Below are 57,671 nucleotides of genomic sequence, written 5' to 3'. Positions count from 1 at the left end.
GAGTACGATACGGGCGCGCTGCACCAGGGCGCGCGCAAGCGCGGCGCGCTGCTGCTGGCCGCCGGAGAGATTCGCCGCGCGTTCCCGCGCGTGTTCGGCAATCCCGACTTCGCCGAGCGCGGCCAGCGAAAGCGCGCGTTCGCTGGCCGGAAAGCGGCCGGTGAGACGCCGCCACAACGGCAGCCGCGCGAGTGCGCCGATCAGCACGTTCGACTCCACCGAAAGCCGGTTGACCAGATTGAACTGCTGAAACACAAAGCCGATATCGCGGCGAATCCGTCGTACTTCGCGCACGAGGCGGCCGTTTTGCTGAATCGGCCGGCCGAGAATCTCGATCTGCGAAGGCTGTGCGTCGGAGACAGCAAAGCCCGCGATATGTCGCAACAGGGTCGATTTACCCGAGCCCGAGGCGCCGATCAGCGCCACCATTTCACCGGGCGCGACACGCAGGTCGATTTCGTCGAGCGCCTTGCGGCCATTGCTGAACGTCTTGCTCAGACGCTCGATGCGGATTGCTTCCATGCTTATCCTGTCAATGCATCCGGCCGATGCCGGAACGTGGGGACATTCTAGAAAGCCTCTGTGACGGTTGAGTGAAGGTATCTCAACGTCTAGACGACTATATCTTTTCAGCCCGATTCGGGGCCGCATCCAACGGATGAAATGCGCGGCTGCGCCCGCCGCGATGTGTCAGAGATATGACAGGACCTGCCTTGCGCACATGCCGTCATCTAGGATTGGCTGCGAACAGGCTATATTGCTGAAAAGAACGCGTGTGCCGTCCCCAATAACCTTGCAGATCACATTCGGCGTCGCCCATGCAGGCTCTCAGCTTCTTACCGGAAAGTTTTGCAGAGTACGAGGATCTGAAGACGATCCTCGATGCGGGCAGCGCCATCTTCGAGATTCGCTCGCACTGCGAGGCGCGCGTGCACGGCAGAAGTTTCGAGGTGCTCACGGCGAGCATCGGTTCGACCGATCCGCATGCGCCGGCCATCGGTTTCTTCGGCGGCATCCATGGACTGGAGCGCATCGGTACGCAACTCGTGCTCGACTACATGCGCGCACTGCTGTCACGGCTCGAATGGGACGAACTGCTGGTGCGCCAGTTACAGTCGATTCGTCTGATCTTTATGCCCATCTGCAATCCCGGCGGCATGTGGGCCGCAACCCGCGCCAATCCGAACGGCGTCGACCTGATGCGCAATGCGCCGCAAGACGCCGACGAACGCGTGCCGCCGCTCGCGGGCGGGCAGCGCCTCGGCGCATGGTTGCCGTGGTATCGCGGACGGCGCGGCGCGCCTATGGAGGCCGAAGCTGCCGCGCTCCTGAAACTGGTCGCAACCGAACTTGCTTCGCGCCCGCTCAGTTTTGCGCTGGATTGCCACTCGGGCTACGGGTGGAGCGACAGCATCTGGTTTCCCTATGCGCGTACCCGCAAGCTGATGGCGCATCTGCCGGAAATGTACGTGCTCAAGACGATGTTCGAGCGGGCTCATCCGCATCACGGCTATGCGTTCGAACCGCAGAGCCATCAATACCTGCTGCACGGCGATCTATGGGACTGTGCCTACGATCGCACGCCGTCGCCGAACGTTTTTCTGCCAATGACACTCGAACTCGGTTCATGGCTGTGGATCAAGAAAAACCCGCGGCAACTGTTTTCGCGCCAGGGCATGTTCAACCCGGTCAAGGCGCATCGCACCGCGCGCGTGTTGCGGCGGCATGCGAATCTGCTCGATTTCCTGACCCGCGCCGCCTTCGCATCGCAGCGCTGGCTGCCGCAGGGCAGCCGGCGCCAGCAACTGCTGCATAGTGCGATTGAACACTGGTATCGGACGGCAGGCTCATGAGCACGTGGATTCTGTTGCGAGGACTGACGCGCGAAACGCGGCACTGGGGGCCGTTGCCGGCCATGCTGCGCGAGGCCACCCACGCCGACAGTCTGCTGCAGCTCGATTTGCCGGGTAACGGCGCGCTGGTGAACCAGCGCGCGCCCGCACGGGTCGCGGAGATGGTCGGGTTCGTGCGGCTCGCGGTTTCGCAAAGCAGCGTGCCCGGGCCCTATCGGGTGCTGGCCATGTCGTTGGGCGGCATGGTCGCGACCGCATGGGCGCAGCAGTATCCTGACGAAATCGAAAAGCTGGTGCTGGTCAATACCAGCATGAGGCCGTTTAGCCGCGCACCGGAACGCCTGCGTCCCCAGGCGTGGCCGGTCCTGTTGCGGGTCGCGGCAGACTGGCGCAATGCCCGGCAGGCCGAGGCGGTGATTCATCAGCTCACATGTAATGAGCGAAGCGCCCTCGCGGATGATCTCGCTGCGTGGACGGCGATCCGCGAGAGCGCCCCCGTCAGCCGGACCAATGCGCTGCGTCAGTTATGGGCCGCGGCGCGGTTTAACGCCGCACGCACGGTGCCGCGCTGCGCAACCTTGCTACTCTCTTCGGCGCACGACCGGCTGGTGAACCCGGTGTGCTCGGCGAAGCTGGCAGCGGCGTGGGGCGCGGCGCACGTGCAGCATCCGTGGGCCGGGCACGATCTGCCGCACGACGATCCGGCATGGACCAGCCAGACGGTCGGCGCATGGCTGCCCGAGACGGCGCCTGCGCGCGGTACGGCGTTCTGACGCTGCAAGTCGTGCCGAACCTCCGTAACATCACTCGCGTGGCGCGATGTGCGCGCCAGCCTTACGCGGACCTGTCGAGCCGCCCTTGTACCTATCTGGAGATCATTGCATGTATCGACGTTTCGCTTTGCGCCGTCTGCTGGCGCGTGTGCTCACCGGCGCGTCGCTGGCGCTCGCCGGTGGCGTTGCATTTGCGCAATCCGACGTGCCCGCCGCGCTCACACCGGGTGAAACGACTCACGTGATTGCCGCCCTGAAAGCGAGCGGCACGCAGGTTTACATCTGCAAGCGCGATCAGAACAACCAGTTGTCATGGTCGTTCAAGGCGCCGAGCGCGGACCTGTACGACGCGTCGGGGCAACTGGTCGTCAAGCATGGTGCCGGACCGTCATGGCAGGCGACCGACGGCAGCAAGATCACCGGTAAGGTGTTGCGTCAGGCAGCCAATACGGATGAAGCCGGCAGCATTCCGTTGCTGCTGTTGCAGGCCACCAGCGTAGGCGGTCCGGGCATGCTGGCCCAGGTGCGCTATGTGCAGAGGCTGCAGACGCGCGGTGGCGCGGCGCCCGCTGCGCCGTGCACGCAGGAAGGCCAGGAAGGGCGCAGCCCGTATCTGGCGGACTATGTGTTTCTCGGCTAAGGCATCGCTCCAATCCCCTTAAGGGTAAGTCACCGCCTGAAAGTCATGTGCGTCCGCACATTGACTTTCAGCTATCGGGTGCATAATCCTGTTCTCACGATGCAGTCGATCGCCGCCCGGTGTGGAGGACGTCATGCAAGCGAAGAACGAAGAATCCGTCGCGCACCTGCTGAACGATGTCGTCGAATTCGCGCGTGGGCGATTGCCTGAACCGGCGTTCGCCGTCGTCGAACCTTTCCTGCTGCACTATTACGATTTCGTCGATGCCGACGATCTGCGCAGCCGCACCATAGCCGACCTGTACGGCGCCGCGCTTGCGCACTGGCAAACCGCCCAGCGCTTCGTGCCCGGCAGCGAACGGCTGCGTGTCTATAACCCCATCCTCGAACAACATGGCTGGCACTCGGATCACACCGTGATCGAGATCGTCAATGACGATATGCCGTTCCTGGTCGATTCGGTCTCGATGGCGGTCAACGGAGTGGGCCTCGCGCTGCATTCGGTCGTGCATCCGGTGTTTCGCATCTGGCGTGGCGCGGACGGCAGCATCGTCAAGGTGCGGCCCGGTTCCGAAGAAACCGGCGACGCGCAGTCGCAACTCGCGTCGTTCATCCACTTCGAAGTGGACCGCTGCGGCGACGCCGCGAAACTCACGGCGCTGCGGGACGATATCGCCAAGGTGCTGGGCGATGTGCGCGCAGCCGTGGAAGACTGGCCGAAGCTGGTCGAGACTGCGCGTGCCACGATCAAGGACATGAAAGCGCGCGACACCGGTGTGGAAAGCGCCGAGGCGCGCGCGTTCCTCGAATGGATGGTGGATAACCACTTCACGTTCCTCGGTCAGCGCGACTATGAACTGGTATCGAAAGACGGCAGCTTCGGCTTGCGCGCGCTGAGCGATTCGGGTCTGGGGATTCTGCGTCACGCATTGCGGCCCGCGGGCAGCGCCGAGGTCACGCCATTGCCGCCCGCTGCGGCGCAGATCATTACGGGCAACTCGCCGATCTTCCTGACCAAAGCCAACTCGCGCTCGACCGTGCATCGCCCCGGTTATCTGGACTACGTGGGGATCAAGCTAAGCGGCGCGGACGGCAAGATCGTCGGCGAGCGGCGCTTCATTGGCCTGTACACGTCCACGGCCTATTTTGTTTCGGCGGCGGAAATTCCCATCGTGCGCCGCAAGTGCGCGAACATCGTGCGGCGCGCGGGTTTTCTGCCGGGCGGGCATCTGGCGAAGTCGCTGGTGACGGTGCTCGAAACCTATCCGCGCGACGAACTGTTTCAGGCCGAAGAAGATCAGCTCTACGAGATCGCACTCGGGGTGCTGCGTTTGCAGGAACATCAGCGCACGCGTCTGTTCGTGCGGCGCGATCGCTTCGACCGTTTCGTTTCGTGCCTTGTTTTCGTACCGCGTGACAAGTACAACACCGATTTGCGCCGGCGCATCGCGCATCTGCTGATGGACGCGTTCAACGGCGCGAGCGTGGAATTTACGCCGCTCTTGTCGGAGTCGACGCTGGCGCGGATTCATTTCGTCGTGCATGCGGAACCCGGTGCCATGCCGGATGTGGACACGCACGAACTCGAAGCGCGCCTCGTTCAGGCGACGCGCCGCTGGCAAGACGATCTGGCCGACGCGTTACTCGATGCCTTCGGCGAAGAGCAGGGCAACCGGCTGCTGCAACGCTATGCCGATTCCTTCCCTGCGGGCTACCGCGACGACTATCCGGCGCGCACAGCCGTACGCGATATCGAGTTGATCGAGCGTCTGCAGGGCGGCGACGGCATTGCGATGAACCTGTATCGCCCCATCGAAGCCGGGCCGCGCGCGTTTCGTTTCAAGGTCTATCGCGCTGGCCAGCCGATTGCGTTGTCGCGCAGTCTGCCGATGCTCGAGCACCTCGGCGTACGGGTGGATGAAGAACGGCCGTACCTGATCGAAGCGGTGGATGCGACGCCGGCGTGGATTCACGATTTCGGTCTGGAACTCGCCGACGATGCCGAGTTCGACATCGAACGGGTCAAGGACCTCTTCGAGAATGCATTCGAGCAGGTGTGGACCGGCGAAATCGAAAGCGACGATTTCAATCGCCTCGTTTTGCGCGCACAGCTTGGCGCGCGCGAGGTGACGATTCTGCGGGCGTATGCGAAGTATCTGCGCCAGGTCGGATCGACCTTTAGCGACGCCTATATCGAGCGCGCCTTGACGGGTAATCCGGCGATCGCCCGCATGCTGGTCGAACTGTTCGTGACGCGCTTCAATCCGGTTTCGCACGACATGCGTGAAGCGCACGTCGAACTGCTGCTCAAGGGTATCGACACGGCGCTCGACCAGGTGCCGAATCTCGACGAGGACCGCATCCTGCGTCAGTTCCTGGGTGTGATGAAGGCGACCGTGCGCACGAATTACTACCGGCCCGATAGCGCGGGCCGGCCCAAGCCCTACCTGTCGTTCAAATTCGATCCTGCCCGCGTCCCGGGTTTGCCCGAACCCAAACCGATGTTCGAGATCTGGGTCTATTCGCCGCGCGTCGAGGGCGTGCATCTGCGCGGCGGCCGGGTAGCGCGCGGCGGCCTGCGCTGGTCGGACCGTCGCGAGGATTTCCGCACGGAAGTGCTCGGCCTGATGAAAGCGCAGATGGTGAAGAACGTGGTGATCGTGCCGGTCGGGTCGAAGGGCGGCTTCGTCGTGAAGAATCCGCCGTCGCCAGGCGACCGCGAAGCGTGGATGCGTGAAGGCATTGCCTGCTATCAAACGTTCCTGCGCGGCCTGCTCGATCTGACCGACAACCGGGTGGCGAACGACATCGTTCCGCCGCCCGATGTGGTACGGCACGACCCTGACGATCCGTATCTGGTCGTCGCCGCCGACAAGGGCACCGCGACCTTCTCCGACTTCGCGAACGCCATCTCGCAGGAATACGGCTTCTGGCTCGACGATGCGTTTGCATCCGGCGGTTCGGTGGGCTACGACCACAAGAAGATGGGTATCACGGCGCGCGGCGCGTGGGAGTCGGTGAAGCGGCATTTCCGCGAAATGGGCGTCGACACGCAGACCACGGACTTCACGGTGGTCGGTATCGGCGACATGTCGGGCGACGTGTTCGGCAACGGCATGCTGCTGTCGACGCATATCAAGCTGGTGGCCGCATTCGATCACCGCCACATCTTTCTCGATCCGAATCCCGACCCGGCTGCCAGTTTCGCGGAACGCGAACGCCTCTTTCAGCTGGAGCGCTCCAGTTGGGCCGACTATGACCCGGCGCTGATCTCGTCTGGCGGCGGCGTGTTTCCGCGCACGGCCAAAACCATTCCGCTGTCGAATGCGATGCAGACGGTGCTGGGCGTGAGCGCCGGGGCGCTTGCGCCGAATGAACTGATTCGCGTCATTTTGCAGGCCTCCGTCGATCTGCTTTACAACGGCGGCGTCGGCACCTATGTGAAGGCGAGCCACGAGACTCAGGCGCAAGTCGGTGACCGCACCAATGACGCGGTGCGCATCAACGGCGCGGATCTGCGCTGCAAGGTCGTGGCCGAAGGCGGCAATCTTGGCCTCACGCATCTGGGGCGCATCGAATTCGCGCTGCGCGGCGGGCGCCTCAACACGGATGCCATTGATAACTCCGCCGGCGTCGACTGCTCGGATCACGAGGTCAACATCAAGATTCTGCTGGGCCTCGTGGTCGCCGACGGTGAGATGACCGAGAAGCAGCGTAACGCGCTGCTCGCGGAGATGACCGATGAAGTGGGCCCGCTGGTGCTGCAGGACAACTACTATCAGACCCAGGCGCTGTCCATGGCGGGGCGCTACAGCGTCGAACTGTTCGATGCGGAAACGCGCTTCATGCGCTGGCTCGAACGCGCGGGCCGGCTGAATCGCGTCATCGAGTTTCTGCCGACCGACGAGCAGATCGCCGAACGTCAGGCCGCGAAACAGGGCTTGACCTCGCCTGAACGGGCCGTGCTGCTCGCCTATAGCAAGATGTGGCTGTACGACGCGTTGCTCGAATCGAGCATGCCGGAAGATCCGCTGGTGAGCGACATGCTGATCGAATATTTTCCGACACCGTTGCGTCAGCGCTTTAGCGAGCCGATGCAACGCCATCCGCTGCGCCGCGAAATTCTCGCCACGTATTTGACCAATGCGCTAGTGAACCGCGTGGGCTGCGAATTCGTCCATCGGTTGATGGAGGAGACCGATGCGCAGCCTGGAGAGATCGTGCGCGCCTGCATCATGGCGCGTGACGTGTTCGATCTCGACGACGTCTGGCGCAGCATCGACGCGCTCGACAATCGCGTCGCCGACGATGTGCAGGCGCGCATGTTCGTCGAAGTCGCACGCCTCGTCGAACGGTCGGCGTTGTGGTTCTTGCGGCAATTGCAGTTGGGCTCGGTGAGCGACGGCGACGTGTCCGGTCTTCTCGCACGGTGCCGCGAAGCGGCGCAGCGGCTTGCGTCGCAATTGCCTGCGCTGTTGCCCGCAGCCGACCTCGACGCGCTCTCCGAGCGTCAACGGGTATTGGTGGACGCCGGTGTGGATAGCGAACTGGCGGTGCGCGTGGCGAGCGGTGAAATCTCCGCGTCCCTGCTCGATATTGCCGAGGTGGCGGCCACCTGCAGTCGCAGCCTCGAACAGGTTGCGGGCGTCTACTTTTCGGTCGGCACGCAGCTCAACTACAGCTGGATCGCCGAACGCGCGAACGCATTGCCGACGCCCACGCACTGGGACATGCTGGCCCGCGCCGCCGCGCTCGCGGAACTGGCGCGTCTCAAGCGTGCATTGACGACGAGCGCCCTGGCGCAGGCGAGCGAAGCGTCGAGCCCTGACGAACTGGTCGAAGCGTGGCGCGAACGGCGTGCGGCGGCGCTGGAGCGGTATACGCGGCTGCTGGCGGATTTGCGGGCCACGGGTGGTGCAAGCCTGTCCATGCTGCTGGTGATCGTGCGGGAAATGGCGGCGCTGGAGAGGGCCTGAAGGGCTTGCTCAGGGCGCTTTGAAGCCCGCCTCGAACTGCACTTGAGCGGCGCCGTAAAGACGCATCAAGACAAGCAAAGGCACGCAAAGGCACGCAAAGGCATGTGGGGCCAAGTAGGGGCGCCCGCGGAAACTCAGCCAGACGCGCGGTAAAAGCGTCGGTTGGACGGCTGGTCGCCGGATTGCCCATAATACGGTCTATTGCCATTCTGCCTTGAACCCGCCATGACCGATCACGTTGCTTCGAATTCCGCTGAGTCCGCCAGGTCAGCTGTGCCCCGCCTCACCAGCCTCTCGCACGGCGGCGGCTGCGGCTGCAAGATCGCGCCGGGCATACTGTCCGACCTGCTCAGGCGCAGCGTGCCGCTGCCGGCCTTTCCCGACCTGCTGGTGGGCAACGAAACCGCCGACGATGCCGCGGTGTATCGCCTGAACGACGAGCAGGCAATTGTCGCCACCACCGATTTCTTCATGCCGATCGTCGACGATCCGTACGACTTCGGCCGCATTGCCGCTACCAACGCGCTGTCCGACGTCTACGCGATGGGCGGCAAGCCGATCCTGGCGCTGGCGCTGGTAGGCATGCCGATCAACGTCTTGCCGCACGAGGTGATCGCGGCGGTGCTGCGCGGCGGCGAGGACGTGTGCACCCAGGCGGGCATTCCGGTAGCGGGCGGCCATTCAATCGATTCGGTCGAGCCGATCTACGGCCTCGCGGCGCTCGGCATCGTGCATCCGCAGCGCGTCAAGCGCAATGCCGCGGCGCGCGCCGGCGACATCCTGGTGCTCGGCAAGCCGCTGGGCGTCGGCGTGTTGTCCGCGGCGCTGAAAAAGAACCAGCTGAGCGACGCCGGTTATGCGGCGATGATTGCCGCGACCACCCAGCTCAATCGTCCCGGCACGCAACTGGCCACGCTGCCGGGCGTGCACGCGTTGACCGACGTGACGGGCTTCGGTCTGCTCGGTCATACGCTCGAACTGGCGCGCGGGGCACGCTTGAGCGCCCATCTGCGCTATGCGGATCTGCCGTGGCTGAGCGGCGTCGAAGCGTTTGCGGCGGCGGGTGTGATCACCGGCGCCTCGGGGCGCAACTGGGCTTCGTACGGCGAAAGCATTCGCTTGAACGGTGGCCTGCCCGAGGTGGCGCGCGCCTTGCTGACGGATCCGCAGACCTCGGGCGGACTGCTGGTCACCTGCGCGCCGGATACGGTGGACGAAGTACTGGCCATTTTCCGCGCGGACGGCTTCGATAGCGCGACGGTGATCGGCGAAATGCGCGACGGTGCGCCGCGCGTCGAGGTGGCGTGATCGGGCGGCATCGACACGCCGCCCGGCTCCCTTAACCACCACCTGAAAACAACCCCTGCCGACGATGAAAGAAGAATCGCCGAAAGCCATCCTTTACGCGCTAGCCGCGAACATCGGCATTGCGGTTTGCAAGTTCGCCGCGGCGCTCTTCACGGCGTCCGGTTCGATGTTTGCCGAAGCGATTCACTCTACCGCCGACTGCGGCAACCAGCTTCTGCTGCTGTTCGGTCTGCGCGAAGCGCGCAGGCCGCCCAGCCCGTTGCATCCCATGGGCGCCGGGCGCGAAATCAATTTCTATTCGCTGCTGGTAGCGTTGCTGCTGTTTTTCGTGGGTGGCGCATTCTCGGTGTATGAGGGCGTGCACCGGCTGTTTGCGCGCGAGGCCTTGTCGTACGCTTATGTGGCACTCGTCGTGCTGGGTGTGTCGGTGGTGCTCGAATCCTTGTCGCTGGCTGGTGCCATCAGGGAAATTCGCAAGACGCATCCGGACAAGTCGTTGTGGCGCTGGTTTCGCGAAACGCGCGAATCCGATCTGCTGGTGGTGGCGGGCGAAGATATTGCCGCGCTCGCGGGTCTCGCGATTGCATTCGTCGCGGTGCTGCTGACCATGATCAGCGGCAATCCCGTTTATGACGCGCTGGGTTCGATCGGCGTCGGCGTGCTGCTGATGGTGATTGCGTGGCTGGTGGCGCGCGAAGTGAAATCGATGATCGTGGGCGAATCGGCGGGACCGGAAGTGCGGCGCGCCATCGAAGCGCATCTGCGCGCGCGGGCCGAGATTCGCAGCATCATCAATCTGATTACCCTGCAGTGGGGCCGCGAGGTGGTGGTGGCGGTGCAGGCGGAAATGATCGAGTACGCGAGTGGCCGTGCGATGGTGGATGCGATCAACATGATCGAAGCCGATCTGCAGGCCACCTTTCCGCAGGTGCGCTGGGTGTTCTTCGAGCCGGATGTGCCGCGCGTTTGATGTGTAAGCAGGCGCTAGCCGCTGGCTAGCGCCTGCTTGCTGAGAAAACGCCAGGACGTACCGCTTATTTGAAACCGGTCACCGTATGGGGAACGTACAGTTCCTCGAGTTGCCTCACTTCGTCCGACGTGAGTTTCACGGAAAGCGCGGCAACCGCATCATCGAGATGATGCGCTTTGGTGGCGCCGACAATCGGCGCCGTGATTGCGCTCTTTTGCAGCACCCAGGCGAGCGCAACCTGCGCGCGCGGCACGCCGCGCTCCGATGCGATCTGGCTCACGCGTTCGACAATGCGACGATCCGCGTCTTCGGTTTGCGCATACAGCGAGCGGCCGAATTCATCCGTCTCGGAGCGCGCGCTGCCGGTGTTCCAGTCGCGCGTCAGACGACCGCGCGCCAGCGGGCTCCAGGGAATCACGCCAATGCCTTCGCTTTCGCACAGCGGCAGCATTTCGCGCTCTTCCTCGCGATACAGCAGGTTCACGTAGTTCTGCATGCTCACGAAGCGCGTCCAGCCGTGTCGTTCGGCCACGTGCAGTGCCTTCGAGAACTGCCACGCATACATGGACGACGCGCCGATATAGCGGGCCTTGCCCGCTTTCACCACGTCGTGCAGCGCTTCCATGGTTTCTTCGATGGGCGTGGTGTAGTCCCAGCGGTGGATCTGGTACAGGTCCACGTAATCGGTGCCCAGACGCTTCAGGCTGGCGTCGATCTCCGACATGATCGCCTTGCGCGACAGACCGCCTCCGTTCGCACCTTCATGCATGCGCCCGTGCACTTTGGTGGCGAGTACGATCTCGTCGCGTTTGGCAAACTCCTTTAAGGCACGGCCAACAATCTCTTCGCTCGTGCCGTCCGAATAGACGTTGGCGGTATCGAAGAAGTTGATGCCGTGATCGAGCGCCTGCTTGATGAACGGGCGCGATTCGGTTTCGTTGAGCGTCCAGGGATGGTTGCCGCGTTCGGGTATGCCGTAGCTCATGCAGCCGAGGCAAAGGCGGGAGACTTCGAGGCCGGTACGGCCCAGTTTCACATAATCCATGGTCCTGCTCCTGTAGAGATGCGCCAGACGGGCCTTCGATTATAGAAAGCCACGCGGCCCGATTGACAAGGGGTTACACATGCATCGACGAAGCATATTTGAAAATGCTGCCCGTTTCACTACGCATTTCAGCGCAAAGCTTGTTGCGGATTTCACATGGATCTCAGCCGGGATTTCGGCCGGGATTTCAGCCGAATCTCAACCCGGATTTCAATTTGAATCTGCCTTGTAGAGTGCCGAAAATAATATCCTTCATCCTATACTTACGCTCGCCTGCAGGCACGAAGGCCCTCCCGATTCACCGAACACAACCAAGGCAGGACACTGATGCTGACTCGTATTCTCGCGGCAAGCACCGCGCTGACGCTCGCAACCTGTGCGGCTGTCTGGACTGCACCGGCTCACGCCGATGACGGCGGCTTCGCGCAGAACGTCAGCGCTTCGCATGGACGACCGGTCAAGGTCATGATCATTTCAATGTTTGGCCCGGAAGGACAGGTATGACTCGATCACCTCGGGCCATGGCAGAGCATTCCGGTTGACGGACTGTCGCCCGATTATCCGGCGGTTCACTGCAACGGGCAGGACGTCTGCGTGATGACCACCGGCATGGGGCACGCGAATGCGGCGGCGTCGATCATGGCGCTGACGTTTTCGCCGCGCTTCGACCTGCGGCATACCTATTTCATGGTGGCGGGCATTGCGGGTATCGATCCGCTGCGCGGCACCGTCGGCTCGGCCGCGTGGGCGAAGTATCTGGTGGACTTCGGCATTCAATGGGAAATCGACGGGCGCGAAATTCCGCCGAACTGGAGCTCGGGCTATCTCGGCATCAATACGAAGAGTCCGTCGGACAAGCCGCCGCTCGACTATCGCACCGAAGTGTTCCAGCTCAATCCGGCGCTGGCGGACGCTGCGTTTGCGCTGTCGCGCAACGTGACACTGAGCGATAACGCACAGGCGCAAGCTGCGCGTGCCCACTATGGCAAAGCGCCGGCCAATGCGCCGCCCGCCGTGATCCAGTGCGACACGCTGGCGGCCGACACATGGTGGTCCGGCACGTTGCTAGGCCAGCGCGCCCGCGACTGGACCAGAATCGTCACGGACAACAAGGGCGTCTATTGCACCACGCAACAGGAAGACAACGCGACCTACGAAGCGCTCAAACGCGCCGCGAGTGCGCATCGTGTCGACCTGAATCGCGTCGCCGTATTGCGTACCGGCTCCGATTTCGACCGCCCATATGAAGGCCAGACGAGCGCCGACAATCTGCTCAATTACGCGGATCAAGGCGGTTTTACGATCGCGATCAGCAATCTGTTTCTGGCCGGCAATCCACTTGTCCAGCACATCGTGACGCACTGGAACGAATGGCGGGCGGGCGTGCCGCAGCAGTAGCGCGAGGCGCGCTGCCTGCTGCGCGACACGCTTAGTGTTGCGGGCGGAACGGGGTCCACACAGGGGTGTCGGTATCCCAGTGGTCGAGTTCTGATGGGCTCATGATGTGCTCCTTCAAGGTAGATGGCGCGCAACGCTTGCGTCGAAGGTGACTGCAGGCGTTGCCGCGGATTTATCGAGCGTTATTCGCTGCGTGCCACGCGCGTGATGCCGTCATTGCCTTGGCCTTGAACTGCGACACGTGAAGCCTGCGTCTGTCCCTGGAGGCTCAGATTCGGATACGTGGGCTTGTTCAGCGAGGGCAGCGTGCCGTCGTTATAGGCCACTACTTCCGCGGCTTTCACATCGGCGCGCGACACCGCGCTCGGGCCCACCGGTTGTTGGCCGTAGCTGCCGGCATGGCCGATGCCACCGCCGCCGCCGGCAAATGCAGGGGCACTCACGGCGAGCGAAACAACCAGTGCTGCGAAGAGATTGCGTTTCATGATTCACTCCTGTCATTCGTGTGCGGCGCGCGCTGCGCCGCGACAGGGTGAAATGTAGGCTTCCGGAAGGTGCGGATAAACCGCAGTTTGGCGAAATGAATAGTTGGTGATTCAGAACAATCGCGGCACGCAGGCCGCGATTGCGGTTACATCAGTTGAGCCTTCATCAGTTGAGCCTTCAATTACGGGGCGGATCAGGAGACCCACTCGGTCATCACCGGCGTATCGAGCGCCGGTGCGGATTCACGCTCCTCCAAAGTCCGCTTCGAGCAGGGCGTGTCGAGACTGCAGCGGCCGCTCAGCAACGGGCAGCGCTCGAAGATCTCCGCGATCCAGTCGACGAATACGCGCACTTTCGGCGACAGATGCCGGCTGTGCGGATAAACGGCTGAGATTGGCATGGGCAGCGGTCTCAAGTCCGGCAGCACCTCCACCAGCTGGCCGGATTGCAGATGCGGCAGAACCATGAACTGCGGCGGCTGGATCAGACCGAAACCTTCGAGTCCGCAGGTGACGTAGGCATCCGCGTCGTTGACCGACACCGTGCCCTTCATCTTCACCTCGACTTCCTTGTTGTCCACGAGGAACGACCAATCGATCACACGCCCCGTGCGGCTCGAAAAATAATTTACGGCCCGATGCGCGTCGAGATCGGCAAGCGTGTGCGGCATACCGAACTTCTGCAGATAGTTCGGCGCCGCGCAGCTCACGCCCTCGAAGATGCCGATACGCCGCGCCACCAGCGACGAATCCTGCAGCGCGCCGACCCGCACCACGCAATCCACGCCTTCCTGCAAGAGGTCGACCGGGCGGTCTGTCAATCCAAGCTGCAGGTCGATATCCGGGTAGCGCGTGTGGAATTCACACAGAGAAGGAATCACCAGCAAACGGCCGATCGAACCCGGCATGTCGATGCGCAGCTTGCCGTGCGGCTTCTTGTTGCCGCTCTGGAAACTGGCTTCGGTCTCTTCGACATCCGCGAGGATGCGCACGCAGCGCTCGTAATACGCAGCACCGTCCGGGGTGAGCGACAGGCGGCGCGTCGTGCGATGCATGAGCCGCGTGCCGAGGAACGACTCGAGGTTCTGGATGATGGTGGTGACGGATGCACGCGGCAGGTCGAGCGTTTCGGCGGCACGCGTGAAACTGTTGGTGTCGACAACACGGGTGAACACTTGCATGGCCTGGAGACGGTCCATGGCTAACCTCCGGGAAAGGGGCTGGTAGCCCGCGAGATCAACCGAACTCACCCGTTTAGCTCAACAAGAGCAAGGCGCGTATTCGATTGTTTGGGCGTACCGAATTGTGTTGCCGGATTATAGGCATTTATTTAGGAGTCTGCTGAACCCACAATTCGCACCATTCGAGTTCTATGCGCTTTTGCGCCGTTTCGACATGGATGCATTTAAACCGCCGTACTCCTTCATCCCGCCTGGCGCCGCCCGGACGGACGAGGTTCGCGCGTCGCTCGAGGTGACCGACGTGACGATCGAGGGGCACGCGCAGGACATCACTTTGCGTCTGTATCGCAAGGCCGGGAAAAGTGCGCTACCGGTACTTCTTTATTTTCATGGCGGCGGTTTTGTGCGCGGTTCACTGGATCACGCGGATTTCGCCGCCCGTTATTTCGCTGAACATTTACCCGCGCTGGTCGTATCCGTGGGCTATTCGCTCGCCCCGAAGTTTCCGTTTCCGGCCGCGCCTGAGGACGCGCATCGCGCGGCGCTGTGGGTTCAGACCCGCGCCCGCGCGTTCGGCGGCAATACGAAACATATCGGCGTAGCGGGCCATGACGCGGGCGGCCAGCTGGCCAATTGCCTCGCATTCATTGCGCGCGATCGCGGCGACGTACGAATCGGCGCTCAAGCGTTGTTCGGACCGATGCTCGATCCAAGCCTCACGCGCCTCGGCGACGAAGCGCGGCTTGGCTCCGACATCACCGCGCAGGAGTGCGCGGCCTGCTATCGCGCCTATTTGCCGCAGGCGTCGCAGCGCATGCATCCGTATGCCGCGCCGCTGGAGTCGTCGCGGCTGGCCGGCTTGCCCGCCACGCTGATTGCCACTGCACAGAACGATGTATTGCACGTCGAAGCCGAAAAATACGCCAGCAACCTGATCGATGCAGGTGTGCTGACCCAGGTGGTCCGCTTTCCGAGTGTCTCGCACGCGGAGCTGGCGGATCATCCGGCCGCCTTGCAGGAAGCCGTGCGCTTCTTCCAATGGCGCTTCGACGCGCGCGCCCACCGATAAACCAACAATTTCAAACAACCCAGCCGGGAGCCTGATATGTCTATCTTCTCAACCTCGCGTCCACGTTTGGCGCTAGCTGTACTAAGCGTGGTGGTGATCGCCGCGCTCGGCACGTTCGGCGCCATTCGCGTCGATGCAAGCTCGCCCGCCCATGCCGCACCCGCCAATGTGCCGGACGTGGACGTGGCAGCCGTGCTCGAAAAGACCATTACCGACTGGCAGAGCTATTCGGGCCGCCTCGAAGCCATCGAGAAGGTCGCGGTGCGCCCGCAAGTGTCGGGCACGATCGTGTCGGTAAATTTCAAGGACGGCGCGCTGGTCAAGAAGGGCGACACATTGTTCGTGATCGACCCGCGCCCGTATCAGGCGGAAGTCGACCGGGCAGCCGCGCAGCTGGCGGCAGCGCAGGCTCAAGCGGGCTACACGCAGGCCGACTGGGAGCGTGCGCAACGGCTGATCGGCGATAACGCCATCGCGAAGCGCGACTATGACGAGAAGCAGAACGCGGCACGCAGCGCCGGCGCGAACGTCAAGGCCGCCCAGGCCGCGCTCGAAACCGCGCAGATCAACCTCGGCTACACCAAGGTGATCGCGCCGGTGTCGGGCCGGGTGTCGCGCGCGGAGATCACGCTGGGCAACGTCGTGAGCGCCGGTGCAGGTGCGCCGCCGCTGACGACGCTCGTCTCCGTGTCGCCGATCTACGCGTCGTTCGACGCGGACGAGCAGACCTATCTGCAGTACATCGGCCGTGAGAAAGACGGCAACAAGGTGCCGGTGCAACTGGGCCTTGCCGACGAATCGGGTTACTCGCGCACGGGCGTGATCGATTCGGTCGACAACCAGCTCGACACCTCGTCAGGCACGATCCGCGTGCGTGCGCGCTTCGACAATCAGGACGGCACGCTGATTCCAGGTCTGTACGCGCGCATCAAGGTGAGCGGTAGTGCGCCGCATCCGGCGCTGCTGATCGACGATGCAGCGGTCGGCACCGACCAGGACAAGAAGTTCGTGCTGGTGGTCGACCAGAGCGATCGTGTGGCTTACCGCGAAATCTCGCTGGGCGCGATGCAAGGCAACCTGCGTGTCGTCAAGGGCGGCCTCAAGGCGGGTGATCGGATCGTCGTCAACGGCACGCAGCGTGTGCGTCCGGGCGACACGGTGCACGCCCATGCAGTGCCGATGAACGGCGACGACGATCAGGACAGCGCGTCGGTTGCGCAGACCCAGGCGCGTGCGAAGACGCAGAAGAACTCGTGAGCCTCACGCTCTATAGCTTCTCGCTTCGCGCCGCTGGCTGGCGCTACACATACAAGAGCTACTCATGAACATATCCAAATTCTTCATCGACCGGCCGATCTTTGCGGGCGTGCTATCGGTCCTGATCCTGCTGGCGGGCATTATTTCGCTCTTCAAGCTGCCGATCTCCGAGTACCCGGAAGTGGTGCCGCCTTCGGTGGTGGTGCACGCGCAGTATCCGGGCGCGAACCCGAAGGTGATTGCCGAAACGGTGGCGTCGCCGCTCGAAGAGCAGATCAACGGCGTGGAAAACATGCTGTACATGCAGTCGCAAGCGAATAGCGACGGCAACCTGACGCTGACGGTGACCTTCAAGCTCGGCACCAATCCGGACCTCGCGACGCAACTGGTGCAGAACCGCGTCAACCAGGCGCTGCCGCGCCTGCCGGAAGACGTGCAGCGTCTCGGCGTGACGACCATCAAGAGCTCGCCGACGCTGACGATGGTGGTCCACCTGATCTCGCCGAACAATCAGTACGACATGACGTATCTGCGCAACTACGCGGTGCTCAACGTCAGGGATCGGCTGGAACGGATTCCGGGCGTGGGCGAAGTGCAGTTGTGGGGTTCCGGCGACTACGCAATGCGCGTATGGCTCGATCCGCAGAAAGTGGCGCAACGCGGCCTGACGGCAACGGATGTGGTGAATGCGATCCGCGAACAGAACATCCAGGTGGCCGCCGGTCAGATCGGTTCGTCGCCGTCGTTGCCGGGCACGCAGTTGCAGTTGTCGGTGAATGCGCGTGGCCGTTTGCAGACGACGGGCGAGTTCGGCGACATCGTCGTCAAGACCGCGCCGGATGGCGGTGTGACGTATCTGCGCGATATTGCACGGATTGAACTGGCTGCTTCCGAGTATGGCCTGCGTTCGCTGCTCGACAACAAGTCGGCGGTTGCGCTCGCAATCAACCAGGCGCCTGGCGCGAACTCGCTCGCGATTTCCGAACAGGTCCGCGAGCAGATGAAGGAACTGAAGGAAGACATGCCTGCGGGCGTGAACTACCAGATCGTCTATGACCCGACGCAGTTCGTGCGCTCCAGTATCGAGGCCGTGATTCACACGCTGCTCGAAGCAATTGCGCTGGTCGTGATCGTGGTGATCGTGTTCCTGCAGACCTGGCGTGCGTCGATCATTCCGCTGATTGCCGTGCCGGTGTCGATTGTCGGGACGTTTTCGTTGCTGCTGGCGTTCGGTTTTTCGATCAACGCGTTGTCGCTGTTTGGGATGGTCCTCGCAATCGGGATTGTGGTGGACGATGCGATCGTGGTGGTGGAGAACGTCGAACGGAATATCGAAGCCGGGCTGAGTGCGCGCGATGCGACCTACAAGGCCATGCAGGAGGTGAGCGGGCCGATTATCGCCATTGCACTGACACTGGTGGCCGTGTTCGTGCCGCTCGCGTTCATGACGGGTCTCACGGGCCAGTTCTACAAGCAGTTCGCGGTGACCATCGCGATCTCGACGGTGATTTCGGCCTTCAACTCGCTCACGTTGTCGCCGGCGCTCTCCGCGATGCTGCTGCGCGGCCACGGCGCGAAGGAAGACTGGCTGACACGGGGCATGAACTTTGTGTTCGGCCGCTTTTTCAAGGGCTTCAACAAGGTGTTCCACCGCGGTTCGACGGCGTACGGCAAGGGCGTGCAAGGCGTATTGCGCCGCAAGGGCGGCATGCTCGCCATTTACGCGATCCTGCTGGGCGCCACCGCGTTTATCACGCACGTCGTACCGGGCGGTTTCGTGCCCGCGCAGGACAAGGAATACCTGATCGCATTTGCACAATTGCCGAATGGTGCTTCGCTTGATCGCACCGAGAAGGTGATTCGCGATATGAGCGCGATTGCGCTGAAGCAACCGGGTGTCGAAAGTGCGGTGGCGTTTCCGGGTTTGTCCGTGAACGGCTTTACCAACAGTTCGAGCGCGGGGATTGTGTTCGTCACGCTCAAACCGTTCAAGGAACGCGGCAACAAGGCGCTCTCCGCCGGGGCGATTGCGGGTGCCTTGAACCAGCAATACGGCGCAATCAAGGACTCGTTCGTGGCCGTGTTCCCACCGCCGCCGGTGTTGGGTCTGGGTACGCTGGGCGGCTTCAAGATGCAGCTGGAAGATCACGGCGCGCTCGGTTACGCAGCCTTGAACAAGGCGACGGAAGACTTCATCAAGCGGGCGGCTACGACACCTGAACTGGGACCGACCTTCTCGAGCTATCAGATCAACGTACCGCAGCTGAATGTAGATCTGGACCGGGTGAAGGCCAAGCAGCTCGGCGTGCCGGTGACGGACGTGTTCGACACCATGCAGATCTATCTGGGCTCGTTGTATGTGAACGACTTCAACCGCTTTGGCCGCGTGTATCAGGTGCGGGTGCAAGCCGATGCGCCGTTCCGTCAGCGTGCGGACGACATCCTGCAACTGAAGACGCGCAATACCGCGGGCGAGATGGTGCCGTTGTCGTCGCTGGTGACGGTCACGCCGACCTTCGGACCGGAAATGGTGGTGCGCTATAACGGCTATACGGCGGCTGACATCAACGGCGGTCCGGCACCCGGCTTTTCGTCGGGACAGGCACAGGCTGCGGCTGAACGCGTGGCGGCGGAAACCTTGCCGCGTGGCGTGAAGCTCGAATGGACCGACCTGACGTATCAGCAGATCATTGCCGGGAATGCGGGCATGTGGGTGTTCCCGATCAGCGTGCTGCTGGTGTTCCTGGTGCTGGCTGCCTTGTACGAAAGCCTGACGCTGCCGCTCGCGGTGATCCTGATCGTGCCGATGAGCTTGCTGTCCGCGTTGACGGGCGTGTGGCTGACGCACGGCGACAACAACATCTTTACGCAGATCGGCTTGATGGTGCTGGTGGGGCTGGCGTCGAAGAACGCGATTCTGATCGTGGAATTCGCTCGCGAACTGGAGCATGACGGGCACTCGCCGCTGTCAGCGGCAATCGAAGCGAGCCGGATGCGCTTGCGCCCGATTCTGATGACCTCGATCGCCTTCATCATGGGTGTGGTGCCGCTAGTGCTGTCGAGCGGAGCCGGTTCGGAGATGCGTCACGCAATGGGGATTGCGGTGTTCTTCGGCATGCTCGGCGTCACGCTGTTCGGTCTGATGCTGACTCCGGTGTTCTATGTAGTGCTGCGTACGCTGGCGGGCGGCACGATTCACGTCGCGCAGAAAGATGCGCCGCATTACGCCGTGCCGGCAGCGGAATGAGGAGAATAACAATGAAACGGTTTGAGTCTTTAAGCGGCTGGGGCCGCGCGGCAGCCAGCGGTTTGTTGCTGGCGCTGCTCGCCGCGTGCTCGGTCGAGCCGACGTATAAGCGGCCGGACGTCGATACATCCGCCGCCTTCAAGGAAGCACCGGCCATTTCGCCGCAGGATGCGGGCACCTGGAAGCCCGCTCAACCGGCCGACGATGCGCATCGCGGCGAGTGGTGGACCATCTTCAACGACCCGACCCTCAACGATCTGGAACAGCAGGCCGCCGCAGCGAACCAGAATCTGAAGGCCGCGGCGGCACGCGTCGAACAGGCGCGTGCGCTGGTGAAGAATGCCCGCTCCGACTGGTTCCCGAAGCTGGATGCGGGGTTTGGTCCGACCCGCGAAACGGTGTCGCCGGCCTCGCAGTTCCTGCCGCAAAGCAACGGTCCGGAAACCACGACGCTGTGGCGCGCGCAGGGCACGGTGTCGTATGAGGCGGATCTGTTTGGCCGCGTCACCTCGAACGTCAATGCGTCGCAAGCGGACGAGCAGCAAAGCGAAGCGCTGTTCCGTTCGGTACAGCTCGCCTTGCAGGCGGACGTCGCGCAGAACTACTTCCAGCTGCGCGAACTGGATACGGACCAGACGCTGTATCGTCAGACGGTGAAGTTGCGTGAGGATACGCTCAAGCTGATCCAGCGCCGCTTCAACGAAGGCGATATCAGCGAACTGGATCTGGCGCAGGCTCGCAATGAACTGGCGAGCGCGCGTGCGGATGCGGTGGGTGTGGCGCGTCAGCGTGCGGCCTCCGAGCATAGTCTGGCCATTCTGCTCGGCAAGGCGCCGGCCAACTTCTCGTTCCCGGAAACGCCGCTTGCGCCAGTGACGGCACGCGTGCCGCCGGGTTTGCCGTCGGCGTTGCTGGAGCGTCGTCCGGACGTGGCCGCTGCGGAACGCGCGATGGCCGCGGCGAATGCTCGCGTGGGTCTGGCGAAGTCGGCGTTCTTCCCGAAGCTGGATATTACGGGTGCCTTTGGTTACGAGTCGGCCACGCTCGGCGATCTGTTCATGTGGTCGAGCCGCACGTTCCTGCTCGGACCGTTTGCAGGCACCGCGCTGACCTTGCCGCTCTTCGACGGCGGCCGTCGCAAGGCGAACCTGGCGCAGGCACGCAGCAAATATGACGAAGATGTCGCGCAGTATCGTCAGCAGGTGCTGGTGGCGTTCAAGGAGGTCGAGGACAACCTGGCCGACCTGCGGCTGCTGGACGATCAGATCCAGGCACAAAACGATGCGGTGAACGCGTCGCAGCGCGCGTCGCATCTGTCGCAGACGCAGTACACGGAAGGTCAGGTGAGCTATCTGGATGTGATCGACAGCGAGCGGCAAGTGTTGCAGTCGCAGTTGCAGGCGAGCCATCTGGAAGGCACGCAGGCCGTTTCGACGGTGAACCTGATTCGCGCGATTGGCGGCGGCTGGGGCGACGCGCCGGCTTCGGATGCGCCGGCGGCCGCGGCTCCCGGTGCGGCTTCGGATGCGGTTGCAGCCAAAACGACGTCGCAACAGGTGGCAAAGCAGTAAGCTTGGGTTCGAGAGCTGAAGCAGGTGAAGGGCGCAACGCGTGATACGTTGCGCCCTTTTTTCATTTGGGCCGCGGCTCGCAAGCACGCGGTGAGCGCCGCTTCTACCCATCCATAGAGTCACCATGACGCAGACCCTTTGCGCATCGCGCAGACGCGGGCCTTTCGAGCGACAATTGCAGTTTCACGCGGCGCCCTCCATGCGCGCCGCCTCCTGTCTGAATACGAAATACGCGCATAATGCGCACGTATTCGGCGCTGACCTCCGCGCTCATTGGGAGACTGCATGAACCAGCCGGGCCATCCTGCAACACTTGAAACGCAAGTACCACGAGGCGTAAGCGATCTGACGGGTCTGCTCGACGCATTGCGCGCGACGGCTGCGCAGCGTGACCGCGACGGCGGCCACGCTGCGCAGGAAAAACAATGGATCGCGGACGCGGGTCTGCTGACACTCGCCGTGCCGCGCGAATTCGGCGGCGCTGCTGCCCCGTGGCCGACAATCTACGAAACGATCCGCGCAATCGCGCGCGTCGACAGTGCGCTTGCGCATCTGCTGGGCTTTCAATGCCTGCAAGTGGTGAGCGTCGACGTGTGGGGCAACCACGCACAACGCGCGCGCTATCTGCGCGGGACGGTCCAGAACCGCTGGTGGTGGGGCAACGCGGTGAACCCGCTTGATACGCGGCTAATTGCCACGGCCACCGGTGACGGCGGGTTTCGTCTGAACGGTCAAAAGGGCTTTTGCTCCGGCACGCGCGGCTCGCAGATGATGACGATTTCCGCGCACGACCCGCAAACCGGCAAACCGGTTTTTGCCGTGGTGCCGACCACGCGCGACGGCATCACCGTCCACGAAGACTGGAATCCGATCGGCCAGCGGCAGACCGACAGCGGCAGCGTGTCGTTTGCGCAAGTGAAGGTCGAACCGGAGGAAGTGCTGCACCGCTCCGAAACACCGCCAACCCCGCACGCCACGCTGCGCACGCTGGTATCGCAACAGGTCTTGACCAACCTGTTCGTCGGGATTGCGCAAGGCGCGCTGGAAGAAGCACGCGCCTACGTGAACCAGTACGGACGGCCGTGGCTGAGTTCCGGCGTCGACAAGGCCACCGACGATCCTTACCTGATTCAACGTTTTGGCGAGATGCGTCTGCAGACCATCGCCGCTGAAGCGCTCGCGACGCGTGCGGCGCAGGCACTGGACGAGGCGTGGCTGCAGGGCGGGGCCCTCACTGCTGAAGCACGTGCACTGGTTGCGCTCGCCACGTCGGAGGCCAAGATTCTTGCCCATCGGGCTGCGCTCGAGGTCAGCGAAAACCTGTTCGACGCCTGTGGCGCGCGCTCAACGCACGCGCCGCTCGCCCTGGACCGGTTCTGGCGCAACGCCCGCGTCCACACGCTGCACGATCCGCTCGACTACCGCGTGCGCGATGTGGGGCGCTACGCGCTCACTGGAACATTGCCGGAAGTTTCTTTGTACACTTGAGGTCGACTGCGGCGCCCCGGGATAGGCGCCGCTGCAACGTCCACCTCAAGAGGCACGGTTTTGCCATTCAAACTACCGACCACCGCAACAGCCCCGTTTTGCCCGTCCGAAGTGCAGGGCACGGTTGCCGTGTCGCAGGGTGTTCCGTTCTGGAAGAAGATGCTGCAGTTCGCCGGGCCCGGCCTGCTGATTTCGATCGGCTACATGGACCCCGGCAACTGGGCGACGGATATCGAAGCCGGCTCGCGTTACGGCTACAGCCTGCTGTTCGTGGTTGTGCTGTCGAGCCTCGCGGCAATGGCGCTGCAATGCCTGAGCATGCGGCTTGGCATTGCCACCGGACAGGATCTCGCACAGTTGTCGCGCGCCCGTTATTCGCAGCGCGTGGCACGCTTCCAATGGGTACTCGCCGAACTCTCCATCATTGCCTGCGACCTTGCGGAAGTGCTCGGCGGCGCGCTCGCGTTTCATTTGCTGTTCAACTGCTCGCTGACCACCGGCGTGCTTCTGACCGCGTTCGATACGCTGATCGTGCTCGGCCTGAAGGGCAAAAATTTCCGTGACCTCGAAGCGATCATCCTCGCCCTGATCGCCACCATTGGCATTGGCTATGTCGTGCAACTGGTGATGATCAAACCGCACTGGCCTTCGGTGGCAATGGGACTCGTGCCGTCGTGGCAGGCGCTAAGCACGCGCGAGCCGCTCTATCTGGCCATCGGCATTCTCGGTGCGACGGTGATGCCCCACAACCTGTATCTGCATTCGTCGATCGTGCAAACGCGCGCGGTCAAGCGCGATTCACGCAGCATCGCGTCGGCGATCGGGCTGTCGCGCCTCGACACGATCGGGTCGCTGGTGATCGCACTGCTGATCAATGCCGCCATCCTGATCCTGGCCGCCGCCGCGTTCAACGCAACCGGCCACAACCAGGTCACCGAAATCGAAGATGCGTACCGCCTGCTTGCGCCGATCGTCGGCACCGGCTTTGCGGCCGTGCTGTTCGCCATCACGCTGCTTGCATCCGGGCAAAGCTCGACCTTTACCGGGACCGTCGCCGGTCAGGTGATCATGGAAGGCTTTCTGAAACTGTGGATTCCGTGCTGGCAGCGGCGCTTGATCACCCGCGCGCTGGCGCTGATTCCGGCCCTGATCGGCGTGCAGATGCTGGGCAACGGCGCGGTCGGTAAACTGCTGGTCGCGAGTCAGGTGGTGCTGAGCCTGCAGTTGCCGTTCGCGTTGTATCCGCTGATCCGTATGACCAACGACCGCTCGCTGATGGGCGAATTCGCCAACCGGCTGCCGACGCGCATGCTCGCATGGGCGCTGTTCGTTGTGATCAGCGCGGCGAACCTGTGGCTGGTGGTACAGACGGTGGGGTGGATCAGCTAGAACGCTGAAGAGATAGGCTGCCAGAGGCGGCGAGCCTCTGGTGGCGACATGGGCGCGAATCGGGCATCGCGCCTGAGCAGGCGAACTGTGCGGAAACGACGGGAAACCGGGGTGTTGCTACGCGACGTCAACTGGGCAATCGTTGACGCCTTTTACTTCAAGCTGCTTCGGCAATCTCGGCACTCTGCGCGGCTTCGAGCGCCTCTTGCGCTTCCAGCCGGGCGGCCGCTGCGGCCTTTTTGGTCTTGCCGGCGCGCGACGGCGGCTGGCAGGCACCGCACACCACGTTGTGCTGCAGATCGTGCTTGTGTGCAACGAACTTGCCGGTGCAACGGCAGCAGCGTGTCAGTTGCAGAATGTCGGCGTCGAAGAAACGCACCAGTGTCCATGCGCGCGTCAGATCCAGCACCGGTTCCGTATTGCTGTGCTGGCAATGCTCCATATAGAGCCGGTAGCCCTTGGTCAGCGCATCCAGATGCGAACAGCCGGCTTCCTTCTTCAGGAACAGGTACGTGTTGTAGAACAGCGAAGCGTGAATGTTCGCAAGCCACGTCATGTACCAGTCCGCCGAAAACGGCAGCATGCCCTTGGGCGGCGATACGCCCTTGACCTCACGGTACAGGCGGATCATCCGGTCACGCGACAGCGTCAATTCGCTCTCGAGCACTTGCATCCGCGCGCCGAGTTCGATCAGCGCGATCGCGCGGAATACTTCCTGTGCGTCTTCGGTCAGGCTTCGCTTGAGCATTGCAGCCACCTTATTAAGCGAATTGCTCTGCCGGCTGGCCTGCAAGCAGGATAGCGGCGTGAGTCGGCGAAACTTCCGCGTGTTTCGTCGTTTGCGTCAACGCCGACAACATGGCGTGGTCGTTGAAGCGGAAAAAACAGAGAAGCTGGTCGGAAGAGGCCAGTTTGACGATCTGCGCGAGTGACAGCCCCGCCAGCAAATCGGCCAGTTCCGACGACAGGCCCAAACGGAACATCCCGATGGGTTTGTCCTCGCGCAACATACGTTGTGCGAGCATGATGTAAGACAAATTGATCTCGCGGATCGAGTCCCGAGTCTCGCTGCTACGGTCCATTTTGCAGTTTCCGAAGCCCCGAATTGCTATGTCGGCTTTTATTGCCGTTATGTCTTTTTTGCCTCGCCGGACACTACATACGTCCAGCTACATGTCACCACGTAATACCGGTCCCGACTGATTGATACAAGGTGTTACATCTCGTAACACCTTGGACGCAATTGTATGAAGTGGATTTCAGGAAATCAATAGCTTCTCAAAAAAATATTTAACCAAAATACAACAAATTCCGGTAACTCTTTCATGGTGCTGAAATATGCGGGATTCTGTGGCCGCGAGAAGGTCGGCGAGAGTTCAGCGAGCCTTGCTGGGCTTGACAGAACGGCGCTTACACGGAATCGTATGAACAAACGACTTTGATAGCCCGGGATAACGCTAATTGGCTATTGGAATAGAAAGGAAATAGAAAGAATGGCGGATTTTCAGTAATAAATTCCGCTGCGCGAGAGTTGTTACAGGGCCAAATCATGATGTAACAACTCGGGGCATCCCCAGTTACAAATTGGCGCAATCTGGGGATGCGTTTGTAACGGTTAGCAGCCGGTCGGCTTCACGCGTTCGACGGCAAGTCCGAATAATGGTCGCAGGCGGGTGCCGAGCACATTGCCCGCGAAGGCGGCTACCAGCCACAACCACCCGTGCAGGCTGCCTGACACGATGCCGCTAAAGTAGGCACCGATATTACAACCATAGGCAAGCCGGGCGCCGTAGCCGAGCATCAGCCCGCCGATCACCGCTGCGATCAGCGAGCGCAGCGGCACTCGCCAGACCGGTGCGTAGCGGCCGGCGAGGGCCGCCGCGGTCATTGCGCCGAGGACGATACCGATATCCATCACACTGGTGACGTCATGGCTGAGCGGCGCGGCGAGCGCGCCCGCATTGGCGTGCGCGGCCCAGTACGGCCACTGGGCGACGTCGATACCGAGCGCGGCTAGCGTCTTGGCGCCCCACAGCGCAAACGCCGAGGTGATGCCCCACGGGCGACCTGACAACGCGAGCGTCGTGAAATTGAGCAGTGCCAGCGCGACGGCGCCAGCCACCATCGGCCACGGGCCGTGCAGCCACGGCGAAGCATGCGGCGGCCGCTCTGGCTCGTTGATGAGGCGCCCATGACGGCGGCGTTCGATCACCACGGTCAGCGCGGCGATCACGGCGAACGCGACGAGATTCAGCACAATGGCCCAGCCTGCGCCGAGCATCGTCACGAGCGAGAGTGGCTTGAGCGACGGCAACGCGGTCCAGAACGGCATGTGCGCAGTCGCGACGACCGAGCCGACGATGAACGCGGCCAGCGTGACGATCATGCGTGTGCTGCCGCCGCCGACCGTGTAGAGCGTGCCCGACGCACAACCGCCGCCGAGCTGCATGCCGATACCGAACATGAACGCACCGACAAGGACCGACGTGCCCGCCGGCGCCACCAACCCGCGGACCGGGTGACCGAACAACGTGCCGGCGGCAAGCGCCGGGAAGAACAGCAGCACGCCGATTGCGAGCATCACCATTTGTGCGCGCAAGCCGGCGCCGCGGCCATCGGCGATGAAGACCCGCCACGCTGACGTAAAGCCGAACGCGGCGTGATAAAGCGACATCCCGAGCAACGCACCGACCACATATAGCGCGGCCTGGCGGGTACTGACGGTTTGCGCGAGATAAAGGGCGCCGAGCGCGATCAGAAGCAGCGCAAGGCCGAGCGGTTTGGGGTTGACGTCGAAGCGGCGCGGGACGCGCGGCAGCGGAGAAGCGAAATCGGACATGGTGAATTGAGCGTGCTGAGGATGACAGCCCGTGATGGGCCCAGGCGGCGAAGGTGGCAAACGTCGCAGCGAAAGTTAATTAAAAAAGATAGCACGTATTGCGGGAACGGTTCGGACCTGGCTTGAGAAGGAAGCCGGGAGGTTTCTCCATGCCGGGCACCCGCGGTTCGCTGTCAGACAAACTGGGTCATCAGATCCGCGTCGTAATAGATCCCGTCGACGCAAAGCGCCTCCGGTTCTCGTCCATAGCGGCGAAACCCGACGGACTCGTACAGATGGCGCGCTGCGTCGTTTTCGCTCGACACCACCAGCTGGATTTGCCGCAGGTTTTCGACTCGCCGGCCCCGCGCAAGCAATTCCATCAGCAGCGCGCGGCCCACGCCCCGGCCGGCGGCTTCCGGCGCGACATACATGCCGATCACTTCCGCCTTGTGCCGCTCCTTGAGCCGCGCAAGACGCTTGAGGCCGACAACGCCAAGCAATGGTTTATCCGGCGCGGCGAACGCGCCCAGCAGGAAATTGCCGTCGGCGGCGCGCTTGCCTTCGAGCATCGCGTCATAGTGTGCCGGCCCTCGCTCCAGCGCCTCCTTATGACTCTGGCCGAACGCCTCGGGATGCGCCTGCAGGCCGCGCAGACGCAATTGATAGTGCGCGTCACGGTCGGCCAGCGTGAGCTGGCGGATCAGCGGGGTGTTCTCCAAGGTGCTATCTCCGTGCGCGGTGTGCCTTTTTGCATGGTAACCGCGGCTTTACGTTTTGGCGCGTCTCGTCTGGCTTCGCGTCTGGCTATTGGCTGGCGGTGTTCGTCCGGTTCGATGCGGCCTCCTGTTCTGCGTAAGCGCGCAAAGCGGAGGCGGTTTGCTGGTCCGCGGGGAAGAAGGCTTCGATGGCGAGTTCGGACAGCGTGACGTCGACCGGTGTGCCGAACACAGTGGTCGTGCTGAAGAACGACAGCACGCCGAGCGGCGTGCGCAGACGCAACGGCACGGCGATCTGGCTGAGCGTGCTGCTGGTTTCCTCGTCGGCGGGTTGCACGCCGGGCGGCGTCGGATAAGCGGCCAGTTCGTCGCGCAGCGCGGCGAGCGTTTCATCGCCGCTGACGTCGATTTGCCGTTGCAGGCGCGCCAGCACATGGGAGCGCCACGCGTGCCAGTTGACGATCGACGCTGCGATGCCCTGCGGATGCAGGCTCAGACGCAACGCGTTGACCGGCGGTGCGAGGAGTGTCGCGCTCGCCGCGCTGACGAGCGGCGCGAGTGCGTTGTTGGCGGCGACGATGGTCCAATGCCGGTCGATTGCAAGCGCGGGATAAGGCTCATGGCCCTTCAGTACGAGATCCACCGCTTCACGCGCGGCGGCGAGTTGCGGGTCGGTGAGCGGCCGTTCACGAAAGAGCGGCGCGTAACCGGCCGCGACCAGCAGGGTGTTGCGAGCTCGCAGCGGCACATCGAGACGTTCCGCCAGATGCATCACCATTTCGCGGCTCGGCAGCGCGCGGCCCGATTCGACGAAGCTCAAATGACGCGTCGAAATGTCGGCCTCTGAGGCGAGCAGCAACTGGCTCATGCGGCGCCGCTGGCGCCATTCGCGCAGCAGTTCGCCGACCGTGCGGCCGGGCCCTGCTGTGGCTGACGGGGCGCTTTGGGGGAGGGAGAGAGTGCTCATGATCCAGATCATAGTCAATGCCGGCCGGGATTCCATTACCTCGGGGGTCATGCTGACTGTTGATCTTTCTTGTGAGCGTCAGGTCGATTTGCCGTTAATGCTGCCCCGCATTCACCAGCATCCACACCTGTCGAGCCGGCTTGCCGTCCAGAATGCGCGCAAACGCACCGGCGCAGCGCGCGCAAACATAGTGTTCTTCGGTTCGCGTGTGCTTGAGCTCGCTCACGGCGGTCAGCGACAGGTCGGCATGTGGCTCGACAGTCGACGGCTGCCCATGAAGCTCCGCGCAGGGCATGCAAGGTTGAATTGCGAGTTCCATTTATGGGGTTATCGTCTCAGCGGCAATGTATTGCGGAAATGAAGCCTGCCAGCGACATTCGATCAGCACGCCATGCGCTGTGCCAGATAAAAGATCACGGACCAACGTGCCGGGCCCACTCCATCCACCCGAGATTGATCGCCGCGTTGAGCAGAACGCCGAGGGCAGCCGCGATGGCGGCAATCATCGTCCAGAAGGCAGAGCGGCGCGACGCCTGAGCAGATTCGCTGGACACTTGCGCCGCTTCGCTCGAAGCGCGCACCGAGGCGAACATCGCTTGACGCTGCTCGTCCTGACGCACGGCTTCCTTCCTGTTGAGCCAGGCGCGCGCTTTCACCGTGTCCGGGCCGAAATCGTTCGTGCTGTCCAGATCGGCCTTGACTTGCGCTTCGCCGCGCGCTTCCAGTCGCTGCTCAAATGAGTCCGGCCTGGTGCCTGGCTGGTTCGCTTCGTCCATGTCGCGCTCCCGGGATCGAAGCATCCTAGCATGAGGGGACGGACCGTCCGGCGGCCGGCGCGAGACGAGGCCGGCTACTGTTTGCGTAGGCGAGGCTGTGCCGCACGCACGCAGACACGACGCTGCCGCGTGGATACGATGCGCCGCTTTTGTGGGGAGCGATACGAAGCGTCAGTTCGAGCCTGTCGAATCAGGCGCGCTGCTGACCAAATCACTGGCAGCGGCGATAGCTTGCGACATGCGGCAATCAGTCGCAGCCGCGAGGGGCCGGCCGTATCGTCGGCACGTCGGGCTGGTGAAAAGCGCGGAAGGCTCGGCGAATCAGGCTACGGCGCCATGCAAGCGCGTGTAGCTTTCGTCGATCAACGACCTGGCTTGATGTTCCACCGTGCTGATTGCCAGCAGCGGGTCGATCTTGGCGCGCGGCATGGTCAGTTCGAGGTCCTGCGGCACGCCTTGTGCGCTGTCCCCGTCAATCCGTTCAATGACGGCGCGACACACCCACTGCACGCCGGGTTCATCCGGTACCACATTTACGTTTACGCGAAACCCACGATGCTCGAAAGACATACATTCTCCACATACAACACAATAAAACGCTCGACAGCTATCGCCGCGATAGAGAGGTTGATGCTACACGACTTCAATAATCTCTTCAGTGAAACCGGCAGGCAAAGAGCAGCGCACTCGTAAAAAAGCCCTTGAAACATGGGTTCTTACGCATTCAACGGTTTTTCTAACAGATTGCCTTCAGAAAATTGCGATCACATAACGCAGCACGTCAGTGGCGTTTCAGTTGCCGTTCAGAGCGCGTCGATGGCACGCGCATAGCAATTCGATTACCTCGTACGTAATCGACGCGCCGCCTCGCATCACCGATCCTTCATTCCGAGCCCGCCACAAACATCACGCTGTTTGTTGTGTGTCGCGCTCAGTTCAACCGCTGAACAACCATTGAAGGAGTCTGTGATGAATGCGCACACCGACCTGATCGACCGTTACTTCGACGCATGGAATGAATCCGACACGGGACGCCGCCGCGAACTGATCGTCGCGACGTGGAGTACGAACGCCGCATATCTCGATCCGCTGCTGTCCGGCGATGGCCACGACGGCATCGACGCAATGATTCGCGCAGTGCACGAACGCTTCCCGCATCACACGTTCCGTCGTACCACGGAGGTCGACGGCTTCGCCAATCGCCTGCGTTTCTCGTGGGAGCTGACGACGCCCGATGGCACGCCGATCGTCAAAGGCTCCGATTTCGGCGTCGTCGATACCGCCGGACGTCTGCAAGCCGTAACCGGCTTTCTCGACGCAACACCCGGCGCGGCCTAACGCGGCAAACAACTGGTTGCGTGCGCAACCCTTTTCGTTTCAAGGAGCCGAACATGCACGAGCCTCACGCCGCCGGACCTGCCGCGGCTTGCCCGGTTACACGCGCGCTAGCCGCCTTCGAGGCTATTTCGACCGCGATTGCCGGCTTCGCGCTGCTGGCCGGCGCGCGGGCTTTCGCCTTTACCGCGTTGCTCGCCTGGCGCGAGCCGGTCATAGGCGGCGCGGGGCTCGTGCTGCTTGGACTGATTGGCTGGCTACGCTGGTGCTGGCGCAGGCGCGACGTACGGCATGCACAGCCCGACCAGCACCCACGGCACGTGCAAGGCCGCACGACAGCCGCAAGCACAGGTTGCGAGCGTGTGCGGCAGGACGCGCATCGCAGCGCCAACGGCAACGGCCGGGCCACCTGCTAACATGGCAGGCACCGCGCGAGGTGACGTGACCCGGCGCGGACCCCTTTGGTTAAGGTCCAAACTGCGATGTCGCTCATTAGCCTGCTCGAACCTTGGGAGCCCTCGTTTGGGCTCGTCGTCGTTTTCATTGCGTGCGCGGTGCTGTTTGCGCGCGGATCGCGCCGTATCCGGGTGAGCGTCGCGCGCCAGCTTGCGTTCTGGATCGGCCTTGCGCTGTTTTATATCGCGCTGCACACGAAGCTCGACTATTACGCTGAACATCAATTCTTCGTACATCGGCTCCAGCATCTGGTGCTGCACCACCTCGCGCCGCTGATCCTGATGGCCGCGTATCCCGGCAGTGTGTTGCGCGCCGGGTTGCCGCTGACCTGGCGCAGCGCGTTGCGGCGCTGGCAACGCTCGTCGCCCGCGCGTGCCGTGGCGGCGGTGATATTGAACCCGGCTTTCATCTCGGCGGCCTTCGTCGTGTCGGTGGTGTTCTGGCTGATTCCGTCCGTGCAGTTCGTTGCGATGCTCGACTGGCGGATCTACACGTTCATGAACTGGTCGGTGGCGGTGAGCGGCCTGTTGTACTGGTGGATGCTGCTCGATCATCGTCCCAGTCCGCCGAGCCGCACGCGGCCCGGGCTGCGTGTGCTGTCGCCGGTCATTACGATGACGCCGCAAATCCTGGTCGGCGCCATCATCACGTTTTCATCGCACGATCTTTATCCAGTCTTTACGCTGTGCGGCCGCGCGTTTACCTCGCTACCGCCGGCGCTCGATCAAAGCCTCGGCGGTTTGATCATGTGGGTGCCCGCCGGCGTGCTCGAGGCAATCGGCGCGATGATGGCGCTGCGTCATGTGATGCGTTTGTCGTCGCTGCCCGCACGCAGCGCGGCGAAGCCGGCGCGCGGCGGCCGAGGGGCGAAAGTGGCGCTGCAGCGGTGAGCGGGCCATTGACGATGCGCTAGCCGCTGGCGGCCAACGCCGCCTTTTTGTCCGGTAATTTTCCGCCAGACGTGGATGCTCTAAATGAGCCGGCAGCGGCGCCGTTACACGCCTGCGCTCGTAGCATCGCTCCCTTCCGGCGATTCCCGCCCGTCAACCACGCCCCCAATTTTGCAATGCTGCCGGGTATTTTTTACGTTGCGTCCGTTGCCGAACACAATTTGCGAACCTGAAAGACGAAGATAGCCCAATCATCCCGTGTGTGAGCGCCCGGCCTGAAAAGCCTGAACGCTCTGGCATGACTCCTGCATCATCGAACCGCGATTTAACCAGACATGCAACTGGCACCGGGTAGCCACTTCGGCTCAAGGCATCTTCCAATTCGGGGAATACACATGCGCTGCAATGAAACCAGTTCCGTCCAGCGGCAGGTTGACGGCGGCCATGTCGCGGTTCATTGAACGGCCACATCGATATCAAACTGCTTCGATACGGGGAGGAAATATGCACATCACCAACGGCAAACCCGGGTTTTTCGCAGATGGCGAACTGGTCACCTTCGCCCTTATGACTCACGGCCGCGATGTCGAATGCGCTGTCACGCGCGACGCGCTGGAACGTCATTTCTGGCTGCAGCGCGACGCTGACGCGTCGCGCGTTGCCAAAGCGTTCGAAGACGGCTGCAGCCGCATCCTCGCGGTGGCGGAGCGCAAGGCGCTGGCGCTCGGCAGTCCGCGTGTGCTGGTGACAGCCGCGGACTTCATGTTGCCGCGTAGCTGAGAAACCGCGGGCCTGTCGCGGCTCGGCCGCGCAGGAACCGCGGTTCCGCAAGTGGCTCCTGCGCGGCAGTGACACATCACGGCGCGCTGCGTCGATCACTCTGCGCGACAGTACGCAGGTCTTTCTCCGCGCGTCACACGACAGTGAAGTAGTCCTTCCATGCCGAGGTCAACAACGCTTGCGTATGCTGCGGAACGTGCGCGGTGTTGAATGTCGCCGGCTTTGTCATACCGTAGTAGTAATAGGTCCGATCGTTGGTCGCCATATGATCGCGCGTCAGCGTGTCCACACAGCGACTCATGTGAAGATCGGGAAACGTCGGGTTCTGGTAGTACATCCAGACGCCGTTGTCATTGCTCGGCTCCGTGTAGTTGCTGACCTTCCAGTCGTCCATCATTGCGCTTCTCCTTATGAAGTTGCTACGGCAGATACCCCGGGGTGGGGCGCTAAGAACTGTTGTTGCGTGCTCTGTTCTGTGCAGCTGGCGAGCGCTGCCAAAACGGGCAACTGATTACGCCGAGCAGGACGCGCACTGACGATTCCACTGCATCGAACGAGACGGTCGTGCCATTGCAGGTGCCGCACGTGAGCGAAGGCGCTGGCGCTGGCGCGCCGCCGGCGTTAGCGACCGTGAACGGGCCGATGTTGGCGAGCGTCGCGGCGAGCATCTGCGCGGCCTGCGCGGCCTGTGCGTCCGCCGCGTGCAGGACGGTGCGCGGCCGGTAGCCGATCACCGCCTTGAATGGCAACGTGCTGAGCGCGCCGGAAGCGCTGAAGAAATCGGGTGCGTGGGCTGGCAGCGCGGTTGCGTCGTCGTCGAGAAGGTCCGCGCTGAACCAGCTGCCGCGGCTAAGATCGAATGCGCCGAAGCCACCGAGGCTCAGCGTCAGGCCCGCAATCGCGCAAGCGCAGCCGGTATCCGGCATGGCGGCTATCAATACGCCGGGGCCGTTTTGCTCGTGTGCCGCCATGTGCAGTCCGGAGCCGAGAAAAGCCGGCCATACCTCATTGGACGAAGCAGCGGCTTGCAGAACGGTCGCGCCGGCCACGCCCGGCGGCGGCAGCGAGACCAGTAGCGCGCTGGTGCCCGCATGAGCCGGATCCCGCCAGCTGAGACAACCCGGTAAGAATCCTTCTACTGAATATTGTGGATACCTGAATACTGTGTCGCCGGCCATGGATCATGGCGGGCATGTTCTGCGTGATCGCGATCTGCATTGAAGCGAGCAGACATTGGTTCAATGCTGCCGTGATAGCCGGGGCGCGGCTTCCAGGTGCTGCGACGACTGTGCCGTGCGACGATTCCAGGTTGTCGGCTGGGGCTTGCGCGTCTGCAAGAGAGGCCGTGTCGAGCAAGCCGTCGAAGCTCGCCCCCGCGACTGTGCGCGGCTCGGCCCTCGCACGCAGGGCTTGCCGGTAGCGCTCCAGATCGCTCTGCAGACCGGTACTCGAAAGCGCGCCCAAAGCGTTGCCGGGCGGGTGCCGGTACGGCTGCTTCAGCCAGGTAGGTGAGATACAGCCAGTAACTTGCGAAGAGTCCGCTGCGCGAGGTGAGAGTGGGACCTGAGTCGCTCGATTCAGGTTGAAGGTATTTGTCGCTGTAGGGTCGTGTGGCCAGGCAACCTTAGTGTCGTAATGGCGGCTTTATGCCGATCTCGAACGGTAGTCTCCGGAACATAACGCAAGATCGAGTCGATTCGAAAAATCGACGCTGCAGCACTGGAGGAAGGCCCGATCAACGACGTTAACGGTCGCGGGACGCGAAGCATTTGGACCGGCTATGGCTATGGATATCGGATTGCTGCCTGATCGGTCCACGACACGCAGGCTCGCATGACATGAACACGTGATTTACCGACCCGCCGGGTACCTCCAATGGCTTGTGAAATCCCCCATGGCCAAGCGAAAGACCACTTGCCGGTGACGCTTTCACGTGCTGACGCACAAACCGAACGTGTCATGAGAAGTTCTTTCAAACCCTTGCTCTGTACCTGCAACATCCACCCGGCAAGCCTGAGCTTCAGGGATGGCGCGACCGAGTCGGGATGTACGGCTGCAACAGGGTGACACCTGCTGACCAGCTCGAATGGCGACGTGAAATGAGAGGTGGTAGACTTCGAAGGGTAGCGGCAGTTGCGGAAGTGTTAGGCCGTCCATGGGTATTGCTGGATGGTTGGCGCTCCAGATTCTGGTAATGCTTGCGGCGGCGTTGTCCCGCCTTGAATCCCGCATATTGAAGTTGGGTGGGGGCTGCCTTTTCACGGCGAGGCTTGGATTCGCAGCTGTTCGGAACGAATTCAGGTGCCATCGCTCCGGCGATGCACGATAATCGAATTGACTCTCAGGTTCTGGCAAGGCCCTCGGAATATGCCAGAACTCTTTAGCCGACACTTAAGGTGTCGGCTTTTTTTTGCCTCTCGGCAGGTTCTTTGGCCACTGCTGCTTGAACACGGCACATACCTCGGAAAGTTCTGCGTAACGTAGGATTGCATCTGCGCTCCAGAAGGACTACGCCATGTTCCGCGTTTTTTATAAAATTCGGAATCCTATTCAAACCAATTGCAGATGTACTCTTGACATTGGCTATGGTCGAGCAGAGCATTCATCGCGCAAACAAATTCGCATAACTACGTAAATGGATTGATCTGTTGATGGAGCGAAAGAGGAGATTTCTCGTCTGGGCAGGCGATGCGGTAGCGCTAATTTGATTCGTTGATGAGGGGTATCAGAAATTTTCGTTGGCAATTCGAGTGTCAGGCAACGAAACTTCAATCCTCACCTAAGTCATTGAAAGTAAACAACTTTTACGAAATTCGGTCTGGAGAATTTATGCGCGATATCGAATCTTCGCGGGGCCTCGTCACGCCCTTTTCAAGCAAGAGCCTGGTGAACCAGTTGGAGGGACTTGCTCAAAATGTGTACGCCAGCGGCGCGTTGAATAACGACTTTTACGAGTTGTGGACCAGCCGTCACCTCAGTGTCAGGCAGATCGCCGTATTCGCAAGAAATTATGGCGAATTCAATCGCGCGTTTCCGGAAGTGCTAGCAGTCATGATCAGCAGCACGCGTGATATCCATGCGCAAGCCGAGTATGCGAAGACGCTGTACTCGGAAATGGGCTATGGCAATCCGGACAAGGTTCATTCGGTGTTGTTTGATGCATGGCTCGCTGAACTGGGTGAGCGCCTGGGAGATAGAACGAGCCTTGAGTGGACCCGTCTTGCATGCGAGTTGCCCGTCCTTCCGGAGACGAAGGCGCTGATCGAGGGCGAGAAACGACTATATGGGGTTGATAACGCGACAGGGGCGGGTGCTCAGCTTGCGCTGGAATGGCAAGCGTACACGATGCTTCGCAAGCTCTACGACGGCGCCGCTCTGTACAAGTCGCTATGGCAGGCAGAGGACGCGTTCCACGAGTCATGCGAATACTTCTACGCCCATATCGGCGCAACAGAAAAAGAGCACAAGGTCGAGTCGCTCAAAGCAGCAAGACAGTTCGCAATTGATGATGAGTCGTTCGAACGGGTGCAACAGGGCTTCTATGAGCACCTCGGATTGTTCGAGTCGTTTTGGAACGCAGTCGCGAGAGCGATGAAGGCCGCGCAGCAGCACTGAGTCGATTCGATACCTTTTGATAGATGTGAGCGGTGACGGGCAGGATGCCCTGAAGCGGTAAGGCTGAATGCCTTCGACCGCGGGCGGGAGGTCGTCGTGCGTGACTGGCCGGTCAGATACCGCTCACGAATTGAGTGTGGAAGTAAACAATGAATTCGCAAATCGTAGGAGCATGTAGCCTTGCAATACCGGAGGCAGAGATCGCCGCCATCCTCGACTTCGCTGGGGACAATCAGCAGTATAGCGAATTTCACTACGGCGACTGGAAGACATTTGTTATCTGGAGTCAGTCCGGAAGTGATGCGGACGGTGTGGTCGCCGACGCTGGACTCGAGGCGAAGGAGACGCCTCGTTCAAAGATTCTTCCCTCGTTGAATACATGGATTCGCGAGACCTTCGATGTTTCCCGGCTGAAACTTGCGCGGATCCATTCGCTTGGTAATGGGGTGCTCATTCCGCACAAGGACTTTGTCGAGTTTGAAGAGAACGCGCGCCCGTGGGTCAGGGTTCATGTTCCTCTCGTCACGAACGATCAGTGCCTGCATTCAGAAAACGACACCGTCTTCAGAATGCGAATGGGGGAGGTCTGGTTTCTTGACGCCACGAATCTTCATTCGGCAATCAACCTGTCGAACCAGCGTCGGTTGAATCTATGCCTGGATTTTGATCTTGGAACATTGCCGCTTCGAGCAATCTTCAATGCATCCAGTGAAAACTCACCGCCGGCCCTGGTACCCGATATCGTGCAGCGCTTGCCGCTTGAGCTCGACTTTGCTGCTCAACTCGAGCACCGCGGACGAAGCCTGACGGAGCACAATTTCGTCGATATGGCGGGCTGGCTTGCGGGGATCCATTTCTCGCGCTCAGTTCATATCCGGACCTTCTTCGACTGGCTTATTGCTGTAGCCGCTGCGTCCCGTAACGAGCAGATGCTCGACAAAGCGCATCGGTACACGCGGTTTCTGCAGGACCAACGGAGCATGGGGGAACGCTTTGTCTTGTAGACGAGAGTCGGGCAGCACGGAGTGTCCCCGGCAGAGCTATCGTGCGTTCCCGCGCTGGACTTCGCGATTCTGGACGTGGTTGACCGGCGTGCCCGAGGGCGGGCAGTCGCCTCTGCTTATCCCGTCCCCGTGGATCTACGCGATGCTTGCGCTCGGAACGTATTTCGTCGGCCTCTGCATAGGGGTGGCCAGTTTTAAGCTAGACGGCGTCGCGTTTGGTCTAACGCTGCTGACTGGTTGGGTCATGACCGTCAACGGTGCCAGGAGGATGATCAGTACCGTTGCCCATCAGTGCGTACACGCGGCGTTTTCCGGTGACAAGCGGTTCGATATGGCGTTCGCAGAAGTATTTGCGGTGCTGACTCAGACCCAGACGGCCGCCGATTATCGTCGCGAGCATTTTGAACTGCATCACCGCCATGACGTGTTCTCGACCATCGACGATCCATCGGCGAAACTGTTGTGGAAGGCAGGCTTTCGCGCTGGAGCATCAACGAAGCGACTCTGGTGGAATTTGCTGCTGACCACCGTGTCCGTCCGATTCCACGGAGCGTTCCTTCGACGAAGGATAACCAGCCAGATGCGGGGCGCTATGACATGGCAGAGAGTGGGAGCGGCGCTGGTAATGCTCATGCTTCTTACGGGGCTGGTTTCGCAATTGTCGCTGCATGCGGTGATGTTGGGTGCGGTGTTTCCAGTGGTGGTGCTGTATCAGAACAGCGTGCTCCTCGAATTCATCAGCGAACATGCCTGGTTCGTCGAGCCGAGCGGACTTGGCCGGAAGAAGTACATCCATGCAACCCATTCATGGGGCCGGTTTTGCGGAAGGAGCGCGCCGAAGAGGCAAGGCGGGAGTGCGGTTCGTTATGGGCTCGATTGGATGCGTTGGGTCATGGAGCACCTTGCTTACCATTTGCCGGTGCGGCTCGTCATCTTGCCGGGAGACCTTTCGCAGCACGATTTTCACCACCGTAGACCGGCGACACCCTGTTGGACAACGGCGGCTTACGCAAGGGAAGAGGATGTGCGCAACTGCGATGAGCGGTGGCCGTCATACACTGAATTCTGGGGACTGCACCACGCGATAAGCCATGTGTTTGACGGTATTGCGTCATCAAAAAGAGAGCGTAGCGGCATGGACTGATCTTTAGGCGATGCGGTACGCGGAGGGCGGCACGACCGCTTCGTCGACAAAGCAGGTCGTGCCAGCAACTTAAGCGACGGCGGCCACCGTCTCGATGGCGTTGATCGACCGCAACTCGCGCTCGTATCGACGCGTAGTGAAGTGGCGGCGGATCGTCTCGGATACGTGTCGGGCCACTGGGGAGATTTCAGAGGCGCTTGCATAGAGTTCGATGTCGGCAGCAGGCAACTCCGGAAAGCCTTCTTCCGGCAGCAGCACTCTGTGACGCGCGTTCACGGCGCTCTCAATCATGATCGACACCGCACTGCCTGAGTCTACTGCCGCGAGAAGTCCTTCGTGGTTCAGGCTCGTGTATCCGATGCGCCAGTTACGCTTGTTAGCATTCAGGGCGGCAATCGCGGCGCGCCGGTACAGGCATCCGTCCGGAAACACGGCGAGCGGCAGGGGATTTGCCCGAAATACGTCGCTATCGTGTTTGCAAACCCACATCAGACGCTCGCGCCCAAGTGGCTGACCGTCCTGCCGGCCGGGATATTTGGTTGCAATGACAAGGTCGATGCCGTCGGTATCCATCGATTCCAGCATCTTCCAGCTATGCCCGCACCGGATCTCCATTTCGATATTCGGGAAGGTTTTACTGACCTCGGAGAGAATGGGCGGAAGCAGACATGACGCATAGGTTTCCGAGGTCGCAAGCGTCAGCTTGCCGGCGGCGAGGGCGTGATTGAATGCGAAGAAGGCATCGTCATGTGCTTCGATCAGCCGGCGCGCGAGTGCCGCGAAGCGTTCGCCTACCGAAGTGGGAGTGACCGTAGTCGTATTGCGCTCGAACAGGCGCTCGCCGACCTGCTCCTCCAGCCGTTTGATCTTCATGCTGATCGCGGACTGGGTGCGGTGCTGACGAGCGGCGGCCTGCGTGAAGCTCCGTGTCTCCCAGACCGCCATAAATGCCCTCAACTGGTCGAGGTCGAAGTCTTGCTGCCGCAAGGGACTCTCCTATAAGCAACTCGAATGAGCTCACTCAACAATGCACGTGCCATTCTTGATGGCTGTGTTTGTAGGTTTGCCAATTGGCAACTTCCGGGAAGTTGCCCTCATCTCGCCCCTGGCTCTGAATATTTACTGATTGATTATCGCGCTATTTTAGCCGAATCGCATCAGTTGCCTATCGTGGACTGCACGTGGAATCCACCATGTGGCCCCAAAGGAGGTCTAAGCCGCGCAGTGGATGATGCGGGTAAAGTCAGCAAAATTGATGGCCGCCTGACGTAAGTGTAGGCTGCTTCGCTGATGGGAGCAGGGAGAAATCTGCAGTCGATCTTGCCAGTGACCGATGGCTGCCTGAGTCAACTATTTGAAGGAAGAGTCCTCCTCGTCAGACAGGATAATTTCAACCGCCTGCTGACGAGGAAGACGTCGGCAAATTTGTATTTTTGATTAATGACTCTCAGGTTCCGGCTTGCGTCGCCGGGCGTCCTTGTCAGGCCGCCGGGCCAGCTATCCACACTGCTCGGATCAGTGTGGTGCAGCCTTACGCAGTGACTCTACGGTCCGGGTCAAGTTTGAAAGGTAGTGATCTGAAGCGCCAATTCAAAGTATTGATATGGCCTATCAATGCTTCGGATGTGCCGCTACACATTGACCGATGTGCGCGGAAGGGGGAGGGACAGCCAGCGGTCTGCAATATCGGAGAAGGAGCTTTGGTTGGAGTTGCGTGCTGCTCTTCGGCTCTGCTGGCAGTCAGCGGTTGAGCGTCGATGGCCGGGAGTTTAGAACCATCTGGTTCCAGATAGGAACCCTTTATTAACGCGGGTGGCCGGGCGACCCCGATTTATTTGGGCGCCCTGGAAAAGGCTAACCGGCAGCGGCGGCAGGCAGTGGCTCGATTGGGCAAAGATCCCCATCTACTGCGGCGTAATGCAAACCAGATCATCGGGTTAACGATAGGTCAGATTCGTTGGTCGGCAGTACGCCCGATCTTTCCCGGGAGATAGAGCAGATTTGATTGTCGAAACAGCCATAATCAGGTTTGTTCGGCTCAAATCAGGTTCCGCCTGGGCATCGCCAAAGCCAGTCATGCAATATGGCTATAAGGAATGATCATAACGACACTTGTTACGATCCTATCATTCGATGTACGATGGCTGCGAACAACTCATCAGTCGTTGCTGTGCACTGCACAAAATTGCGGACGTCTTATGCCTGAAGCTCCTTATTTACCCTCATCGGTCATCGCGCTGCGGCGCGGCGTGGCCGTTCATCCGGAACGCAACCCCGGCGTGCCGTTCGATGCCGGATGGCTCGACGGGCTGCGTGTCAATCAATCGGCGGTCGAGCGGCGCACCGCCACGCTCGGCACGCGGCGCAGCGTCAAGAAAGACGCGCAGGCGGCGTGGCTGCTGAAGGCCATTACGTGCATCGACCTCACCACGTTGAACGGCGACGACACCGAAGGCCGCGTGCGGCGTCTGTGTGCGAAGGCGCGGCAGCCGGTGCGTGCGGATATTCTCAGCGCGCTCGGCATCGCGCCGCAGACCATCAGGACCGGTGCGGTGTGCGTCTATCACCGCTTCGTCGCGGCTGCCGTGGATGCACTGCAAGGCAGTGGCATTCCGGTCGCGGCCGTGTCGACGGGTTTTCCGGCGGGGCTGATTCCGCATCCGTTGAAGCTGAAAGAGATCGAAGCGTCAGTGGCCGATGGCGCGCAGGAGATCGACATTGTCGTCACGCGCGAATACGTGCTGACGGGCAACTGGCAGGCGCTCTATAACGAAGTGCGCGATTTCCGCGAAGCCTGCGGTCCCGCGCATCTGAAGGCAATTCTCGCTACCGGCGATATCCGCACGCTGTCGAACGTGGCGCGTGCGTCGATGGTCTGCATGATGGCCGGTGCCGATTTCATCAAGACGTCTACCGGCAAGGAAGGCGTGAACGCGACGCTGGATGTGTCGCTCGTGATGGTGCGGATGATCCGCGACTATTACGAGCGCACCGGCGTGCTGATCGGCTTCAAACCCGCGGGTGGCGTGTCCAATGCGAAAACCGTGCTGAACTATCAGATCCTGATGAAGGAAGAACTGGGGCGCGCGTGGCTCGAGCCGGAGTTGTTCCGCATCGGCGCGTCGAGCCTGCTTGCCGACATCGAACGCCAGCTCGAACATCACGTGAGCGGCCGTTATTCCGCCTTCAACCGTCACCCCGTTGCCTGAGCAGACCGAACCCATGAGCGTAGCCGAATATTTTTCTTCAATGGAGTACGGTCCCGCCCCCGAGGACGATCAACCCGCGCGCGCGTGGCTCGCGCAGCACGAGTCGAGCTTCGGGCATTTCATTGGCGGCGAATGGCGCGCGCCGGCTTCCGGTGAGCGTTTCGAATCGCATGAGCCGGCCACCGGCGACTTGCTCGCGCAGATTGCCCAGGGCGATGCCGCGGACGTCGACGCAGCAGTCGCTGCCGCGCGTGCCGCGCAACCCGCATGGCTTGCGTTGGGCGGGGCGGGTCGCGCACGTCATCTGTATGCACTGTCGCGCATGGTTCAGCGTTATAGCCGGCTGTTCGCGGTGCTTGAATCGCTCGACAACGGCAAGCCGATTCGCGAGTCGCGTGACCTCGACATACCGCTCGTCGCGCGGCACTTCCTGCATCACGCAGGCTGGGCGCAGCTGCAGGACAGCGAGTTCGCCGACTTCGCGCCGCTCGGTGTGGTCGGGCAGATCGTGCCGTGGAATTTTCCGCTGCTGATGCTGGCGTGGAAAATCGCACCGGCAATTGCGACAGGCAATTGCGTCGTGCTGAAGCCCGCTGAATACACGTCGCTCACGGCGTTGCTGTTTGCCGAGCTGGCGCATCGTGCCGGCTTGCCGGCGGGCGTGCTGAACATCGTGACCGGCGACGGCCGCACGGGCGCTGCGCTGGTCGAACATCCCGACGTCGACAAGCTCGCGTTCACGGGCTCGACCGAAGTGGGCCGGCAGATCCGTTCGGTAACGGCGGGCTCGGGCAAGTCGTTGACACTCGAACTCGGCGGCAAGTCGCCGTTCATCGTGTTCGACGACGCGGATCTCGACGGCGCGGTCGAAGGTGTCGTCGACGCCATCTGGTTCAACCAGGGCCAGGTGTGCTGTGCCGGTTCGCGTCTGCTCGTGCAGGAAGGCATCGAAGCGCGCTTCATCGACAAGCTGAAGCGGCGCATGGAAACACTGCGCGTAGGTCGCTCGCTCGACAAGTCCATTGATATCGGCGCGATCGTCGACCCCGTGCAGCTTGAACGGATCGATTCGCTAGTGGAAGCGGGACGTCGCGAAGGCTGCGCGGTGTGGCAGTCGCCGGATGCCGTGCTGCCCGCGCAAGGCTGCTATTACCCGCCGACGCTCGTGACGGGTGTCGCGCCCGCATCGACGCTGGCGCAGGAGGAGATCTTCGGCCCGGTGCTGGTCACGATGAGCTTTCGCACCCAGGACGAGGCAATCGCGCTTGCCAACAACACGCGCTATGGTCTCGCGGCCAGCGTGTGGAGCGAGACCATCGGTCGCGCGCTCGATGTCGCGCCACGGCTTGCAAGCGGTGTCGTGTGGATCAACGCCACCAATCTGTTCGATGCGGCAGTCGGCTTCGGCGGCTATCGCGAGTCGGGTTATGGGCGGGAAGGCGGCCGCGAGGGCATCTACGAATATCTGAAGCCGCGTGCATGGCTTAAGCTCGCGGAGCGTCGCGCACGGCCCGCATCACAGGCCTTGCGTGACGCGGACGCACTCACGACGCTTGCCAACGTCACGCCGATCGACCGCACCGCCAAGCTTTTCATTGGCGGCAAGCAGGCACGGCCCGATGGCGGTAATTCGCTGCCCGTCTATGGTGCGCAGGGGGCGATCGTCGGCGAAGTGGCCGCAGGCAATCGCAAGGACATCCGCAATGCCGTCGAGTCGGCGCGCGGCGCGGGCAAATGGTCGCAGGCGAGTACCCACAATCGCGCGCAGGTCTTGTATTACTTCGCGGAAAACCTGATGGCGCGCGGCGAAGAGTTCGCCCGTCAGCTTGTGGTCCGCACCGGTGTGGACGACGCCGCTGCGCGTGCGGAGGTGGAAGCGGCCGTCACGCGGCTCTTCAGCTACGCGGCGTGGGCCGACAAGTTCGACGGCGCAGTGCATACGCCGCCGCTGCGCGGCGTCGCGCTGGCCATGCATGAACCGCTCGGCGTGATCGGAATTGCGTGTCCGGACGAAGCGCCGCTGCTGGGATTCGTGTCGCTGATCGGCCCGGCGCTGGCGATGGGTAACCGCGTGGTCGTGCTGCCGGGCGAATCGTGCCCGCTGACGGCGACGGACCTGTATCAGGTGGTTGAAACGTCGGATGTACCGGCTGGCGTGCTGAACATCGTCACGGGCGAGCGCGCCGCGTTGCTGCCGGCGCTCGCCAAACACGATGACGTCGACGCGCTCTGGTGTTTCGGCAGCGCTGCTGATTCCGCGCTGGTCGAACGCGCCTCGGTCGGCAATCTGAAGCGTACCTTCGTCGACCACGGCCGCCAGTTCGACTGGTTCGACCGTTCGACGGAAGGTCCGGCCTGGCTGCGTCAGGCAGTGCAAGTGAAGAACATCTGGATTCCTTACGGAGATTGACCGGCTGATAGACAAAGCCGTGTGGCAGTCAGATCGAACATGGAGGAGACACCGTGCTGAAAAATCTGGACCCGCTGTTAAATGCCGATGTGTTGCACGCGCTACGCGCGATGGGCCACGGCGATGAAGTTGTGATTTGCGATGCGAATTTCCCCGGCGACTCCGTTGCGCGTGCAACGGTGCTGGGCAAGCTGCTGCGTTTCGATGGCGCCGATGCGGCGCAAGCGGTGCGCGCGGTGCTGTCGGTGCTACCTCTGGACAGCTTCGTCGAGCACCCGGCGCTGCGCATGGAGGTGGTGGGCGAGCCGAATACCATCCCTGCCGTGCAACGTGAGGCACAAGCGGAAGTGAATGCCGCTGAAGGGCGTGACGTGCCGTTTGCATCGATCGAACGCTTTGCTTTTTATGAGCGCGCCAGGAAGGCTTATTGCGTGATCGCGACCGGCGAGCGTCGTGGTTACGGATGTTTTGTATTCAAGAAGGGTGTGCTGCTGGCGCCGGACGCACCGAGTTCAGCGGAGCGCAGCAAATGAACCCGCAGTCGACACGAGACGGGCGCGTGGTCATTCTCGGCATCTACGTGACCGATCTGACTTTTCGCGCCGAACGCATGCCGCTGATTGGCGAAACGATCGCCGGTTCAGCCTTCGCGATGGGACCTGGCGGCAAGGGCTCGAACCAGGCGGTGGCCGCGGCGCGGGTGGGTGCGGACGTAGTGTTCTGCACGCGCCTCGGCAACGACGCGTTTGGCGCAATCGCGCGCTCGACGTGGGCCGCGGAGGGCATCACCGCACGCGCCACTACAGTAGACGGTGTCTCGACCGGCGCCGCGCATATCTTTGTTGACGACACCAACGGCAAGAACGCGATCATCGTCGCGTCGGGCGCGGCGGCCACGATGGGCGCGGCCGACGTCGATGCGATCGAGGCGGATATTGCCCGCGCGCAGGTCTTCGTCACGCAACTCGAACAACCGATCTCCGCTGCACGGCGCGGTCTCGAAGTCGCGCGCCGCCATGGCGTAATCACGGTGTTCAATCCGGCGCCGGCGGTGCCGCTCGACGACGACATCTACCCGCTGTGCGATTACATCACCCCGAATGAAACGGAAGCCACCGCATTGACCGGTGTGCCGATCCAGACCGTCGACGACGCGCGTCGCGCGGCGGACGTGCTGCTTGCCAAAGGCGTGCGCACGGTGATCGTGACGCTCGGCGAAGCAGGTGCGCTGTTGCATTCGGCTGAACAATCCGTGGTGGTGCCTGCATTTCAGTGCGGACGCGTGGTCGAGACGGCCGGCGCAGGCGATGGCTTCACGGGCGGTTTTGCGGCGGCGCTCTCGCGCGGCGTGGACCCGGTGGAAGCCATGCGCTTCGGCTGTGCGTTGGCGGGCATTTCGGTGACACGCCCAGGCACGGCGCCGTCCATGCCGACGCTTGCTGAGGTCATGCAGGTATTGAGTCAGTCGGGACAAACGGCGTCGGCGCATTAAGCGACATGCCGAAGCCTCACTGGAAGGCCCACTGAAGTGTGATGCGGTTAGAAGGAGTTTGTCTTCACCATGAAGTCCTCGTTCGCTGTTGGAAAACTGTTCGCTGACAGACAGCTGAATTTTCTGCTGATTGTGAACGTGCTGGTCGTCCTGGTTGCGACCGGGTTGTCGCACGGCCAGTTCGTCGATATCGACAACCTGCAGTCGATGGGCGGCCAGTTGCCCGAGCTTGGCCTGCTGGCACTCGGCATCATGCTGTCGATGATCTCCGGCAACGGCGGTATCGATCTGTCCGGCGTCGGCCTCGCCAATCTGTCCGGCATGGTCGCCGCGCTGATCCTGCCGAAGCTCGTCAGCGCCGATGCGTCGCCGGTGCTGTACACATTGGTGTTCTGTGCAATTGTCGTCGTGATGGGTCTGCTCGGCGGTCTGCTGAACGGCGTCGTGATCGCCAGGCTGCGGCTCACGCCCATTCTGTGTACGCTCGGCACGCAGCTTCTCTTCACGGGCTTCGCGGTGGTGCTGAGCAATGGTGCATCGGTGCCGGTGGAATACGTCGATCAGCTGTCGAGTATCGGTAACGGCACCGCGTTCAACGTGCCGATCGCGTTCATCATCTTCGTCGCGGCGATCGTCGTGCTGGGCTGGCTGCTCAGGCGCAGTCCGTTCGGCATGCGGCTCTATCTGATGGGCACCAACCCCAAGGCGGCGTTCTATGCGGGGATTCCGCGCGCACGGATGCTGATCCTCACCTACACGATGTGCGGGGTGCTCGCGTCGCTGGCCGGCCTGATCAGCGCGACGCATACGTCTAGCGCGAAATGGGACTACGGCAATTCGTATCTGCTGATCTCGATCCTGATCGCGGTGATGGGCGGCGTGAATCCCGCCGGCGGCCGCGGCCGCATCATCTCGGTGTTCTTTGCGGCGACAGTGCTGCAGTTTCTCGCCAGCCTGTTCAATCTGCTCGGCGTGTCGCAGTTTTTTGGCGACTGCGCATGGGGTTTTCTGTTGCTGCTGTCGCTGGCGTTTGCGGGCGGCGAGCGGGTGAGCGCAATCTTCGGTTTCGCGCGCTCCGATTCGACTGCGCGACGCTAGCGTGAGCGCAGAGAGGTTTTAGTACGCGGCGGACATCGGGGCCCTGGATGTCCGCAACCGTGATGCAGGGCGACATCGAAAGAAAAAAGGAGACGTTGTATGAAATTGACTCGATTGGGCGCCGCTCTCGCAGCAGGCGTGCTCGCGGTGGGCGGGATTGCCGCGGCACAGGCAGCGAACAATGTGACGATCGTCACGGTCGTGAAGGTGACCGGCATCAACTGGTTCAACCGCATGGACGAAGGCGTCAAGCAGTTCGCTAAAGACAACGCGGGTGTGACCGCATATCAGACCGGCCCCGGCCAGGCAGATGCGGCGCAGCAACTGAAGATCATTGAAGACCTGATCGCCAAGAAGGTGGATGCGTTGGCCGTAGTGCCCTACGATCCGCCGACACTCGAGCCCGCGCTGAAGAAAGCCATGGATCGCGGCATCAAGGTCGTCACGCATGAGGCCGACAACGAAAAGAACACGATGGTCGACGTCGAGGCTTTTGACAACACCGCGTACGGCGCCAACCTGAATCAACGGCTCGCGAGCTGTATGCACGACGAAGGCAAATGGGCTGTGCTGGTGGGCTCGCTCGGCAGCCGCTCGCAGGTGCAATGGGCGGACGGCGGGATCGGCAACGCGAAGGCCAAGTATCCGAAGATGGATCTGGTCGAGCCGAAGCTCGAAACCAATAACGACGGTGAGCGCGCCTATGAAGTCGCCAAGGAAGTGCTGCGCAAGCATCCGGACCTGAAGGGCTTCCAGGGTTCGTCGTCGCTCGACGTGATCGGCATTGGCCGGGCGGTTGAAGAAGCCGGCCTGCAGGGCAAGATTTGCGTCTACGGCACGGGTCTGCCGACGGAAGCGGCCAAGTTCCTCGAAAGCGGCGCCATCAACGGCATTTCGTTCTGGGATCCGAAGCTCGCAGGCATTGCGATGAACAAGATCGCGTTGATGCTGATCCAGGGCAAGACCGTGCATGACGGCGATGACCTCGGCCTGCCGGGCTATTCGAAAGTGACCGTGACCAAGGGCCCGGGTAAGGGCATTATCGTGCGCGGTCAGGGCTGGGTTGACGTCGACAAGTCGAACTACAAGAACTACTCGTTCTAAGTGTTGGCAATTCCTGTGTAACGGTGTGCCTGTGTCGGTTTCTACACAGGCACACTTTTGAAGGTGGCGATTAACCCATGACTTCAGACGCTTCTTCCGTGCCGTTCCTGCAGGTCGTCGGTGTGCACAAACGCTTCACCGGCGTGCATGCATTGCGTGGCGTAAGCCTCTCGTTCGAGCGCGGTCAGATTTATCACCTGCTCGGCGAAAACGGCTGTGGCAAGAGCACGCTGATCAAGATCATCTCGGGCGCGCAGCCGCCCGACGAAGGCGAGCTGATTATCGAAGGCGTGTCGCATGCGCGACTGTCGGCGCTGGAGTCGCTCGAAGCCGGCATCGAGACGGTGTATCAGGACCTCTCGTTGCTGCCGAACATGAGTGTGGCCGAAAACGTCGGGCTCACTTCTGAACTGGCCGAACACAAAGGGCGTCTCACGCGCACCTTCGACCGGCGTGCGCTTGCGGATACTGCAGCGCGCGCGTTGGCGGCGGTCGGCCTGCCGGGCGACGCGGATTTCCAGTCCACCCTGATCGAAGAGTTGCCGCTTGCGACGCGTCAGCTCGTGGCGATTGCGCGCGCCATCGCAAGTGAGGCGAAGTTCGTCATCATGGACGAACCCACGACCTCGCTCACGCAGAAGGAAGTCGACAACCTGATCGCCGTGCTCGCCAATCTGCGTGCGCAAGGCGTGACGGTGCTGTTCGTCAGCCATAAGCTCGACGAGTGTTATGCAATCGGCGGCGAAGTGATCGTGCTGCGCGACGGCCAGAAGATGGCGCAAGGGCCGATCACGCAGTACACCAAGGCGCAGATCAGCGAATTGATGACCGGCCGGCATCTGTCCAGCGAGCGCTATCGCGAAGGCGGTTTTGCCCAGGAAGTGGTGCTCGAGGTGAGTGGCCTGACGCGCGCCGGACAGTTCAGCGACGTGTCGTTTGCGCTGCACCGCGGCGAGATTCTTGGCGTGACGGGGCTGCTCGATTCGGGCCGCAACGAACTCGCACGCGCGCTGGCGGGCGTTGCGCCTGCGCAGCATGGCGAGATCGTGCTGGACGGCAAGCGTATTACCGTGCGCACGCCTTCAGATGCGCGTGACCACCGGATCGGCTATGTGCCCGAAGACCGCTTGAACGAAGGGCTGTTTCTCGACAAGCCGATTCGCGACAACGTCATCACCGCAATGATTTCGAGCTTGCGTGACCGCTTCGGCCAGATCGACCGCAACCGCGCGCAGGCGCTCGCGGTGGATACGGTGAAAGAGTTGCAGATCGCGACGCCGGACGTCGACAAGCCTGTGCAGTCGCTCTCAGGCGGCAACCAGCAGCGCGTACTGATTGGCCGCTGGCTCGCCATCGACCCGCGCGTGTTGATCCTGCATGGTCCGACGGTCGGCGTGGACGTCGGCTCGAAGGACATCATCTACCGCATCATGCAGCGCCTGTCGCAGCGTGGCATTGGCATCATCCTGATCAGCGACGACCTGCCGGAACTGCTGCAAAACTGCGACCGCATCCTGATGATGAAGAAGGGACGCGTTGCCAACGAATACCTGGCCGAGAAATTGCAAGAAGCCGACCTGTACCACGCACTGCTGTCGGAAGCCGCTTAGAGTAGAGGATGTCACCCGCATGAATTCGCGCATCAACCAGACCATGACCACTCCTACCGTCATCGAAGTCGCACCGCAGGTCAAGCAGTTGAGCCTGCGCGCGAAACTCGCGCGCCACCCCGAGTGGTTCACCTTCGGACTGATCGTCTTGATGTGCCTGGTGGTGGGCGCCATCAATCCGCGCTTCTTCCAGCTTGCGACGCTGTTCGACATGCTGCATTCGGCCACGACGGTGTCGCTGTTCGCGCTTGGCACGCTGGTGGTGCTGGCGTCGGGCGGGATCGACGTTTCGTTCACCGCAATCGGCGCGTTGACGATGTACGGCATCACGAAAGCCGTCTTCGCGTGGTGGCCCGATGAACCGTTTGCGCTGATTCTGATTACCGGTGCAGTGGGCGGCATTTTGCTTGGACTGATCAACGGCGTGCTGGTGTATCGGCTCAAGGCGCCTTCGCTGATCGTGACGATCGGCACGCAGTATCTGTATCGCGGCATCCTGCTGACGTTTATCGGCACGACGTTCTTTATGAACATCCCGCACAGCATGGATCGCTTCGGTCGCATCCCGCTGTTTTTCTATCAGACGGCTGATGGCTTGCGCGCGGTATTGCCCGTCTCCGTGCTCGCGCTGGTGGCGGCCGCGGTGCTCACGTGGTGGCTGTTGAACCGGACCATGATGGGACGCGGCGTGTATGCGATGGGCGGCAGTCTCGCGATTGCCGAGCGCCTCGGCTACAACCTGCGCGCAATCCACCTGTTCGTATTCGGCTATACGGGCATGCTGGCGGGTATCGCCGGGATCCTGCACGTGTCGAATAACCGCCTCGCGAATCCGTTCGACCTGGTCGGTTCCGAACTGGATGTGATCGCTGCAGTGATTCTGGGCGGCGCGCGTATTACCGGTGGCACCGGCACAGTGGTCGGCACGCTGCTTGGCGTGGTGCTGGTCACGCTGATCAACAACGTGCTGATTCTGGTGGGCGTACCGAGTACGTGGCAGAAGGTGATTATTGGCGCATTCATCCTGCTTGCGGGCACGCTGTTCGCGTTGCAGCGCAAGGCCTAAGCCAGGCAGCGCGCCTTGCGGCGCGCGCGTTACAGCGCGTACTGCAAGGCCAGATCGAAGCCGATTACCACGAGCGAGCAGCCTATGCCTGCCAGCACGTTGGCAACCCGGTGTTCAAAGTCTGGGTGCCGGGTAATGCCGGCACACGCAAGGAACACGATCTCCACGAAAATCTGCAGGCCCACGAACGTCAGCATGAGCAAAAACTCGTAGCCCATGTAGCGGTAGTTCGCGAAGTTCATGCCGAAGTCGTAGATCCAGTGGCCCACCCGGTAGATTTCGTAAGCGAGCAGCAACAGCGGAAATACGTAGCTCGTCACATAGGTGGGCACCGTGGCGTGGCGCAACTCAAGATGAAAATGGTGGTGGTGCGTGGTTTGCATGTCTCCTCCGTTTTCGCTTCAGTGCTTCGTTGCTTCTAGACGACAGTGCTGATGGTTCTGACCGACCCTAAACATTTGACTTGAGATCCGGCTAAAGGTGCGAACGCTTTATGCGTAACGCATTGTTTAGGTGTCTTTGATGTGTGCCTGCTTGAGCCCTATGCGCAGTCGGTAAGTTTGACGGCCTTTACGCGTGGTCAGCACTCAGACGCGGTAATCCGGTCATGAGCGCGCTACGTGAGTGCATGATTTTCCGCGTGGCATTGCTTCAAGTAGCGGCTGCGACGCCATCCTCTTCATGCCCCAACTTGCGGACCTGCCTTAGCTCCGGGAAAAGCCGCATCCACAGTAAAGCTACACCAATTGTCGCGATTCCGCCCACCAGCACCGCGGGTTGCGCGCCCCACCAGCCGGCCGTCAGCCCTGATTCGAACTCGCCCAACTGATTGGACGAACCGATGAACAGCGAGTTGACCGCACTCACGCGCCCAAGCATCTCGTCCGGTGTGCGCAATTGCACAAGCGACATACGCACGACGACGCTGATGACATCCGATGCCCCAAGCGCGGCCAACGCAAGCAGCGATACGATGAAGTGATGCGACAGGCCGAACGCGATGGTGGCCAGGCCGAACGAAATCACGCCGCCGAACATCGCCGCGCCGGGTTGCTTGCGCAGCGGAAAATGCGCGAGCCAGATCGTGCCCGTCAACGCGCCGACAGCCGACGCCGAGCGCAGCAACCCCAGCCCGAGCGGCCCGGCATGCAGGATGTCGCGCGCGAATACCGGCAGCAGGGCGGTGACGCCGCCGAATAGCACTGCAAACAGATCGAGTGAGAGTGCACCGAGAATCACCGGGTGACGGCGAATGAACCCAATACCTGAGAACACCGACTGCAGTGTGACAGGCGCGCGGGTCGCGGGCTTCGCTTGCAGCGGGATGCTCCACACCAGTGCGGCGGCGGTCGCAAACGTTATCGTGCATATGCCATACGCCAGACCGGGACCCGCTCCGTAAAGCAGACCGCCCAGCGCGGGTCCGACGATCTGTGCGGTCTGCCCAGCCGAGGTTGCCCATGCGGTGGCTTGCGGCAACTGGCTGCGCGGCACGACCCCCGGCAACAGCGACGACACGGCTGGCGATTCGAACGCGCGCGCCGCGCCTACACAAGCAGCCAGCGTATAGATGACGGGTGCGCCAAGCCAGCCGCCCAAGGTGCCAAGCGCGAACATCAAGGCCGCAAGGCATTCGACGCTTTGGCAAACGGCCGCGATACGCCGCCGGTCATAACGGTCAGCGACCTGGCCGACCGCGAGGGTCAAAACGAACATGGGCAGGAATTGCGCGAGGCCGAGGAGTCCAAGCGCAAAGGCGCTGTGCGTGAGCGCATAGATGTGCCAGCCCATGGCGACGGCCAGCATCTGGAAGGAGAGCGAAGAAAGCACGCGGGTGCCCCAGAATCGCTGAAACGGCTTGCTGTGCGGCAGGCCACGCGTGAGTGCGTCTTGAGCGGTACCAGGTGCTTCCCTGGAGGTGTGCTGGAAAGCCCTGGCGTCGCTTGATGCCTGATCCGGCTGATGTGGCTGAGCGGGTGGCTCCGTCGGTTTAGGGTTCATTGCCTGAATTGCGCGTAAGCGAGTGTCTGTACGGTAGCTAAAGCGGGCCATGCAGCCCGGTAAGCCTACCTGAGGTTGAGTGCGTACCCCGACCGGTAGATCAGGGCCGCCAAGTTTAGTGCAAGTGCAACGATTGGGTGCGCCATGCCAGTGCGAGGTGCCGATTTCAAATAACCGGACGCATCGATCATTCGCCATTTGCAGAAATCCACTAGAAATGATGCGCCGAACTTCCGCTACACCGCACTTCGTAAATTGACTTCGTGAGACGCTTATTAAGTCGCTCTGCTCACCACTATCGAGTGGGCAAGCGGCTTTTCTTTCACACCCTAAAGGGGCATTAAAAATGGAACGTCTGAATATCACGCACGAAGTCGTCCGTATTTCTCAAGAACGTGACTACAAGCCGGAGATGATTGCTGTTGAAGCGCTTCAGAAACCCGAATGGATGCCGTTTACTGTCCGTATAGCGGTCAACGAAGCGGACCTCGAGAGGGCAGTGAGCATTCGCCGCTCGGCTTATGGCAGGCATCTGCCTGAGTTTGCGGAGAAAATGACGGTCGAGGAGTGCGATCGCGCGCCCGGTACCACGATCTTGCTGGCGGAGTCGAAGTTCGACGGCGCGCCGCTTGGCACCATGCGGATTCAAACCAACGACTTCGCGCCGCTGCCGGTGCAGAGCTCCGTGCAGTTGCCGGCCTGGTGCAGCACCGGCCGTCTCGCGGAAGCAACCCGTCTCGCGGTCGCCGGAGGCTCGCCTGGCCGTGTGGTGAAAGCCATGCTGTTCAAGACGCTATTTTTGTTTTGCGAGCAGCAGCAGGTGGACTGGATGATCATTACGGCGCGCACACCGATCGACAGGGAGTATGAGGCCATGCTGTTCAAGGACATCTTCGGTGAGCGGCAATTTTTACCGATGTCCCACGTTGGCGGCTTGCCGCATCGCGTGCTGGCGGGTGAGGTGAGTGTGGCGCGACGGGAATGGCGCGAAGCCGGGCATCCGCTGTTCAACTTCGTGTTCCAGACACGTCATCCGGATATCGATTTACGGGGCGTTGAAGATTCAACTTTAATGCCGGACACGGTAGGATGCGAGCAGGGATCGGATATCGTTGCAAGCAGGTAGCCACATAAGGCCGGATTGGCACGCGAATCCGGTCAACGAGACACACGTGGCGGCGCGGCGGCATGGTTCGGGGCGGTAGGCCGCAGCGCCGCAATCACGTAATAAGGCAATACTCCGGGGAGAGTTGCAGGTATGGGTCTGTCTGGTGCTTTTTCCCGCTTCAAAGTCAGGCGCACCGGATCGTGGCTCGATCAGGCGCTGTACGCTTTCTCGGTTTACACCGTGCCGGCGTTGATTGCGCTTGGAGCGTTGGTGGCACTCATCTTTTTGCCACGCCAGTTCCCGGCAAGCGGCGGCACGCAACTTTCTTTTAGCGTCATCAACGACACGTCCGGCATGTTGACGCCCGCACAGGCGCTGGAGCGGCTCGCGAGCGGTCCGGCGGTCACCAGCTTTCGCACCCGCCTCGCCGAAACGCCTATCTGGTTCACGTTCACCGCGCCGGTCGACGCAGGCGGCCATCGCACCACCTTGATCGAACTTCCCTCCCGCCATGCCCAAATGGCGGAATGCTGGCGCGCCGACACCTTGCAGCCGCTCGGACGCGGGGACCGGCTTGGCACCACCGGATCGATCCGCGTGTCGAAGGCTGGTTTTGCCCTGCTCCTCGGGCGCTTGTCGGAGCCGCAAGCCTTGCTTTGCCGCGGCACATTTTCCGGCCCCGCGCAGCTCACCGTGGTGGACTGGGATTACCGCGGATTACGCAATTCAGAACTCGACTTCCAGGAAAGCTCCGGCCTGATCGCGGGAGGATTGCTCACGCTCGCGGTGTTCGTATTCGTCACCGCGCTGATCAACCGCGAGTGGACCTATGTGATCTTTGCGGTGTGGCTGGTCGGCAATCTGCGCCTGTGCGCGAATGCGATGGGTTGGGACAACGAGTGGCTCGACAGGGTCATTCCGGCCGGCGACCTCTCGCTGCTGCGCAGGGTCACATTCGCGGCGTATTACCTGCTGACCGGCGCGCTCTTTAGCCAGCTGTTCAGGCGCGAACTCAAGCGCATCGGTTATGAGTGGCTGCTGCGTGCCGGACAGTACGCGGGTCTGGTGATGCTGGTTCTGGCCTTCCCATTGCCTTACTCGTTGTTTATCCCGGTGCTGTGGGGCATAGGCGGGTTCGGCATCAGCGTGCTGATCTTCCTGCTGGCGCGCCTGGTGTGGAAGGCGCGCTCGCGTACGGTGATGTGGTACGTGGCGTCGCTGGCCGTGGTGCTGGTCGCGACTTTCTCCGAAGTGCTGGGCGCGGCCTTCGGCATCCCCTCGTTGACTGCAGGCATGAGCCCGGTTCTTGGGGCCTTGTCGTCGAGCATGATGGCCGCGTTCGCGATTGCCGAGCAGATGCGCGCCGAGCGCGAGCGCCGCCGCCGCATGCAGACTGAACTGCGCAACACCTACGAGGTCACGCCGATCGGGCTGTTCACGCTGGATGAACAGGGGCACTTCGTGCGCGCCAATCCGGCCTTGCGTTCCATGCTCGATCTGCAGAAAGCCGAATACAGGAGCCGTCACTGGAAGCATTACTTCGAAGCCGGCGCCTGGGGTTCGTTGCAGGCGCTGGCGCAAAAGGGCAGCGAAGGCGAGCTGGAACTCGGCGGATCCGTGGAGAGCGGCACTGCCGAACGGCGCTACTCGCTCAAGGCGACGCGCTCGAATGGCTGGATTGAAGGCTCGTTGCAGGACGTGACGGAACGCTCGAAAGCGATCGAACGGCTGCACTTCCTGGCCGAACACGATCCTCTGACGGGCTCGCTGAACCGGCGCGGCGTGGAGCAGGCCGTCGCGCAGCAGAGTGAAGAGGTGCTGCCCTGGGCGCTGGCGTATATCGACCTCGACCGCTTCAAACTGGTCAACGATTTGTTCGGTCATCGGGCAGGCGACGAGGTGCTCAAGCAGGTCGCTGCGCGCACTCGCGCGCTCGTTGGGCCTGAATATGCGGTGGGGCGGATTGGCGGCGACGAGTTCATCTGCGTCATGAGCAACACGAACATTGACGATGCGATCGCGCAATGCCGCGAACTCGTCACGGTGTTGAGCGCCGCGCCGTACCAGGTTGGTAACTGCGCCTTTCAGGTGAAGGCGTCGATCGGCCTCGTGGAATGCTCGCCCGGCGTGCGGGTGCAGGACGTTCTGTCGCACGCGGACGGTGCCTGTCGCGAAGCGAAGAACGTCGCGCACGGGCACCTGGTCACCTATCGCAAGGGTGCGGCGGCGTTCGAGGAGCGTGCCAAAGAACTGATGCTCGTCGAGACGCTCGGACAAAACCGTCTGCCGCCGGGCCTGTTCCTTGTGATGCAGCCCATCATGTCGCTCTCGGACCCGACCGGTTCGCTCGATTTCGAAGTGCTGCTGCGCTGGCGCGCGCCGGACGGCTCGACGCTGCCGGCGGGTAAGGTGATCGTCGCGGCGGAGGAGTCGGGCAATATTGCCGCAATCGACAGATGGGTGATGAGTACGGTGCTCGAATGGATCGAGACGAACCGGCATTCGCTGACGAAGACGCGCTTTGTCTGCGTCAATCTGAGCGGCGGCTCGCTCAACGACGAGCAGTTCATGGAAGACATCTTCGCGCTGTTTGCGCGGCATCGGTCCATCGTGCGTTATCTGTGCCTCGAAATCACGGAAAGCGTCGCGCTGCACGATCTGGAAAACACCCAGCGTTTCATTTCGCGCGTGCACGATATGGGCGGCAAGATTGCGCTCGACGACTTCGGCGCGGGCTACACGTCGTTCAAGTATCTGAAAGATCTCTCAGCGGACGCGCTGAAGATTGACGGCGAATTCATTCGCACCATGTGCGCGCATCCGGCGGATACCGCGATCGTCGAAGCGATCATCGCGCTCGCGCGCAATCTGGGCATGCGCAGCATCGCGGAGTGGGTGGAGGACGCCGAGACGCTGCGCGCGCTCAAGGAGATCGGCGTGGACTATGTGCAGGGCTACGTCATCGCGAAGCCGCAGGAAAGCGCGGCAATTCTCGCTGCCAGCTCGGCTGCCAGCTTCATCATGGATCCGGCCACCCAGCAATTCGTCGACTATCTGGTCGACCCCGAACAGAACAATGAAGACGCCTATGCAGGGCGAGTGCGAGCAGGCCTGCACTGAGTCCCGTCGCACGCATTCGACTCTCGCGCCGTGTATCCTGGGCATGCATGGTCAGGATTTATTTTCTGACTCAATATGTATGGCCGCGAATTCCATTTAATGGCATTGGAGGTTTGGATATGAAAGTTATTTGCAGAGGTTCCGTGATGCTTTCCCCAAACCTTTTCAATGTAATGGAATCATGTCCAGTCAAATCGACAACCGTTTCCGCTTCTCGACGATTGCACACCGCGATCATGAATATCTGAGCCCATTGTCGTCTGATAAAGCGCTGCAATTGATCCGCAGTCTTTGCGATGG

Annotated in this window: 47 protein-coding genes and 2 pseudogenes (2 of these 49 only partly in view); 33 read left to right on the top strand and 16 right to left on the bottom strand. The window is 61.8% G+C overall.

Annotation, left to right across the window (positions count from 1 at the left end; translation table 11 throughout):
• On the bottom strand, window positions 1-522 hold the 5' portion of the coding sequence (gene phnC, locus VGH41_RS08360; RefSeq protein ID WP_331596898.1) for a phosphonate ABC transporter ATP-binding protein. Its footprint begins 351 nt before the window's first position; the window shows 522 of its 873 coding nt (coding positions 1-522); it begins with the start codon at window positions 520-522; its stop codon lies beyond the left edge, outside the window.
• A 296-nt stretch (window positions 523-818) separates the two neighbouring features.
• On the opposite strand from phnC, the gene VGH41_RS08355 reads away from it, so the two are divergent.
• The 6 genes from VGH41_RS08355 to VGH41_RS08330 all read left to right on the top strand — a co-directional run bounded on the left by VGH41_RS08355 (window position 819) and on the right by VGH41_RS08330 (window position 10,519).
• Window positions 819-1,853: a M14 family zinc carboxypeptidase gene (locus tag VGH41_RS08355; protein ID WP_331596897.1), complete on the top strand. Its 1,035-nt coding sequence runs from the start codon at window positions 819-821 to the stop codon at window positions 1,851-1,853.
• A complete protein-coding gene (locus VGH41_RS08350) occupies window positions 1,850-2,626 on the top strand; it encodes an alpha/beta hydrolase (protein ID WP_331596896.1) in 777 nt (258 codons plus the stop codon). The genes VGH41_RS08355 and VGH41_RS08350 overlap by 4 nt, the downstream gene beginning before the upstream one ends.
• A gap of 109 nt (window positions 2,627-2,735) precedes the next feature.
• Window positions 2,736-3,266: a DUF3455 domain-containing protein gene (locus VGH41_RS08345; protein WP_331596895.1), complete on the top strand. Its 531-nt coding sequence runs from the start codon at window positions 2,736-2,738 to the stop codon at window positions 3,264-3,266.
• A 133-nt stretch (window positions 3,267-3,399) separates the two neighbouring features.
• Window positions 3,400-8,241 carry an NAD-glutamate dehydrogenase gene (locus VGH41_RS08340; protein ID WP_331596894.1) on the top strand — a complete coding sequence of 1,614 codons (4,842 nt, stop codon included), beginning with the start codon at window positions 3,400-3,402 and terminating at the stop codon, window positions 8,239-8,241.
• Between the two features lie 225 nt (window positions 8,242-8,466).
• Window positions 8,467-9,549: a selenide, water dikinase SelD gene (gene selD / locus VGH41_RS08335; RefSeq protein ID WP_331596893.1), complete on the top strand. Its 1,083-nt coding sequence runs from the start codon at window positions 8,467-8,469 to the stop codon at window positions 9,547-9,549.
• Window positions 9,550-9,613: 64 nt separating this feature from the next.
• On the top strand, window positions 9,614-10,519 hold the full coding sequence (locus VGH41_RS08330) for a cation diffusion facilitator family transporter (RefSeq protein ID WP_331596892.1): 906 nt from the start codon (window positions 9,614-9,616) through the stop codon (window positions 10,517-10,519).
• Window positions 10,520-10,583: 64 nt separating this feature from the next.
• Here the strand turns inward: VGH41_RS08330 and VGH41_RS08325 are convergent, their stop codons facing one another.
• Window positions 10,584-11,564 carry an aldo/keto reductase gene (locus tag VGH41_RS08325; RefSeq protein ID WP_331596891.1) on the bottom strand — a complete coding sequence of 327 codons (981 nt, stop codon included), beginning with the start codon at window positions 11,562-11,564 and terminating at the stop codon, window positions 10,584-10,586.
• A 327-nt stretch (window positions 11,565-11,891) separates the two neighbouring features.
• Between VGH41_RS08325 and VGH41_RS08320 the strand changes: the two are divergent.
• A pseudogene (locus VGH41_RS08320) lies at window positions 11,892-12,962 on the top strand (purine-nucleoside phosphorylase).
• A gap of 182 nt (window positions 12,963-13,144) precedes the next feature.
• On the opposite strand, the gene VGH41_RS08315 reads toward VGH41_RS08320, so the two are convergent.
• The gene (locus tag VGH41_RS08315; protein ID WP_331596890.1) at window positions 13,145-13,447 is read right to left on the bottom strand and encodes a DUF4148 domain-containing protein; all 303 of its coding nucleotides are present in this window, start codon (window positions 13,445-13,447) and stop codon (window positions 13,145-13,147) included.
• A gap of 194 nt (window positions 13,448-13,641) precedes the next feature.
• The gene (locus tag VGH41_RS08310) at window positions 13,642-14,646 is read right to left on the bottom strand and encodes a LysR family transcriptional regulator (RefSeq protein ID WP_331596889.1); all 1,005 of its coding nucleotides are present in this window, start codon (window positions 14,644-14,646) and stop codon (window positions 13,642-13,644) included.
• A 196-nt stretch (window positions 14,647-14,842) separates the two neighbouring features.
• On the opposite strand from VGH41_RS08310, the gene VGH41_RS08305 reads away from it, so the two are divergent.
• The 6 genes from VGH41_RS08305 (at window position 14,843) to VGH41_RS08280 (ending at window position 24,649) form a co-directional block, all read left to right on the top strand.
• Window positions 14,843-15,697 carry an alpha/beta hydrolase gene (locus tag VGH41_RS08305; RefSeq protein WP_331596888.1) on the top strand — a complete coding sequence of 285 codons (855 nt, stop codon included), beginning with the start codon at window positions 14,843-14,845 and terminating at the stop codon, window positions 15,695-15,697.
• Between the two features lie 36 nt (window positions 15,698-15,733).
• Window positions 15,734-16,954, top strand: coding sequence for an efflux RND transporter periplasmic adaptor subunit (locus VGH41_RS08300; protein WP_331596887.1), 1,221 nt, complete (start codon window positions 15,734-15,736; stop codon window positions 16,952-16,954).
• 64 nt (window positions 16,955-17,018) lie between these two features.
• The gene (locus VGH41_RS08295) at window positions 17,019-20,201 is read left to right on the top strand and encodes an efflux RND transporter permease subunit (RefSeq protein WP_331596886.1); all 3,183 of its coding nucleotides are present in this window, start codon (window positions 17,019-17,021) and stop codon (window positions 20,199-20,201) included.
• Window positions 20,202-20,212: 11 nt separating this feature from the next.
• Entirely contained in the window at window positions 20,213-21,772 is a 1,560-nt protein-coding gene (locus VGH41_RS08290) for an efflux transporter outer membrane subunit (RefSeq protein ID WP_331596885.1), read from the top strand.
• Between the two features lie 285 nt (window positions 21,773-22,057).
• Window positions 22,058-23,260 (top strand): acyl-CoA dehydrogenase family protein, encoded by a 1,203-nt coding sequence (locus VGH41_RS08285; RefSeq protein WP_331596884.1) that lies wholly within the window; start codon window positions 22,058-22,060, stop codon window positions 23,258-23,260.
• 60 nt (window positions 23,261-23,320) lie between these two features.
• Complete coding sequence (locus tag VGH41_RS08280) at window positions 23,321-24,649, top strand: Nramp family divalent metal transporter (RefSeq protein WP_331596883.1); 1,329 nt, start codon at window positions 23,321-23,323, stop codon at window positions 24,647-24,649.
• A 157-nt stretch (window positions 24,650-24,806) separates the two neighbouring features.
• Here the strand turns inward: VGH41_RS08280 and flhC are convergent, their stop codons facing one another.
• From flhC to VGH41_RS08255, 5 genes are all read right to left on the bottom strand, one after another.
• Complete coding sequence (gene flhC, locus VGH41_RS08275) at window positions 24,807-25,397, bottom strand: flagellar transcriptional regulator FlhC (protein WP_331596882.1); 591 nt, start codon at window positions 25,395-25,397, stop codon at window positions 24,807-24,809.
• 13 nt (window positions 25,398-25,410) lie between these two features.
• On the bottom strand, window positions 25,411-25,731 hold the full coding sequence (gene flhD, locus VGH41_RS08270) for a flagellar transcriptional regulator FlhD (protein ID WP_331596881.1): 321 nt from the start codon (window positions 25,729-25,731) through the stop codon (window positions 25,411-25,413).
• A gap of 533 nt (window positions 25,732-26,264) precedes the next feature.
• Window positions 26,265-27,488, bottom strand: coding sequence for a YeeE/YedE family protein (locus tag VGH41_RS08265; RefSeq protein ID WP_331596880.1), 1,224 nt, complete (start codon window positions 27,486-27,488; stop codon window positions 26,265-26,267).
• Window positions 27,489-27,661: 173 nt separating this feature from the next.
• Window positions 27,662-28,189, bottom strand: coding sequence for a GNAT family protein (locus VGH41_RS08260; RefSeq protein WP_331596879.1), 528 nt, complete (start codon window positions 28,187-28,189; stop codon window positions 27,662-27,664).
• Between the two features lie 85 nt (window positions 28,190-28,274).
• Complete coding sequence (locus tag VGH41_RS08255) at window positions 28,275-29,153, bottom strand: helix-turn-helix transcriptional regulator (RefSeq protein WP_331596878.1); 879 nt, start codon at window positions 29,151-29,153, stop codon at window positions 28,275-28,277.
• Between VGH41_RS08255 and VGH41_RS08250 the strand changes: the two genes are divergently transcribed.
• Window positions 29,152-29,514, top strand: coding sequence for a hypothetical protein (locus VGH41_RS08250; RefSeq protein ID WP_331596877.1), 363 nt, complete (start codon window positions 29,152-29,154; stop codon window positions 29,512-29,514). The two genes, VGH41_RS08255 and VGH41_RS08250, sit on opposite strands and share 2 nt — an antisense overlap.
• A 52-nt stretch (window positions 29,515-29,566) precedes the next feature.
• Here VGH41_RS08250 and VGH41_RS08245 read toward each other — a convergent pair whose 3' ends face one another.
• A complete protein-coding gene (locus VGH41_RS08245; protein WP_331596876.1) occupies window positions 29,567-29,929 on the bottom strand; it encodes a hypothetical protein in 363 nt (120 codons plus the stop codon).
• 321 nt (window positions 29,930-30,250) lie between these two features.
• A complete protein-coding gene (locus VGH41_RS08240; protein WP_331596875.1) occupies window positions 30,251-30,499 on the bottom strand; it encodes a hypothetical protein in 249 nt (82 codons plus the stop codon).
• Window positions 30,500-30,898: 399 nt separating this feature from the next.
• Here VGH41_RS08240 and VGH41_RS08235 point away from each other — a divergent pair, with 399 nt between their 5' ends.
• From VGH41_RS08235 to VGH41_RS08220, 4 genes and pseudogenes are all read left to right on the top strand, one after another.
• Window positions 30,899-31,267, top strand: a complete 369-nt coding sequence (locus tag VGH41_RS08235) for a nuclear transport factor 2 family protein (RefSeq protein ID WP_331596874.1) — start codon at window positions 30,899-30,901, stop codon at window positions 31,265-31,267.
• Window positions 31,268-31,320: 53 nt separating this feature from the next.
• A pseudogene (locus VGH41_RS08230) lies at window positions 31,321-31,530 on the top strand (hypothetical protein); the annotation flags it as partial.
• A 216-nt stretch (window positions 31,531-31,746) separates the two neighbouring features.
• The gene (locus tag VGH41_RS08225) at window positions 31,747-32,610 is read left to right on the top strand and encodes a cytochrome c oxidase assembly protein (protein ID WP_331596873.1); all 864 of its coding nucleotides are present in this window, start codon (window positions 31,747-31,749) and stop codon (window positions 32,608-32,610) included.
• Window positions 32,611-33,114: 504 nt separating this feature from the next.
• The gene (locus VGH41_RS08220; RefSeq protein WP_331596872.1) at window positions 33,115-33,390 is read left to right on the top strand and encodes a DUF1488 family protein; all 276 of its coding nucleotides are present in this window, start codon (window positions 33,115-33,117) and stop codon (window positions 33,388-33,390) included.
• A gap of 133 nt (window positions 33,391-33,523) precedes the next feature.
• Here VGH41_RS08220 and VGH41_RS08215 read toward each other — a convergent pair whose 3' ends face one another.
• A complete protein-coding gene (locus tag VGH41_RS08215) occupies window positions 33,524-33,787 on the bottom strand; it encodes a hypothetical protein (protein WP_331596871.1) in 264 nt (87 codons plus the stop codon).
• 49 nt (window positions 33,788-33,836) lie between these two features.
• Window positions 33,837-34,568 carry a hypothetical protein gene (locus tag VGH41_RS08210; protein ID WP_331596869.1) on the bottom strand — a complete coding sequence of 244 codons (732 nt, stop codon included), beginning with the start codon at window positions 34,566-34,568 and terminating at the stop codon, window positions 33,837-33,839.
• 1,651 nt (window positions 34,569-36,219) lie between these two features.
• On the opposite strand from VGH41_RS08210, the gene VGH41_RS08205 reads away from it, so the two are divergent.
• The 3 genes from VGH41_RS08205 (at window position 36,220) to VGH41_RS08195 (ending at window position 39,153) form a co-directional block, all read left to right on the top strand.
• Window positions 36,220-37,005 carry an iron-containing redox enzyme family protein gene (locus VGH41_RS08205; RefSeq protein WP_331596868.1) on the top strand — a complete coding sequence of 262 codons (786 nt, stop codon included), beginning with the start codon at window positions 36,220-36,222 and terminating at the stop codon, window positions 37,003-37,005.
• Window positions 37,006-37,154: 149 nt separating this feature from the next.
• Complete coding sequence (locus VGH41_RS08200; RefSeq protein ID WP_331596867.1) at window positions 37,155-38,009, top strand: aspartyl/asparaginyl beta-hydroxylase domain-containing protein; 855 nt, start codon at window positions 37,155-37,157, stop codon at window positions 38,007-38,009.
• A 142-nt stretch (window positions 38,010-38,151) separates the two neighbouring features.
• Window positions 38,152-39,153, top strand: a complete 1,002-nt coding sequence (locus VGH41_RS08195) for a fatty acid desaturase (protein WP_331596866.1) — start codon at window positions 38,152-38,154, stop codon at window positions 39,151-39,153.
• Window positions 39,154-39,222: 69 nt separating this feature from the next.
• On the opposite strand, the gene VGH41_RS08190 is transcribed toward VGH41_RS08195, so the two are convergent.
• Entirely contained in the window at window positions 39,223-40,140 is a 918-nt protein-coding gene (locus tag VGH41_RS08190; RefSeq protein WP_331596865.1) for a LysR family transcriptional regulator, read from the bottom strand.
• 24 nt (window positions 40,141-40,164) lie between these two features.
• Here VGH41_RS08190 and VGH41_RS08185 point away from each other — a divergent pair, with 24 nt between their 5' ends.
• The 9 genes from VGH41_RS08185 (at window position 40,165) to VGH41_RS08145 (ending at window position 51,142) form a co-directional block, all read left to right on the top strand.
• Window positions 40,165-40,425 carry a hypothetical protein gene (locus VGH41_RS08185; protein ID WP_331596864.1) on the top strand — a complete coding sequence of 87 codons (261 nt, stop codon included), beginning with the start codon at window positions 40,165-40,167 and terminating at the stop codon, window positions 40,423-40,425.
• A gap of 926 nt (window positions 40,426-41,351) precedes the next feature.
• Complete coding sequence (gene deoC / locus VGH41_RS08180) at window positions 41,352-42,362, top strand: deoxyribose-phosphate aldolase (RefSeq protein ID WP_331596863.1); 1,011 nt, start codon at window positions 41,352-41,354, stop codon at window positions 42,360-42,362.
• Window positions 42,363-42,375: 13 nt separating this feature from the next.
• A complete protein-coding gene (locus VGH41_RS08175) occupies window positions 42,376-44,772 on the top strand; it encodes an aldehyde dehydrogenase family protein (RefSeq protein WP_331596862.1) in 2,397 nt (798 codons plus the stop codon).
• 53 nt (window positions 44,773-44,825) lie between these two features.
• The gene (locus VGH41_RS08170) at window positions 44,826-45,305 is read left to right on the top strand and encodes an RbsD/FucU family protein (protein ID WP_331596861.1); all 480 of its coding nucleotides are present in this window, start codon (window positions 44,826-44,828) and stop codon (window positions 45,303-45,305) included.
• Window positions 45,302-46,264, top strand: coding sequence for a ribokinase (gene rbsK / locus VGH41_RS08165; protein ID WP_331596860.1), 963 nt, complete (start codon window positions 45,302-45,304; stop codon window positions 46,262-46,264). The genes VGH41_RS08170 and rbsK overlap by 4 nt, the downstream gene beginning before the upstream one ends.
• A gap of 69 nt (window positions 46,265-46,333) precedes the next feature.
• Window positions 46,334-47,362 (top strand): ABC transporter permease, encoded by a 1,029-nt coding sequence (locus VGH41_RS08160; RefSeq protein ID WP_331596859.1) that lies wholly within the window; start codon window positions 46,334-46,336, stop codon window positions 47,360-47,362.
• A 99-nt stretch (window positions 47,363-47,461) separates the two neighbouring features.
• On the top strand, window positions 47,462-48,466 hold the full coding sequence (locus VGH41_RS08155) for an autoinducer 2 ABC transporter substrate-binding protein (protein ID WP_331596858.1): 1,005 nt from the start codon (window positions 47,462-47,464) through the stop codon (window positions 48,464-48,466).
• Window positions 48,467-48,543: 77 nt separating this feature from the next.
• Window positions 48,544-50,076, top strand: coding sequence for a sugar ABC transporter ATP-binding protein (locus VGH41_RS08150; RefSeq protein WP_331596857.1), 1,533 nt, complete (start codon window positions 48,544-48,546; stop codon window positions 50,074-50,076).
• Window positions 50,077-50,095: 19 nt separating this feature from the next.
• Window positions 50,096-51,142 (top strand): ABC transporter permease, encoded by a 1,047-nt coding sequence (locus VGH41_RS08145; RefSeq protein ID WP_331596856.1) that lies wholly within the window; start codon window positions 50,096-50,098, stop codon window positions 51,140-51,142.
• Window positions 51,143-51,171: 29 nt separating this feature from the next.
• Here VGH41_RS08145 and VGH41_RS08140 read toward each other — a convergent pair whose 3' ends face one another.
• On the bottom strand, window positions 51,172-51,525 hold the full coding sequence (locus VGH41_RS08140) for a hypothetical protein (RefSeq protein WP_331596855.1): 354 nt from the start codon (window positions 51,523-51,525) through the stop codon (window positions 51,172-51,174).
• Between the two features lie 268 nt (window positions 51,526-51,793).
• Complete coding sequence (locus VGH41_RS08135) at window positions 51,794-53,143, bottom strand: MFS transporter (protein WP_331596854.1); 1,350 nt, start codon at window positions 53,141-53,143, stop codon at window positions 51,794-51,796.
• Between the two features lie 346 nt (window positions 53,144-53,489).
• Here VGH41_RS08135 and VGH41_RS08130 point away from each other — a divergent pair, with 346 nt between their 5' ends.
• The 3 genes from VGH41_RS08130 to VGH41_RS08120 all read left to right on the top strand — a co-directional run.
• Window positions 53,490-54,269: an N-acyl amino acid synthase FeeM domain-containing protein gene (locus VGH41_RS08130; protein WP_331596853.1), complete on the top strand. Its 780-nt coding sequence runs from the start codon at window positions 53,490-53,492 to the stop codon at window positions 54,267-54,269.
• A gap of 132 nt (window positions 54,270-54,401) precedes the next feature.
• A complete protein-coding gene (locus VGH41_RS08125; protein WP_331596852.1) occupies window positions 54,402-57,371 on the top strand; it encodes a putative bifunctional diguanylate cyclase/phosphodiesterase in 2,970 nt (989 codons plus the stop codon).
• A gap of 181 nt (window positions 57,372-57,552) precedes the next feature.
• Window positions 57,553-57,671, top strand: partial view of a class I SAM-dependent methyltransferase gene (locus VGH41_RS08120; RefSeq protein WP_331596851.1) — the beginning only. 640 nt of this gene lie beyond the right edge of the window; the window shows 119 of its 759 coding nt (coding positions 1-119); it begins with the start codon at window positions 57,553-57,555; its stop codon lies off the right edge, out of view.

The organism is Paraburkholderia sp. (genome assembly GCF_036488795.1).
In the GTDB taxonomy this organism is placed as follows: domain Bacteria; phylum Pseudomonadota; class Gammaproteobacteria; order Burkholderiales; family Burkholderiaceae; genus Paraburkholderia.
The sequence above is the reverse complement of the archived record's forward strand: the minus strand, read 5'-3'. Positions and strand labels throughout refer to the sequence as shown.

What these genes read in the sequence shown, in the direction of transcription:
- VGH41_RS08355 (WP_331596897.1), top strand. Translation starts at nt 819, where the DNA reads ATGCAGGCTCTCAGCTTCTTACCGGAAAGTTTTGCAGAGTACGAGGAT.
- VGH41_RS08350 (WP_331596896.1), top strand. Translation starts at nt 1,850, where the DNA reads ATGAGCACGTGGATTCTGTTGCGAGGACTGACGCGCGAAACGCGGCAC.
- VGH41_RS08345 (WP_331596895.1), top strand. Translation starts at nt 2,736, where the DNA reads ATGTATCGACGTTTCGCTTTGCGCCGTCTGCTGGCGCGTGTGCTCACC.
- VGH41_RS08340 (WP_331596894.1), top strand. Translation starts at nt 3,400, where the DNA reads ATGCAAGCGAAGAACGAAGAATCCGTCGCGCACCTGCTGAACGATGTC.
- selD (WP_331596893.1), top strand. Translation starts at nt 8,467, where the DNA reads ATGACCGATCACGTTGCTTCGAATTCCGCTGAGTCCGCCAGGTCAGCT.
- VGH41_RS08330 (WP_331596892.1), top strand. Translation starts at nt 9,614, where the DNA reads ATGAAAGAAGAATCGCCGAAAGCCATCCTTTACGCGCTAGCCGCGAAC.
- VGH41_RS08325 (WP_331596891.1), bottom strand. Translation starts at nt 11,564, where the DNA reads ATGGATTATGTGAAACTGGGCCGTACCGGCCTCGAAGTCTCCCGCCTT.
- VGH41_RS08315 (WP_331596890.1), bottom strand. Translation starts at nt 13,447, where the DNA reads ATGAAACGCAATCTCTTCGCAGCACTGGTTGTTTCGCTCGCCGTGAGT.
- VGH41_RS08310 (WP_331596889.1), bottom strand. Translation starts at nt 14,646, where the DNA reads ATGGACCGTCTCCAGGCCATGCAAGTGTTCACCCGTGTTGTCGACACC.
- VGH41_RS08305 (WP_331596888.1), top strand. Translation starts at nt 14,843, where the DNA reads ATGGATGCATTTAAACCGCCGTACTCCTTCATCCCGCCTGGCGCCGCC.
- VGH41_RS08300 (WP_331596887.1), top strand. Translation starts at nt 15,734, where the DNA reads ATGTCTATCTTCTCAACCTCGCGTCCACGTTTGGCGCTAGCTGTACTA.
- VGH41_RS08295 (WP_331596886.1), top strand. Translation starts at nt 17,019, where the DNA reads ATGAACATATCCAAATTCTTCATCGACCGGCCGATCTTTGCGGGCGTG.
- VGH41_RS08290 (WP_331596885.1), top strand. Translation starts at nt 20,213, where the DNA reads ATGAAACGGTTTGAGTCTTTAAGCGGCTGGGGCCGCGCGGCAGCCAGC.
- VGH41_RS08285 (WP_331596884.1), top strand. Translation starts at nt 22,058, where the DNA reads ATGAACCAGCCGGGCCATCCTGCAACACTTGAAACGCAAGTACCACGA.
- flhC (WP_331596882.1), bottom strand. Translation starts at nt 25,397, where the DNA reads ATGCTCAAGCGAAGCCTGACCGAAGACGCACAGGAAGTATTCCGCGCG.
- flhD (WP_331596881.1), bottom strand. Translation starts at nt 25,731, where the DNA reads ATGGACCGTAGCAGCGAGACTCGGGACTCGATCCGCGAGATCAATTTG.
- VGH41_RS08265 (WP_331596880.1), bottom strand. Translation starts at nt 27,488, where the DNA reads ATGTCCGATTTCGCTTCTCCGCTGCCGCGCGTCCCGCGCCGCTTCGAC.
- VGH41_RS08250 (WP_331596877.1), top strand. Translation starts at nt 29,152, where the DNA reads ATGATCCAGATCATAGTCAATGCCGGCCGGGATTCCATTACCTCGGGG.
- VGH41_RS08255 (WP_331596878.1), bottom strand. Translation starts at nt 29,153, where the DNA reads ATGAGCACTCTCTCCCTCCCCCAAAGCGCCCCGTCAGCCACAGCAGGG.
- VGH41_RS08245 (WP_331596876.1), bottom strand. Translation starts at nt 29,929, where the DNA reads ATGGACGAAGCGAACCAGCCAGGCACCAGGCCGGACTCATTTGAGCAG.
- VGH41_RS08240 (WP_331596875.1), bottom strand. Translation starts at nt 30,499, where the DNA reads ATGTCTTTCGAGCATCGTGGGTTTCGCGTAAACGTAAATGTGGTACCG.
- VGH41_RS08235 (WP_331596874.1), top strand. Translation starts at nt 30,899, where the DNA reads ATGAATGCGCACACCGACCTGATCGACCGTTACTTCGACGCATGGAAT.
- VGH41_RS08225 (WP_331596873.1), top strand. Translation starts at nt 31,747, where the DNA reads ATGTCGCTCATTAGCCTGCTCGAACCTTGGGAGCCCTCGTTTGGGCTC.
- VGH41_RS08220 (WP_331596872.1), top strand. Translation starts at nt 33,115, where the DNA reads ATGCACATCACCAACGGCAAACCCGGGTTTTTCGCAGATGGCGAACTG.
- VGH41_RS08215 (WP_331596871.1), bottom strand. Translation starts at nt 33,787, where the DNA reads ATGATGGACGACTGGAAGGTCAGCAACTACACGGAGCCGAGCAATGAC.
- VGH41_RS08210 (WP_331596869.1), bottom strand. Translation starts at nt 34,568, where the DNA reads ATGGCCGGCGACACAGTATTCAGGTATCCACAATATTCAGTAGAAGGA.
- VGH41_RS08205 (WP_331596868.1), top strand. Translation starts at nt 36,220, where the DNA reads ATGCGCGATATCGAATCTTCGCGGGGCCTCGTCACGCCCTTTTCAAGC.
- VGH41_RS08200 (WP_331596867.1), top strand. Translation starts at nt 37,155, where the DNA reads ATGAATTCGCAAATCGTAGGAGCATGTAGCCTTGCAATACCGGAGGCA.
- VGH41_RS08195 (WP_331596866.1), top strand. Translation starts at nt 38,152, where the DNA reads ATGCTTGCGCTCGGAACGTATTTCGTCGGCCTCTGCATAGGGGTGGCC.
- VGH41_RS08185 (WP_331596864.1), top strand. Translation starts at nt 40,165, where the DNA reads ATGAGCTCACTCAACAATGCACGTGCCATTCTTGATGGCTGTGTTTGT.
- deoC (WP_331596863.1), top strand. Translation starts at nt 41,352, where the DNA reads ATGCCTGAAGCTCCTTATTTACCCTCATCGGTCATCGCGCTGCGGCGC.
- VGH41_RS08175 (WP_331596862.1), top strand. Translation starts at nt 42,376, where the DNA reads ATGAGCGTAGCCGAATATTTTTCTTCAATGGAGTACGGTCCCGCCCCC.
- rbsK (WP_331596860.1), top strand. Translation starts at nt 45,302, where the DNA reads ATGAACCCGCAGTCGACACGAGACGGGCGCGTGGTCATTCTCGGCATC.
- VGH41_RS08160 (WP_331596859.1), top strand. Translation starts at nt 46,334, where the DNA reads ATGAAGTCCTCGTTCGCTGTTGGAAAACTGTTCGCTGACAGACAGCTG.
- VGH41_RS08155 (WP_331596858.1), top strand. Translation starts at nt 47,462, where the DNA reads ATGAAATTGACTCGATTGGGCGCCGCTCTCGCAGCAGGCGTGCTCGCG.
- VGH41_RS08150 (WP_331596857.1), top strand. Translation starts at nt 48,544, where the DNA reads ATGACTTCAGACGCTTCTTCCGTGCCGTTCCTGCAGGTCGTCGGTGTG.
- VGH41_RS08145 (WP_331596856.1), top strand. Translation starts at nt 50,096, where the DNA reads ATGAATTCGCGCATCAACCAGACCATGACCACTCCTACCGTCATCGAA.
- VGH41_RS08140 (WP_331596855.1), bottom strand. Translation starts at nt 51,525, where the DNA reads ATGCAAACCACGCACCACCACCATTTTCATCTTGAGTTGCGCCACGCC.
- VGH41_RS08135 (WP_331596854.1), bottom strand. Translation starts at nt 53,143, where the DNA reads ATGAACCCTAAACCGACGGAGCCACCCGCTCAGCCACATCAGCCGGAT.
- VGH41_RS08130 (WP_331596853.1), top strand. Translation starts at nt 53,490, where the DNA reads ATGGAACGTCTGAATATCACGCACGAAGTCGTCCGTATTTCTCAAGAA.
- VGH41_RS08125 (WP_331596852.1), top strand. Translation starts at nt 54,402, where the DNA reads ATGGGTCTGTCTGGTGCTTTTTCCCGCTTCAAAGTCAGGCGCACCGGA.